This is a genomic window from Flavobacterium pedocola, assembly GCF_053764385.1.
Genome location: NZ_JBSNCR010000004.1, coordinates 288358 through 346028 on the forward strand (window position 1 = coordinate 288358; position 57671 = coordinate 346028).

Sequence of the window (57671 nt, forward strand, 5' to 3'; positions counted from 1 at the left end):
AGTAGCAGCCACCATGCGTGACAGCGGAAAGAAATTAATAGACCAGATAGGTGTTAACAAAGGGCAGGATGTTTTGGATTTAGGGTGTGGCGACGGGACTACTGCCATTCCGGCCGCCAAAGCAGGAGCCAATGTACTGGGAGTAGATATTGCTTCCAATCTGGTAGCGGCGGGAAACATAAGAGCGCAGGCGGAAGGGCTTTCCAACTGCAAATTTCAGGAAGGCGACGCTTGCGATTTGCAGGATCTTAAGGATAACAGTTTCGATCTTTCCCTAAGTATATTTGGTGCCATGTTCGCCCCTAAACCTTTCGATGTAGCCAAAGAAATGGTACGCGTGACAAGACCGGGAGGGAAAATAATCATGGGAAACTGGATACCGGGCGATCCAACGCTGGTAGCACAGGTTTTGAAAATCAGTTCGGTTTATACACCGCCACCACCCGAAGGATTCATCAGTCCGATGTTATGGGGCGTGGAGGACAATGTTATCGAACGCTTTGGTGCGGCTGGCATCCCAAAAGAAAACATCAGTTTCAGCCGTGAGACTTTTGTGTTTGAAGCACCATTTTCACCGGTGCAGTTTTTAGACCGGTTCAGAACCTATTACGGACCAACCATGAATGCTTACGAAGCCGCAGAGAAAGAAGGTAAAAGTGAGGCGTTACAAGGTGAATTGGAAGCCCTTTTTAAAGCTAAAAACGAAAGTACCGACGAAAACAGTATGTCCATTCCGGCCACCTTCCTGAAAGTAACCATTCAATGTTGATATTGGTGACTAAAAAAAAAATTTTACAGAAAAGTCACGGTTTTTGTGACTAAATATTTTTTTCACAAAAAAAGTCACAGCTTTTGTGACTGAAAAACTATTTTTTTAAAAAAGTCACAACAGCAATTTGAATCAAAAAACATAGAATTTTCCAAAGTAATGGTGTTGTTTTCTTACTTTTCTTAAAAATATTTTTAAGCACCTTATGCCTTGAAATCACTGAGGTTTCAGCCTTAAAATATTATTCAGATTAATTTGAAATAGCGAAAATTTGCGCTAACGGTTTGGAAATTAGAAAAATAAAAATAAATCTTTGCAACAGAGAATTAATAACCTATTAAAACGAAGAAAAATGTTTGTATTTAAATCATTACCTCAAAGCTTTGCATCAGTTGAAACTGGTGAGGCTCTTCTTCGTGGCTTATCGCAATCATAGTTAGATAAACAATATATGAAAAAGCCCGAAGACATCTAGTTTCGGGCTTTTTTTTATTCTAGACCCTTCAAAAATATTTCCCGAAACGATTTACTTCATTCCAAGCGAATGAAAACGTAGCCGTATGGTTTTTCCATTGGCTGTTTAAAAATTTATTTAAAAAAAATCATGGGAAATAAACTATCCGGGAAAGACCTGATCAAATTGGGCTTCCCTAAAAATAATGCCATAAATATAGCCTTAGGGCAAGTAAACCGATACCGAAAGAAGGAAAAGAAAGAAAGCATTTTAGCGGAAGCCAAAGAAGTACTGCTGCATCCTGAAAAATTCAAAGGACACGGTACCTGGGGCAAAGTCGCGGAAGGCTTGGTAAATCCGGTTCAGGTGAAATTCAACCAGTTGAAGAGTACCCGGGCCCCTTTTTCGATCTTCGGAGAAAATGAGATAGACGAGCAGGCGAAGTTTCAGTTGTATGACGCTTTGAAACTGCCGGTAGCGGTAAAAGGCGCTTTGATGCCCGATGCCCATTCCGGTTATGGTTTGCCGATCGGAGGTGTTTTGGCGACAGACAATGCCGTGATTCCGTATGGAGTCGGTGTAGATATCGGATGCAGAATGAGTTTGTCGATTTTCGATTTACCGGCTTCTTTTCTGAAAGGGAAAGACCATCAGTTGCAGGCGATTTTGAAGGACAATACGAAATTCGGCATGACCGAAACCCACAAAATCAAAGCCGATCACGAGGTGTTTTACAGAAGCGAGTTCAAAGACATTCCGATTGTAAAACAACTTTTGGACAAAGCGTATAAGCAATTGGGCTCTTCAGGAGGTGGGAATCATTTTGTGGAATTCGGTATAGTAAAACTGGACAATCCACTGCCGGAATGGAAACTGGAGCCAAAAGAATACCTGGCGGTTTTATCGCACAGCGGCTCCCGCGGATTGGGTGCTAACATTGCGAAACATTACACGTATCTGGCCACCAAACAGTGTCCGTTGCCTAAAAATGTGCAGCATTTGGCCTGGCTGGATCTGAATACACACGATGGTCAGGAATATTGGCTGGCGATGAATTTAGCAGGAGATTATGCCAAGGCCTGTCACGAAGATATTCACCGTCGTATCGCCAAAGCCTTAGGTAAACGCATTGTGGTAACGATTGAAAACCATCACAATTTTGCCTGGAAAGAAAGGGTCGACGGCAAAGAATGCATCGTGCACAGAAAAGGCGCAACGCCTGCAGGAGAAGGACAACTTGGGATCATTCCGGGTTCGATGACGGCTCCGGGATTTATCGTAATGGGGAAAGGCAATGCTGAAAGTCTGAATTCTGCTTCACATGGGGCAGGGCGTTTGTTCTCAAGGGCGAAATGCAAAGCTACCTTCACGCAAAGTCAGATCAATAAAGTGCTGACTGATCACGATGTGAAACTCATCGGCGGAAATATAGACGAAGCACCAATGGCCTACAAAGACATCAACAAAGTGATGAGCTTGCAGACGGAATTGGTTGAGGTATTGGGCACTTTTACGCCGAAAATTGTACGAATGGATAAATAGCATGTTATGAAACGATTTGAAGATGAAAATATAAGACTTTGGAAGTTTTTTGATGCAACAGCCGTTAAATGTCCAAACTGCGGTAAACAAGGAGTTGTAAAGCAAAAAGTGAGTTTGGAAAAATGCCCGAAATGTGGCGATGCAAATTGTCCGAACCGAAGGGTTTTTGAATGCAGCCATTGTTTTCACAGCATAACGGAAAGCAAGACACTGTATGAAGTGTATGCCAAAGTGTATTGTTCGGGCTGTTTTGAAAAGTATGAAGTAACGGCTGAAAAAACGTCTAAAGAAGTAGAAACGTTAAAAGTTCGTTGCCCTCATTGTAAGCATCAGGAAACGGTTAAGCCTAAACTGAAAGCCGTTGAAGCCGAATTTAAACTAAATGCAAAAATGGCCGCTGAGCCTTATTTTGATTTGGAATTATGGTACCAGCAGGAGTTTAAAGGTAATCTTTTCTGGGCCTTGAATAGAGAGCATATGGACTATCTGGAACGCTATATCGCTGCAGATTTAAGAGAACGAAATGCAAAAGGTAACGGTGGTCTGACACTGGTTGCCCGATTGCCAAAGTTTGTCAAAGAAGCAAAAAACAGAGACAGGCTTTTAAAGATTATAGAAAAATGGAAAAGATAATTCAAATAACCTCTGGAAGAGGGCCTGCGGAATGTACTTGGGTTGTGGCTCAGGTGCTGAAGAAAGTTTTGCAGGAAGCCGCGGCTTTTAATCTGAAAGCAACGGTTTTGCAACACGAAGCAGGTTCGGAAAACGGCACCGTGGAATCAGCCATTGTCTTATTGGAAGGAAAGGGAGCGAACGATTTTGCAGCATCCTGGACCGGAACGATTCAATGGATCGGGAAGAGTACGTTTCGGAAATTCCACAAACGCAAAAACTGGTTCATCGGGATTTTTGAAATCGAAAGATCGAAAGAAATGATTTTTTCGGATAAAGAAATCCAATATCAGGCAATGCGAAGTTCCGGTGCGGGTGGTCAAAATGTGAACAAAGTGAGTTCGGCCATACGCGCTACACATCTGCCAACAGGTTTGAGTGTGGTGAGCATGGATTCGCGTTCCCAGCATCAGAATAAAAAACTGGCCACCGAACGTTTGTTGCTGAAGTTACAGGAAGCATCGCTTTCGAACATCAAAGAGCAGTTCCAATCGCAATGGATGAACCAAATGCAGATTGAGCGTGGCAATCCGGTAAGAACTTTCGAAGGGTCCGATTTTAAGAAACCCAAAAAAGAGAAAAACAACAAAGCTGAACGACAGCAATTAAAAAGTGAATTGAGAAATGAACACATTAGATAAATATCTGGTACAAGCCTTGGATAATTATCCTTACTGGCTTGAAGGGACATTGGAATCACTGGGCTACGCATTGGCTTATGATGATAAAAATGTTATGGCCTTATGGCTTTACGGTCGTTTTTATGCCGAACAATTGAAAGATTATGAATCGGCAAAAGACTATTTTCAACAGGCAATCGGGATCGATATTCATGCTTTGGAAGTATACGCGCATTACATCCATACTTTAATTTTGAATGAAGATATAGCCGAAGCGGAAAAATTAATCGATTTCGCCTTGACCATCAAAGGCATCAACAAAGCGGAAATCTTGTTGAAGAGAGCCTTGTTGCTGGAAAGTCAACGAAAGTTCAAAGAAGCGTTGGACGTTATCAAGGAAGTAAAATTGACAGCCTTTACCAACGACACATCTTACGAAGCCGAAAATGCCGAAAAGCGTTTGAAGGATAAAGTGGATTTGTTGAAAGAAAAGAAGAAGGATAAGAGTAAAAAGGACAAGAAAGAAAAGACCGGAAAAGGTAAAAAGAAGAAGAAAGAATAATTTCTTTAAAGAAAAAGAGTGGTTTTTTGCCACTCTTTTTAATTTAAATAACGTTGCGTATAAACAAAATTTACCATGAAAGAGTAAAGCAGTTTTGCTTATAAATTGCTTGAATTCAGTGTGTTTTTTAAAATAATAACAGCATCATAAATATCGGAAAGCTTGGATATTTCGTAATAATCTTTGTCTTTCGCTTCTTTTCCATACCCCACCAATCTTATTTTTCGTTTCGCATCCGGTAAGACCGATAAAGTTGCTTTGCCAAGGTATTTGTTCGAATACGATTCATTGTTTGCCAGGAAATTATTCCAGGAGTCTTGATTTAAACTTAAGAATTCTGTTTTCAAAAGTTTGTCATCGTAAAGGGCATCGTTGTTTATAAACCGGTTTTCTATGTAGGAATACTGTCCGTCAGCGCTCATAAGGCCGAGGGAAAAGTATTGATTTGGCATTTTCTCTTCAATCTTTTTGCCCATTAAGCCAATTTCATTATCAATGATATCTTTTTTGGAGATATGGGCATTATGTGCCAGTACAATGATTTTGTTTTTTGGATCGGTTGTGTGATAAAGTACGCGGTTGGCCATTAGTTCGTCCCTGGAAATAAATACGCCTTCGCTCCATTTTTTATAGGGTAAATAACCGGATTCCAATTCGTTTAGCAATTCATTTATGCTTTCATTGGAAATTTTAGATGTCTGTATATTTGTTTTGATCTTGGTTATCAGGTCATAGGTTTGGGCATAGAATTTCATTTCACCGGCTTGTGATTTGTCTTCTGTTTTATTGTACTTAGAACAATAGTCACTGTACGATAAGGTCTGGCAATCTGATAGTTCCTGAATCATGTTTTGCAGTGCTGTGTTTGTTTGGAATTCTTTGGTGCTTTCTTTGAGCATTTCAACAGCAATCAGCCGGCTGTCATCGCAACCTTTTAAAGTGATTTTGTTTTTATGAGTAGCATTGTATTGCTTTATCCAAAGCAGAAAATCCTTCATTTCTTTGGTTTGATAGATTGAAAACAAGTGTTTCCTCATAAGAGAGTCAATGTTTGCGGTTTTCTGTAAATCCTTATTCAACTGTAACATGTTATCGCTTGGATTTTCAAGAATGATCATATTGAATCCTTTTTTAAGAATCAGCGACTTTGACAGGTTATGTCTCAAGACCTGAAATTCTTTCGTACCATGTGTGTCTTCACCGATTGCCACGATTCTTTTTTTACCGATATCTTTTAGGATGTCTTTCGTTTCGATATGCTGCGCAGATACTGTCAATTTACATATGAAGAAGCAAATTGTCAAGAGTGTTTTTTTCATAATCGTTTGTATTTTTAATTATGAACCAAAGCTAAATCTTACAAAAAATAAAGAATTGTAAAAAAAAGACATTAACATTTGTTAACACCTTGGGCGTTTACAATGATGTGGAAGTGGGTTTAAAATACTTAAAAAGTGCTCAATTACCTGATCAGTACTTGAAATAGATGTCATTTTGGAAGATAATGCTGATTTCTTTGAAGAAGTCTTTAGGTAACAAATAGCTCATTTTTTTGAATTCATTGTTGAAAGCTGCCTGGTCATAGTAACCGCTGTCCATTGCAATGTCTTTGAGTTTGTCCTTTTCGTTAGCCTTGATTTTTTCAATGGCATTTCTAAACTGGATGATTCTTTTGAATTTTACAGGAGTAACGCCGCAATTTGAATGGAAAGCCCTATTGTACGTCTTTAGACTCAAAGGGACATGAGCCAAAATGTCTGTTATTTTAGGATTTTCGGAATTGTAATGGGAGATGCTTGAAATGATATGCTGAAGGTGGTTTTTTTCAGATAATTTTCGGATCAGATAGGATTCGATCAGACTGATTTTTTTCTCGGTTTCTTCTTCAAAGAAGAATGGGTTGTCACTGTAAAAATCTTCAAAATCCTTTAAAACCAAAACAGGCGTTTCCGATTTTCCTGAAAAATCCGTCGTGAATTGTGCTAATCCGAATGGTTTGAAAACAATACAGAATTCTTCAATTTCATTTTTTGGATTTATGTAAATAGGGAAAACATTTTTTTTAGCGACAATAACTTTTGAGGTGGCATCCTTATGATTTTCGAGATCAACACCATATTTTGATAAAGTGACTTCGGTTTTTTTTATAAAAGCTAAAGGATTGTTGTAATGAGGGTAAGCAAAATAGAATTTACTGATACTCCCAACATAGTAGTAATCGATATATTTTTTCAGACTTGTTTCTTTCGGCTGATGAAAATCAAAGTTCATGCAAGTGATTTTAAAACGTTTTTAGTTTTTTAAGAGTTGCCTTTGTATGAAGTCTGTAAAGTAAGTTAAAAAAAAGGAAGTCTGTTTAAAAAGACTACCTTTTATAGTGTAAAGATATGAATAGCGATTTTTTAATCCTCTAATAAAACTTCCAAATCTTAATTGCCGCTTCACTGATTTTGGTTTCGTGACTAAAAAAAACGTTTTAGAAAAAGTCACGTTTTCTGTGACTAAATTTTATTTTTTTCGAAAAAGGCACAATAGTTGTAACTATTTGTAAGAAAAATCAAAAAAGTCACAAATGGAAAAGCGGCCTGAATTTAAAAACATATTAGGATTAACACAGGAAGAAATGGCGATGCTGTTGCGTATTCCTATTAGCCAGTGGAAAATGTTTAAATCCGGAAAGCGTGGTATTCCCCTTGACGCTTTGAAGCAATTGACTTTTTTGTTGCAGGGCGCTCAGGAGCGAAAACAAACTTCAAAAGAAGTGTTGCAGGTTTTAAACGCAGAAGAGCAAAAAGCAAAAGAAAAACTAAAGCTGGATTATCTGAACATACAAATTAAACAATACCGTGTGAAAAAAGAACTGGAAAGGGTTGAGAATCATCGTATGGAAAGTATAGCCGCCCTCGAGTTAGTTTCATTTCTGGAAAAACAGCAAGAGATATCCGTTCAGGCGGGATTGTTGCTGATTATTAAAGACCGTGCCCTAAAGACATTGCATAAGCATAGTTTGCACAAACTGGAGCAATTGCAACTCCAAAAAGAAAATTATGAGCGGTTAGCCAGTAGAATAGAGGCGAGATTGAAGTAATTATGATAAGTACGGTTTCGGTTTTTGTTAAAGATACTTCTTAGTCTTTAGAAATTCAACCCAAGTTTTATAGCCTAAATCGTTCAGATGAAGCCCGTCGGCATCCGCATATTTAGCATTTAATTTTCCCTGTTTGTCTTTAAAGAGTGCATACAGATTGATATAATCGATGCCTTGTTTTTTCGCTAATTGAAAGAGTTGTTTGTTCACAGCTATGACAATATGATTTTTATTGTAGGCAGCCGGGAAGTCATTTTTTGTATTATCGTTTGTGGGTAAAATGCTGCTGAGGTAAATTTTCGTTTTAGGAGAATTTGCTTTTACTCTTTCTATGATAGTGGAAATGTTTTTGATAATGATTTCTTCAGGTATGTTTTGAGAAATATCGTTGATTCCGATTTTGATAAAGAGTTTACCGGGTTCGAGTTTTATTACATCATCCAAACGGTTTAGAATTCCAAAAGTGTTATCTCCGGCAATCCCACGATTAACTACGGTGTTGTTGTTCAACAGTTTTTTCCAATCCCCGAATTCAGTAATGCTATTGCCTAAAAAAATGATTTTTCCTTTTGTAACAGGTTCCGATTTAAAAAGTTCCAGTCGGTTTTGATGATGTTTTTTTGCGTATTGAATCGTGTCGAATTTTACACTCTGTCCAACTGCTGTAACGGTGGTCAGAAGAAGGAATAAAAAGGCACCTAGTTTTTTCATCAGACTTGAAATTATTTGATCAGAATTGGATAGTATAAAAACACCTGACAAAATAAGCTTCTGTCAGGTGTATAGGTTTTAATCTTCAAGTAAAACATTTAAAATCGTAATCGCTGCTTCACTGATCTTGGTTCCCGGTCCGAATACCGCAACCGCTCCGGCATCAAACAAATACTGATAATCCTGCGCCGGGATTACACCGCCCACAATTACCATGATGTCTTCACGGCCGTATTTTTTCAGTTCTTCAATTACTTGTGGCACCAAAGTTTTGTGTCCTGCTGCAAGGGAAGAAACCCCCAAAATATGCACGTCGTTTTCCACGGCTTGTTTGGCAGCTTCGGCAGGCGTTTGGAATAGTGGCCCGATGTCTACGTCGAAACCTACGTCGGCATAACCGGTGGCTACTACTTTAGCGCCTCGGTCGTGTCCGTCCTGACCCATTTTGGCAATCATGATACGCGGGCGACGGCCTTCTTTCTTGGCGAAGGCGTCGGCTAACTGTTTTGCTTTTTCAAAACTTTCGTCGTTTTTGATCTCTTTGCTGTACACGCCGCTAAACGATTTGATTTGTGCTTTATAACGTCCGAAAACAGTTTCCAGTGCATCGCTGATTTCCCCTAAAGTGGCTCTGTTGCGCGCTGCATCTACTGCTAATTCTAATAAGTTACCCGGTTCGCCTTTGGCACAAGCGGTTAGTTTTGCTAAACATTCCTGTACTTTGGCATTGTCACGGGTCGCTTTGATATGGTCTAAACGCTCGATTTGTTGTTTACGAACGGTTTGGTTGTCTACTTCTAAAATGTGTAACGGATCTTCTTTCTCCAAACGGTATTTGTTTACCCCTACAATAATATCCTGTCCGCTGTCGATACGCGCCTGTTTTCTCGCCGCCGCTTCTTCGATACGAAGTTTCGGTATTCCGGCTTCGATGGCTTTGGTCATTCCGCCCAATTCTTCCACTTCTTCAATTAAAGCCCAGGCTTTATCGGCGATTTCTTTGGTCAAAGACTCTACGTAATAACTTCCCGCCCAAGGATCTACGGTTTTACAGATTTTGGTTTCTTCCTGTAAAAAGATTTGGGTGTTTCGGGCGATACGGGCTGAGAAGTCCGTTGGTAAGGCAATCGCTTCGTCAAGTGCATTGGTGTGTAACGACTGGGTTCCTCCAAATGCTGCCGCCGCTGCTTCAATAGCGGTTCTGGCTACATTGTTGAAAGGATCCTGTTCTGTCAAACTCCATCCGGATGTCTGGCAGTGCGTACGAAGTGCTAATGATTTATCGTCTTTCGGATTGAATTGAGTTAAAAGTTTGGCCCACAGCATACGTCCGGCTCTCATTTTGGCAATCTCCATAAAATGGTTCATACCGATGGCCCAGAAGAAGGATAAACGTGGGGCAAAAGTATCAATGTCCATTCCTGCCGCTAATCCTGTTCGGATGTATTCCAAACCATCGGCCAGGGTATAGGCCAACTCAATATCTGCGGTAGCTCCGGCTTCCTGCATGTGGTAGCCCGAAATGGAAATCGAGTTGAACTTCGGCATGTTGTTACTGGTATATTCGAAAATATCCGCAATGATTTTCATCGAAGGTGTAGGCGGGTAGATGTAGGTGTTACGTACCATGAACTCTTTCAAAATATCATTCTGAATGGTTCCGGATAATAATTTAGCATCGACTCCCTGTTCTTCGGCTGCTACGATATAGAAGGCCATAATGGGTAATACTGCACCGTTCATGGTCATCGAAACCGACATTTCGCCTAACGGAATCTGGTCGAACAAAATTTTCATATCTTCCACCGAATCGATGGCAACTCCTGCTTTTCCAACATCTCCGACAACACGTTCGTGATCCGAATCGTAACCTCGGTGCGTGGCTAAGTCGAAAGCTACGGATAATCCTTTTTGTCCGGCCGCTAAGTTTCTGCGGTAAAACGCGTTACTTTCTTCGGCAGTGGAAAATCCTGCGTACTGGCGAACGGTCCAAGGTCTGCGAACATACATGGTGGCGTACGGTCCGCGTAGGTTCGGTGCAAATCCGGCTGCGAAGTCCAAATGTTCCAGATTGGCTAAATCTGCTTCGGAATAAGTGGATTTTACTTCAATACCTTCGGCAGTTGTAAAGCTGTGGTCTTGCGACTTTTCACTTTTCCCTTCTGCCTTTTTTAATGTTATATGTTGAATGTCTTTTCTCATTTCAATGGCAATTACTTATTGCTTTTCAGTTTCCAATCGTTCCTGTTCCATTTTCTCTGCCAATCTCTTTTCGATAATTGGTGTAATCAACGTTTTACGCGGATTGGTTTTTACAAACGGGTACAGTTCCAAATCGTGGCTCATGCGGTCTTCCTTGTTAGGGTATTTGTTGGTGCCCAAAAGGATTTCCTTGCCGTTGTCGAAAAGTTCCTGTTCTTTATCGGCGCTTTCTTTGATTTTACGCTGAATGGTTCCTTCGATCAATTGTGTGATGAAACCGCCGTTTGCTTCAATGTCTTTAAATAAGGCTAAAGCTTTTTCGGCTAATTGTTCGGTCAATGTTTCGATATAGTAAGCACCATCGGAAGGATTGTTCACGATGTCGAAATAACTTTCATGTTTTAGAACCAACAATTGGTTTCTGGAAATTCGATCCCCAAACTCGTTGTCTTTGTGGTAGATAGCGTCATAGGCTAAATTCGCTACCGCATCGGCTCCGCCTAAAATCGCACTCATGCATTCCGTAGTGGTACGCAGCATGTTTACGTTATAATCGTATAGTGTTTTGTTGCGTTTGGTAGGTGTGGCAACGATATGACAATCAAAAGTGTGGTTGTATTCTTTTGCTAAAGTGTTGAACAGCAAACGTAAAGCGCGAAGCTTGGCAATTTCAAAGAAGTAATTCGTTCCGACCGCAACTTTAATGGTGATTGGTTTGTTGATAGCACTAATTCTGTTGAAATATTCGTTCGCATGGGCCAAAGTGTAGGCCAATTGCTGTACGATATTCGCTCCGGCATTCTGATACAATGCGCTGTTTAAGCTAAGGAAACTGATGTTTTTACAAGTGTTTGACAAATCGTTCAAAACTGTAAAATCAGCATCGACATTTACGAAAAGGTTTCCGTCTTCCGCCAATTGCCCGATAGGATCGACTTCAACATAAATCGTTCGGTTAGTAGCAAGGCTGTCAATTTTTTTGATGAAATCGATGTTCAGAAAATTGAAATACAGGTAAACGGTTACCGCTGACGGAACATTGGATAACAGTTTTTCAATATCAACCTGATCGTTTTCCAAAGTGAAACGGATGCTTTCCGCACCACGGCTCAAGGTTTCGTTAGCACGGGCTATCGATTTGTTCAAATCGTGTACAAAAATGTTCTGCACAATTCTGAAACTTTCCGCAGCAGAAGGAATGGCTAAAGGTTTTTCGGTTTCGTCATTGTGATAAAACGGTTTTACCTTAATGCCTTCCGGGCTTTCCCAAACCAGCGTTTCGTTGTAATCGGCTCCTTTAAGCTCGTATTGAATCTGTTGTTTCCACTGTTTGGAAGAAACACCTTCAAATTCTGGAAATAGCGTATCGCTCATGGTGTTATTATAAGTTATTCGGCGCCTTCATCGGGGTTTTCGCCCTCAAATTCTATAATGTAAATATCTTCGTTCTCGCGTTTCATGTAGTATTTCTCACGCGCGTATTTTTCGATCTGACCAGGGTTTTTCAGTTTTTTGATGTTTTCGTTATCTTTTCTGATTTCCTCCTGATAGTATTTTTTATTATCTTCCAACTCGTTAATTTCCTTGTTTAGAACGCGGTGTTCCAAATAAGAGTAGTTGTCAAGAAACAGCAGCCATATCGAGAAAAAAAGCAACACCAATACATAACGGTTTCCGAAAATTTTCAGAAACGGGTATTGGGCTACTAAAATCTCAAAGGCTTTCTTCATGTTGTAAAACTACTGAAAATTAAGCAATTCGTTGGTTAATTACCGCACGAACCACATCGATGGCCACGGTATTGTATTTGTCGTTTGGAATGATGATGTCTGCAAAGGCTTTGGTAGGCTCGATAAATTGCTCGTGCATCGGTTTTAAAGTCGATTGGTAACGGGTTAAAACTTCTTCCATGTCACGTCCTCTTTCAGCGATGTCACGCTTTAAACGACGGATTAAACGTTCGTCGGAATCCGCATGTACGAAAATTTTAATGTCGAATAACTCTCGTAATTCCGGATTGGTTAAAATCAAGATCCCTTCAACAATCATCACTTTTCTTGGTAAAGTATGAATGGTGTCTCCGGTTCTGTTGTGCTGAACAAAAGAATATAACGGCTGATCGATGGCTTTTCCGGCTTTTAAATCTTTTAAGTGCTGGGTCAAAAGCTCGAAGTCAATGGCTCTTGGATGATCAAAATTGATTTTTGAACGCTCTTCATAGCTCAAATCGTTCGTTTCTTTATAATAATGATCCTGTGAAATGATGCCTACTTCTGTTTCCGGCAACTCATTCATGATTTGATGAACTACGGTTGTTTTTCCACTTCCGGTTCCGCCGGCGATTCCAATAATCAGCATAAAATGTTGTGTTAATTTGTCTTGGCAAAAATAGGAATTTATCAATTCAAAAGTCGAATTCTAAGCGGAATAAAAACAAAAAATCCCTGCTGGTTTTCAGAAGGGATTTGCGTTGGATTTTATGTTCAGTTATACCTTACAACAACCGTCCAGTTTTTCATAAGCTTCCGGATTGGCTTTTACTTCGTCGGCATCATAGCCTAAATTGCTGATAGCGGTTTTGATGTTGTTCAAAGTGGTTTTTTTAGCATTGTATATAACTTCAATAGTCATTTTTTCTGTGTCCAAAGTTACCATTTGTACGCCTTTCTCGCGAAGGAGTCTCTGGTTGAACAATTGCCCGCAGGTTTCGCATTCTTTACAGTGATCGCAGGTAATGGTGGTTTTAATTATGGCCTTTTGTGTTCTCTTCGGTTGTTGGGCGAAGGTTGTGTTTATGCTGAACAGTAACACGATGATTACAGACAGGTGTTTTAAAGTGGTCTTCATTTTGTTGGAATTAAGGGGTAAAGGTAAGAAAGATTGCAGTTTGCTGTTTTAGTTGCTGTTAAGTTTTTCCAGGAGCCCTTCTTTTTTTAATTCTTTCAAGAAGCTTTCCGGAGTTTTTGCTTTGTCTTCCGAAGCGTATTCCGGTTCTTTTCCGGTTGTTTTTAAACAGATTTTTTCTTTGCAGCTGAATTTCACCAATGCCGATTGAAAGGGTTTGTGCTTTTCGGTTTTATAAACATAATCGGGTTGTGATGCAATAGTATCAAAGTCACTTGCCATTTTATATTCTTTTTGAATCACGGTAGTATTGAATTTCAATAGGACTTTGTCTTTTTCAATGGTATATTTTCCGCTATAAAAGGTGTCGGCTTCCAGACAGTAATCGACCGCAATAAAGTTTTCGTTATCCATAAATAAATAATTACTGGCGCAACAGTCGCATTCTCCGTACGATTCGCATTTTTCTGAATCAAATTCCGGAGCCAAAAAGAAAAGTTTATTGGATAAGGAAAAGTTTTCGAAGGTTTCACTTTTTTTTGTCTCTGTGGCTGTTTCCTTTTTTGAGATTTCCTCTTTTTGGGATTGATTGCAACTCGCTGAAAGGAACAGAATTGTGAATAGGATTGTGTTTATGAGTTGTTTTTTGGAGGTCATAATTTGGGTTTGTTGGTACATCCTAATGATTTGAGTTGGTGTCTTGTAAAGTTTTTAAATTCCTGTGGAATCTAAAAATAAATTTCAGGATTACTGCGTGATCCTGTTTATGGTATGATGCTAAATAAATCCTTTAAAGTTTCTGCGAAATCTCTTTTTTTGTTTCTATGCAGGATTACTGCGTGATCCTGTTTGGAGGATGTTGCAAACAAATCCTTTTAAGATTGCTGCGCAATCTTTGGTCTTTTTTGTTTTCAATAAAATTTCAAGCGAGCTTGAATTTTCCTGAAAACAAAAAATCCCTTCAGCAAAGCTGAAAGGATTTATTTGTCGGGGTGGCAGGATTCGAACCTGCGACCTCCTGGTCCCAAACCAGGCGCGATAACCGGGCTACGCTACACCCCGTGTAAATGTGGGTGCAAATATAGGATTAAAATTTTATTTCCAAAAAATTTTTCGGAATAAATCTGATTTATTTTTCAATAGTTAAATCTGATATCTTTTTTGAGGAACTTTTTTAATTTAAACTTACATTTGTGAGCTTCAAAATTTAATAACAACATACGAATTATGTCTGATACAATAGAAAAAGTAAAATGCCTTATTATAGGTTCAGGGCCAGCAGGTTATACCGCGGCGATATATGCAGCCAGAGCAAACATGTTCCCCGTTTTATATCAGGGGACTCAGCCTGGTGGGCAACTTACAACAACTAACGAGGTGGAAAACTTCCCGGGATATCCGGAAGGCATCACCGGACCGGAAATGATGGTGGAACTGCAAAAACAGGCTGAACGTTTCGGAACTGACGTTCGTGACGGTTGGGTAACGAAAGTTGATTTTTCAGGCCCGATCCATAAAGTTTGGGTTAATGATACGAAAGAGATTCATTGCGACACCGTGATTATTTCTACGGGTGCTTCGGCGAAATATTTAGGATTGCCTTCCGAGCAGCATTATCTGCAAATGGGTGGTGGTGTTTCAGCTTGTGCGGTTTGCGACGGATTCTTCTACAGAAACCAGGAAGTAATTATCGTTGGAGCAGGAGACAGTGCTTGTGAAGAAGCACATTACTTATCCAAATTATGTAAAAAAGTAACCATGTTGGTGCGTAGCGAAGTGTTCAGGGCTTCAAAAATCATGGAGCAACGCGTTCGTAATACCGAAAACATCGAAATCCTGTTACATACCGAAACGGAAGAAGTTTTAGGAGACGGAAACGTGGTAACCGGGGTTCGTGTGAAAAACAATACTACCGGAGAAGTGAAAGAAATTCCGGCTACAGGTTTCTTCGTGGCAATCGGTCACAAACCGAATACGGATATCTTCAAAGAGTATCTGAAATTAGACGAAACCGGTTATATCATCAATGAGCCGGGAACTGCTAAAACAAGTGTGGAAGGTGTATTTGTAGGTGGTGATGCTGCCGATCATGTATACCGTCAGGCGGTTACGGCTGCAGGAACAGGCTGTATGGCGGCTTTGGATGCAGAACGTTATTTAGCAGCTAAAGAGCACCATGTAGCAGCAAGTACACATTAAGAAAATGTATAGAAATAAAAAATCCCAACTTATCGGTTGGGATTTTTTTTATGCTGTACTTTTCGGATTATTGCAATTGTTTTTTATACAAAGTCGCATTATCGGAAAACTTAATCATGTTTATTTTAGGTTCGCCAAACAATTGGATTTCAGATTTTCCTGCTGCTGTAATGCTGATGTTTTTAGTAGCGTTTACACTTACATTAGAATACGATTCCGCTACTAATTCCATATCGGCTGCGGTCAGTTTTTTGGCCGTCAGGTTAGAATTGTTGTCTAATCGGATTTTTGCCGTAGCCGCATCACCTTCAATAGTGGCTGAAGTTTTTTGGTACAAATCGATTTTTAGGTTTTGGCTGGTTACCAAAGTTTTAATTTCTGCATTTTTGCTCAGCTCTAAAGTAACCGATTGTGATTTGGCATTCAGTTCGGCTTTGGTTTTATCGTTCATGATTAATGTAAAATGATTCACTTTTACATTAAGGTAAGATTTTGAATAGTCGTAATTTTTTACGGTGATGTTCTCACCCTGTAAATCAGCTAACGAATTCAATTGGGCCTCGCCGCGAACGGTAATCAGTTTTAAGTTGTCGGTATACGTTACACGGACACTGAATTTCTTGGCTCCTGAAACGTCTTTTGTAGCGCTCAAACGAAGGGAATTTCCGTTCATTTCATACTTCAGGACATCGTGCAGGTTGTCATCGGCCTCAATCTCAAGGCTTTGCTTGTCACCTTTAATGATGAAGATTTCCAGATTGTCTTCGATTTCCAGGTTCTCAAAAGGCTCAACTTCTTTTTGGGTAACCGTCACGATTTTGGAACCTTTTATTTTTTCCTTTTTCTGAGCAAAGGAAACCGCTGAAATGGCTAAGACGAATAGTAGGAAGTACAGTTTTTTCATTTGGGCTACATTCTTTTGTTTTCACAAATATAAAAAAAAACACCAGCCAAAGCCGATGTTTTATTTTTTAGTCTTTAAAAAGATTTTCAGGGTTATATTCCTTTGGTGAATTCATAATCCTTGCCTCTTACTCTCATTGAAAAACCGTTTTTCATTTCGTTATACTGGACAATAATGCCAAGTCGTTCGAAAACAAATTTATCTTTCCCTTTGTTTTCCAGTGAAAGGGTTGGTTGACCTTCGGCATTGAAAACCAGTTCGCCGTCTTCCTGTGAAACGGTTACCTTGATTGGGATTTGTTTGCTGGTGAATTCACCCACATAAGCCGTAAGGTCCGGAGATTTTGTTATGCCGTTTTTAGCGTCGGTCCAGATGTTATTTTCCTCATTATAGTCTGGATAATTTTTGTCCGGATCGATGATGATGCTTTCCAGTTCTTCTGTTGAATTGTGCTTGAACGTCCATTCAATGTTGCGTTGCCAGATTTCAACCGGTAATTTTAGCCTTGAAACTGCGCCGCTTTTGGTCTTGAATTCCAATACTACCGGCATCGGCATTTTCTCCAGATTTGTAATAGTGATAACGCTGCCGTTTTTCGGATCGTTTTTAGTGTACTTTACTTTTGTGATGGCTTGGTCTAATTTCCAGTTGTTTAAGAACCAGCTTCTCCAAAACCAGTTAAGGTCTTCGCCGGAGGCGTTTTCCATGGTTCTGAAGAAATCATCCGGAGTAGGATGCTTGAATGCCCAACGTTCCACATAGGTTCTGAAAGCAAAATCAAATCGCTCTTTTCCAAGGATTTCGTTGCGGAGCATGTTAAGCCCTTCGCCCGGTTTTTCGTAAGCAAGGATGCCTAAGTTGACTTCTTTTAAATTGTCAGCCGGACTGATAATAGCTTCAATTTCAGGATTTGTAAACACTTGCGCTTCTTTGTGCATGTTGTGTTTTCGGTGTTTGTATTCCCCATTGTTGAAATCCTCTGAGCTTAATCCGTTGATGAACGTGTTGAAACCTTCGTCCATCCAGGCAAAAAGACGTTCGTTTGAGCCTACGATCATTGGGAACCAGCAGTGTCCGAATTCGTGATCGGTTACGCCCCACAAGTCATCACCGGCGGCTTTGGAGGAGCAAAATACTATTCCCGGGTATTCCATTCCGCCTACGTTACTGGCTACGTTTGTTGCTGCAGGATACGGGTATTCAAACCATCTTTTGGAATAGTTTTCGATGCTGGCTTTGGTATATTCCGTAGCACGGCCCCACGCTTCATTGCCGTTGCTTTCAGCAGGATAGGCGCCAATGGCTAAAGATTTTTTTCCGCTTGGAAGATTGATTCTGGCCGCATCGATGATAAAAGCTGCCGAGGAAGCCCATGACACATCACGCGAATTGGTCATTTTGAACTTCCAGGTTAATGTGGTTTTTCCTGCCAGTCTTGAAGCCGGATTTTTTACTTCTTCCTCAGAACGGATGATGACCGTTTTATCACTTTGTTTAGCCGCTTCCCATCGTTTTAACTGTTCTGCGGTGTATACTTCTTTAGGATTTGTCAATTCACCGGAACTCACTACGATATGGTTGGCTGGCGCGGTAATGGCAACATCGAAATCGCCATATTCCAGATAAAACTCTCCGGCGCCTAAGTAAGGGTGTGTGTCCCAGCCGCGGCTGTCGTCATACACGCACATTCTCGGATACCATTGGGCTACTGCAAATATTTTTCCGTTTTTAGTTTCCAGGATACCCATTCTGTCGGAACCGAAAACAGGCGAAGTGAAGGAGAAATTGATCTTTAGTCTTACGCTTCCGCCATTGGCTTTCACGGCTTCAGGAAGTACAACCTGCATCCGGGTATCGGCGATGGTGTATTTCAGTTCTTTTTCAATGGTTTTTCCGTTAACGGTTGAAAGTAAACTCACGGATTTTATTTTATGACCTCCGTCAAAAATTTCGCCGCGGGCACCATTTCTGCTGCCTTTTACCGGTATTACGGCATTACCTCTTGAATCTTTTTGAAAAAGGTTTTGATCAAGATGCATCCATAAAAACGCCAGTTTATCCGGGCTGTTGTTGGTGTAGGTAAGGATTTCAGAGCCGGTGATTTCGCTGGTTTGTTCGTTTAACGTTGCCGTCAGGGAATAATCTGCTTTGTTTTGCCAGTATTTTGGCCCGGGCTGACCGCTTGCTGATCGTGTCTCGCTGGCATTTTTCGCGTAGAAATTATTGCCAAAAGCTTCATTGTAATTGTAGTTGGACGTTTTGGTTTCCTGTGCGTGTAGTGTCACTGCTCCAAAGAACAAAGCAGCAATAGTGCACATTTTTAAATGAATTTTTTTCATGACTCGGTTGATTGATTGATTAAGTTTTTTGATTGTTACTATAAGTAAATTCTTAATTATATAAAATTGGCCAGAAAAAAAGAGGCACATTTAAGCCTCTTAAGCATTTTTACATTTTGAGCTAGTCTTTTTTGACAGTGCCTCCGGAACTTGCTTTTTTGTTCAGCGTTTTCGGTTCGCTTACGTAAGTAACTGAACTTCCGCTTGAAGCTTCCGCTGTAAGTGTTTCAGTGGCGTTCAGTTCGATGCTGCTGCCGCTGGAGGAATCTGCAAAGGCATTGCTAACGTTTAAACTTTTGGCGTCTATGGCGCTTCCGCTGGAGGATTTTGTTTCCAGTTTGTCTGCTTTACCGCTTACTTTAAGTTCGCTTCCGCTGCTGCTTTGGCAACTTAGGGCCGCTACGTTTACTTTTAAGTCGATTTCACTTCCGCTGCTTGAGGAAACATCCATAGAAGTACCTTCAAAAGTGCTTTTGCTTACCACAGAAGCGCCGCTTGAACTTTCCAATGAGTTTAGTTTCGGCAACTGAACGTATACTTTTCGGGCTTCGGCATTTCGGATGTTTACATCGGAATACACTTTTAATTCTCCTTCGGAAATTTCTGTTTTGATGTGTTCCTGTAAATTGGCATCGGCCTCTACTTTGATTTCGTGGTCAGCGCCCTGAACTAAGATAACGTCTAATCCGTTGCTGGCCACTACCGAAGTAAAATCGGAGGAAACAGTTCTGGTTTTGGTAACGACATTGCCGTCGCCGTCTACTTTTTTAAACCCGCTCACATTCATGTTGCAGGATGTGGAAAGTATTGCCACTACTGCTGTAATGAACACTTTTGTAATATTGATGACTAATTTTATCATAGCGGTTGATTTTTGATTGATTTTTTTCCTCTGCGCACATAATAATTTGGTGCGCAGAGGTTGATGATGATTGATTTCTTGTTTCTTAATTTGTTTTGATGATTACTTCGTCATCTTTAACTTTTATGCCTTTAACCTCTTTGTTGGTTACTTTTTTACTTTCTTTGATTTGCAACCCTTTTTCGTTTAAAGTAACTGTAGTGGTTTTTTCTCCTGGTTCCGCAGGATCTCCCGGTTCTGAAGGAACTTCGATGTTGATTTCCCCGTCTTCCCAATTGTCACCTTCTTCTTGCTCTTCCTCAGGGCAGTTCAGACATTTCATTTTTTCTTTTTCCATTTTGTAATATCTCTGATCACTGTCGGTGTAGAAATAATAGTCGGAATAATCGTTGTCTAAGTATCCTGATGTATCGGCATCCGGATGAATGATTACGCCCTCCGGTAAGTAAAGAAATATTTTTACTCTCTGATTGCGGTATTTGTTCTCGATATCGGTTAGTAAATAATTATCTAAAATTAAGGTATTTCCCTGAGCTTCAAAATTATATTTGATTTTTTCGGCACGCTTTCTGGCATCTGACAGTGATTTTCCTTCTGCAATTTTTTCGATTTGCATATAAGGGTCCTCTGAAGTTTTTAACAAGTGTAATTCAACGTTGTTGGAGTAGATTACTTCATTTTGAGCCGAATCCTGAGTGAATCTGAAATCAGAATGACGATGACGGTTAGCCGTTTTTGAGAAATAATCGTTGAAACGGAACTTGATGTTTAAAGTATCGTTTGCCGAAACACCCAAATGTTCTTTTTTTACCGTTTTTCCTTCGAAACCAACTTCAGTAGCCTGACATATTCCGATGTAAATAATGGCGATAACCGATATGATCCAAACAGCCAATAAGGTGAATTTTGCATAATTTCCAATTGATTTCAGATTGTTTACCAAAAGTTTCAAACCTAAAAGGAAGAAGAAGAAGCATGGAATTCCGATAGCGGACAGTGCTAAGATTCCTACTAACCACATTGGGATATCCGTATAGTTTTCTGCATTGAGGTGGTTAAACCACGGAGCATCCGGCATGGTGGAGGAAAAAACCAACATGATGCTGAAAATAAGGATTCCGATCAGAGAGGATGCTGAAATTACGGTAATAAACGCACCGATTACTTTTGCGATAACCTTGAAGAACGTCATTAAAATATCTTCCAGGGAAGTACCGATTTTTTGGGCACCGGTCTTTGCATTATCTGCAATTTTCTGGTGGTCGATGTTGTTGATTGTATCTGAAATTTCAGCAAAGCCTTCCTTTACTTTTTTCTCGATATTGGAAATGGTTATCGGTTGGCCTGTCATTTCCAGTTTTTCTGCTGTGGTTTTGGCTTCCGGTACTAAAATCCAGAAGATGATGTACGGGATAAGTCCGATTCCCCAGCTTAAAAGTAAGATAACCATGATGATACGCAGCCAAAGCGGATCTACACCGAAATAGTGACCAAAACCAGCTAAAACACCACCTAACATTCCTTTTTCTTTGTCACGGTATAGTTTTTTAGATCCGGTAGGATTGTAAGTTGTATAAGTAGCTTGCGTAGTTTCGTCTTCAATTCTATAATCTTCGGGTTGTCCCATCACGGCAATAACCTGATCAATTTCCGTAAGTCCGATAACCTGCTTTTCGTTTGACAATTTCTCAGACAATAGTTCTGCAACTCTGCTCTCGATGTCGTTCATGATTTCGTCTCTTCCGTCCGGAGAAAGCGAACGCTTAATCGCATCAAAGTAACGACTCAGTTTTTGAAAGGCGTCTTCGTCTATGTTAAATGGAAAACCTCCTAAATTTATGCTTACTGTTTTGTTCATGACTATTTGTTTTGGCTGGTTATGGTGTTTACGGCTCCGGCTAACTCATTCCAGGTGCCATCTAATTCTTTTAAAAATTCATGTCCTTCATCGGTTAACCCGTAATATTTTCTGGGTGGCCCCGAGGTAGATTCTTCCCAGCGGTAGCTGAGTAATCCATCGTTTTTCAAGCGTGTAAGTAATGGGTAAACGGTCCCTTCAACTACAAGTAACTTGGCGTTTTTTAAGGTGTCTAGGATTTCTGAAGTGTAGGCATCTTTTTCTTTTAATACCGATAGGATACAGAACTCTAAAACCCCTTTGCGCATCTGAGCTTTGGTGTTCTCAATGTTCATAGAATTTCTTTTTTTGAGATTAAACTGTTCATTTTTTGATTTTTTACGCTGCGCTCTGATTAATTAATTTTCATAATATCAAATGCCTCGGGTGATGATTGATGATTTTTGCTTTTATTTTAAAAATGAAATACTGAATGGGTATTTATACTCTTCTCCGTTGCTTGTTTTTACTGCTGCATAAATAATCAGGAAGAACTCGACTACTTTTATCGTGCAGAACAGGAAAACCGATGTCAGGGCTATCATTACAATCCCGGTCAGGTTTCCGGCGGCTAGTTGCTCCAACCTGAAGTTTCCGTCTTCGAATTCCTGAAAAGTCACATTACTGAAAATTGAGTACATGAACGTTGGAATGGCGATTACGGCCAGAATTACCGAATACAACAACATGCTTAGCTGAAAATTCAAAACATGTTTCCCGGTCTTATCCACAAATTCCGATTTGTCTTTTCTGTAGGACCAGATCAGGATGGGGAAGAAGTAATTGCCCAGCGGAATAAAATACTGCGACAGGGTGCTGAGCTGTAAAATGGTTGCCGTGCTTTTTTCTGTTGAACTTGTCATGGTGATTGTTTTTGATTGATTGATGATTGATGATTGATGATTGATGATTGAAACTTGATGATTGATTTGATTGATGATTGAAACTAGGTGATTGATGATTTTTTCCGCTGCGCTCCAAACAGTTCGGCCGTGCCTCGGGTGAAACCTGATGATTGATTTTTAACAATACTATTGATAAGCTATTAATTTCTTATACAAAGATAAGTCTAAAAGAAGATACCTTGCAATACAAAGTACTGATATTTAACAAATCCTTAACACTTAAGTTATCTTCCTTTTTTTGATGTTGTTAGGATTATGATCTCTTAGATTTTTTCAAAGCAGAAGGCTGAATGGCTGTTAAAACAGGGCTCTCGATTATCTGGCTGTCTTGTTCGATTCTTTCTTCCAGTACTTGTTCGTCACTTACAGGAGCCGCATCGATTGTTAAATCCAATAGAGTATCTTCTGTGGTTTGTTCTGTTGAAGTAGCGCTCTCGATGATCTGATTGTTTTCAGCAATGATTTCTTCCACAGTTTTAGTATACGCCGGAACGGTTATGATTTCCGAATTGGCACTTACAGGATTTCCGCCTTCGTTAACGTTTCTTTTGATTGAAAAAGCACCGTTAGTGTTTCCGTCAAAATTTTTACTGTAGTGAACAGTTTGTGCCAGGCTGTCACCTTTACTAAAAGATTGCTGACCTAAAGCTTGAATAACATTTGTTAAGGTTACTAAAGCGACTCCTAAATAAATGATTGAATTTTTCATGATGATTTTATTTTTTTATAATACTATTGAATAACTATTAATTTCTTATACAAAGATAAGGTCAAAAACAGATACCTTGCAATACAAAGTACTAATAATTAACATAATTTTAACAAATATATTTTTGTATGAATGCATAGTATTTTTTTGTACATTAGCGTAAAATATAGCGTTATGGAGTTTACACCCTCAAAATTGAATGCATTTTTGTTTTTTAAACTTCCTTCAGCTTTTTGGAGCGGGGTAAGGGTAAAGCAGATTTCTACCGAGCAATGTACTGTGTCGGTTAAGCACCGTTGGTTCAATCAGAACCCTTTTAATTCCATGTATTTTGCTGTACAGGCCATGGCTGCGGAATTAACTACCGGCGCTTTGGTAATGTATCAGATCAAAAAAAGCGGTAAAAACATCTCCATGCTGGTAGCTAATAATAAAGGTAGCTTTAGCAAGAAAGCAAAAGGACGTATCACTTTTATATGTAAAGACGGTCATTTAATTGAGGAAGCTATCCAACGCACTATAGCCACCGGCGAAGGCCAGACCTTCTGGATGAAATCAATTGGTACCGATGAAAAAGGCGATCAGGTTTCCGAAATGGAATTCGAATGGAGTATCAAACTTAAATAAAGTTGCAAATTCCAATCTCAAAATTCTAAAAAATTAACGGGTTAGTAAAACCGGAATCTTTAAATTTTCAAATCCCCAAACCCCGAATAACCGAATAACCTGATAAATCATAACATTCCTTTAAAGTTAAACCTAGCTTAATTAACATTATTTTTTATCTTGCAGGCTTTAAATTTGTAATAAAAAGCTGAGGATGAAAATTTTGATAACAGGAGCGACCGGAATGATAGGAAAGGAACTGGTTTCGTTGCTGCTGCAAAACGGGATTTCGGTTCACTATCTCACTACTTCAAAAAAGAAAATAGAAGGAGAGCCTCACTATCAGGGCTTTTTTTGGGATCCTCAAAAGGGCATAATCGATGAGAACTGCCTTTTAGGGGTAGATGCCATCATTCATTTGGCAGGGGCTAATATTGCCAAACGCTGGACCAATTCGTACAAGCAGGAAATCATTGAAAGCAGGATTCTTACGTCCGATTTGCTTTTTAAAGCACTGAAAAGCAATCCGAATGGTGTTAAACAAATCATTTCGGCTTCAGCCATCGGTATCTATCCGAGTAGCTTAGATAAGTTGTATACTGAAGCAGATACGGAAATTAGCCCGACTTTTCTGGGAACTGTTACTGAAAAATGGGAAGATTCCGTTGAAAAATTCAAGCGTCTGAATATTTCCGTTTGTAAGTTACGCATTGGACTGGTATTGTCTAATGACGGAGGCGCATTACCCCAAATGGTAAAGCCTGTCAAATCGGGAATGGGAGCCGCTTTCGGTACCGGAAAACAAATGCAGTCCTGGATTCATATCCATGATTTGGCTACGATGTTTTTATTTGCCGTGCTCAACAACTGGGACGGGGTTTATAATGCCGTGGCACCACATCCGGTAACCAATACAGAACTGATCACCACCATCAGCAAAACTTTGGATAAAGATATGTTTTTGCCGAACGTGCCTAAATTCATGATGAAACTGATGTTGGGAGAAATGCACATCCTGCTGTTTGAAAGTCAGAATGTGAGCGCACAGAAAGCACTTGATAACGGCTTTCAGTTTAAATATAAGATTCTGGAAAAAGCATTGGACAGTTTATTGACCTAAGCATAAAAAAAAAGCACCTTTAAAAGGTGCTTTTTTAGTATAATCGTAAGATGAATTAATAATTATTTTGTTGCTTTTACTTTTATCTGTACTTCCACTTCATCATTGATGAACTTGTCTTTCAGGTTGTTGAAAACCGTTTTGGAGCCGTAGTTAATGTTCCAGTAGGTTCTGTTGATCATTAATGGTTCACTTTCAATAGAAACCAAAGAGTCTGTCGCGACAACTGTTGCCGGGAAATTAACCGCTTTGACCACATTTTTTAAGGTAAGGCTTCCATAAACAATGGTTTTACCGTCTTCATGGGCTACTTTCTGGATTACAAATTTACCCGTTGGATATCGTTTTACATTAAAAAAATCGTCTTCGGCATCTTTTCCTTTAGTGCCTTTAAGGTGGGCTTCTAAATCTGCTTTTCCGTCGGCCGCTTTTAAATCGGTTACCGTAAGGGTATTCATGTCCAGGATAAATGTCCCGCTTTGGATATTCCCTTCTTTAACCATTACTTCCCCTTCTTTCAGATTGATTGTTCCATGGTGCTTTCCGGTCGGTTTTGCTCCGATCCAGTTAATTACAGAACTTTTTGTATCAACTGTTAATTTAAGATCTCCTTGTGTTATTACAGCCTCGCTCGTTGAAGGCAGCGGTTCTTCAATAGCTTTTTCTTGTTTGTTGCAGGATACAAAAGTCATGGTGCTTATGACCAATAAGGTAAGAACAGCTCTTTTCATAGGATTATGATTTAATTGAATGATGCTTATACAAAGCTATTTATTTGTACACTAAAACTTCTTAAAGTTATATTAAAGTTAGATAAGATAATCTGTGTTTGCAAGATTTTTATAAAAAATAATAGTGACAAATTGGCATTTTTGAACCTTTGGCAATACTTTTGCAATCTCAAAATACAAGAGTTAGTATAATGTTTAAAAAAAGACCTAAAAATATGAGCCAGGAAAGTACTGAAAACATCGAGAAAGAGCCATTGAATAATGAGAATGTTTCGGAAAACCAGGAAATTACCAATCCTGAACTGACTGCGGAAGAGCAGCTTCAGGAAGATTTAGCCAAAGAAAAAGACAAGTTCTTACGTTTGTTTGCCGAATTTGAAAACTATAAAAAACGTACTTCCAAAGAACGTGTGGAATTGTTTAAAACTGCGGGACAGGAAGTATTACAGGCCATGTTGCCCGTGATGGACGATTTTGACAGAGCGATTACACAGATTTCCAAGTCAGAAGATGAAGCTATGGTAAAAGGAGTTGAGTTGATCTATGACAAACTGAAATCCACCCTTGTTTCGAAAGGTCTGGAGGAAGTGGAGCTAAAAGCCGGAGACGATTTCAATGCTGATTTTGCCGAAGCGATTACCCAAATACCTGCCGGAGATGACATGAAAGGGAAAGTTGTGGATGTAGTGGAAAAAGGTTATAAATTAGGCGACAAAATTATTCGTTTTCCAAAAGTTGTTATTGGGGCATAACCCCAAAAATAGATCATACTGATGAAGAAAAGAGATTTATACGAAGTATTAGGAGTAGACAGAAACGCAACGGCAGAGCAGATCAAAAAAGCTTACCGCAAGAAAGCTATTGAATTCCACCCTGACAAAAACCCGGGCGATAAAGCAGCCGAAGACAAGTTCAAAGAAGCAGCCGAAGCTTATGAGGTTTTGGGAGATGCTGACAAAAAAGCACGTTACGATCAATACGGTCATGCTGCTTTTGAAGGCGCCGGCGGATTTGGCGGTGGCGGTCACCACATGAACATGGATGATATTTTCAGCCAATTCGGGGATATTTTCGGAGGTGCTTTTGGTGGCGGTTTTGGAGGTTTCGGCGGCGGTGGTGGTCAGCGCAGAATGAAAGGGAGCAATCTTCGTATCAAAGTAAAAATGACCTTGGAAGAAATTGCCAATGGTGTTGAGAAAAAAGTAAAAGTAAAACGTAAAATCCAGGCGCAGGGTGTAACCTACAGAACGTGTCCAACCTGTCATGGTTCCGGTCAGGTAACCCGTGTAACCAATACGATTTTAGGAAGGATGCAAACCTCATCTCCGTGTAATGCCTGTGGCGGAACCGGTCAGATGATCGACAGCAAACCTGCAGGGGCCGATGCACACGGAATGATACTGGAAGACGAAACCGTATCGATCAAAATTCCGGCAGGAGTAGTAGACGGAATGCAGCTGAAAGTATCCGGAAAAGGTAACGATGCTCCGGGAGCCAACGGAATTCCGGGCGATTTGATCGTGGTAATCGAAGAGGTGGAGCACGAAACCTTAAAACGTGAAGGCGAAAACCTGCACTACGATTTATACATCAGTTTTGCTGAAGCTGCTTTAGGAACGTCTAAAGAAATTGAAACGGTAAGCGGTAAAGTACGCATTAAACTGGAAGAAGGTATCCAATCCGGAAAGATTTTACGCCTGAAAGGGAAAGGAATCCCAAGTCTGAACAGCTACGGCAGCGGTGATTTATTGGTGCATGTAAATGTTTGGACACCAAAAACCTTAAACAAAGAGCAAAAACAGTTCTTCGAAAAAATGATGGAAGATCCTAATTTTGTTCCGAAACCTGAAAAATCCGATAAGTCTTTCTTTGAGAAAGTGAAAGACATGTTTTCATAATTTTTTTATACGTTGGAAAAACCCATTGTCTGTTTGATGATGGGTTTTTTTGTGTAACATATTCCCACAATTGGTATCTAATAAGTACTTTTACAAAAAACAAACAAATTCATGAGTTCAATTCTTGAAGTACATAATGTTGTCAAGCAATATGGCGACTATACCGCGCTCAACAGCGTTTCTTTAAGTGTTCCGAAAGGCAGTATTTACGGACTTCTTGGTCCTAACGGTGCCGGAAAAACCTCTTTAATCCGAATCATCAACCAGATAACAATGCCCGACGGCGGTGAAATCATTTTGGACGGTGAAAAATTATCGCCAAAACACGTGCAATACATCGGTTACATGCCGGAAGAACGCGGCTTGTATAAAACCATGAAAGTGGGCGAGCAGTGTATGTATCTGGCACAGTTGAAAGGGATTTCAGAAACGGAAGCCAAAAAACAACTGAAATACTGGTTTGAAAAATTCGAGATCGAAAGCTGGTGGGGCAAAAAAATTCAGGAGTTGTCCAAAGGAATGGCGCAGAAAGTACAGTTCATCGTTACGGTGTTGCACCAGCCTAAATTGTTGATTCTGGACGAACCCTTCTCAGGTTTTGACCCGGTAAATGCCAACCTGATCAAAGACGAAATCATTGAATTGAATAAAAAAGGGACTTCGGTTATCTTCTCGACGCACCGCATGGAAAGTGTGGAAGAGATGTGTGACCATATCGCGTTGATCCACAAATCGAATAAATTGATAGAAGGAAAATTAATCGACGTTAAAAAATCACACCGTACCAATGCCTACGAAGTTGGGATTTTATCCGATAATGTAGAACGATTAATGTACGATTTGACGCAGAAGTTCCAATTGCAGCAAACCGATTTCAAATCCTTAAACGACGAATTGAAACTTGAAGTGCAGTTAAACGGTTCCGCACCAAACGAGTTGCTGAACATCTTAACCCAAAATGGGCAGGTAACCCATTTCGTGGAAAAAATCCCGAGCATTAACGATATATTCATTCAAACCGTAACGAAGAAATAATGGGAGTAGTATCACTAATCATAAAGAGAGAGTTTATCGCCAAAGTGCGTAACAAATCCTTCATCGTCATGACTTTTCTGGGGCCGCTTTTAATTGTGGCCATGTCTGCTTTAATTGCTTTTTTATCGAATGCGAATGAAGGGGAAGTGAAAAAAATAGCCATTCACGATACGGCGGGTATTTTTAAAAGTGATTTCAAGAACACTGATGAAATTGCTTATGTGGATTTGTCAACCATGCCTTTACAAACCGCTAAAGACACTGCCAGCAACAGCTATGAAGGGATGATTTACGTTCCGAAAGTGGCAGATATACAGGAATTGGCCACTAAAACAGAATACATTTCCGATGACAGTCCGAGCATGGAATTCATCCACGACATGGAAAGTGTTATCAATAATAAGCTGAGCAAGAGCAATTTGCAGCAATTAGGTTTTGATTCCGACAAAATTGAAAAAGCAAGAGTTAAATCAGACGTTCACGTGTCTAAATTCTCAGGAGAGGAAGGTTTGAAATTCCTGAACGAAATTAAAATCGGTATCGGTTTCCTTTTCGGCTACCTGATCATGATGTTTATCATTATCTACGGCAACATGGTAATGCGAAGCGTAATCGAGGAAAAAACAAATCGTATCATTGAAATCATTATTTCTTCCGTAAAACCTTTCCAACTGATGATGGGGAAGATTATCGGTACTTCACTGGCCGGAATTTTGCAGTTTTTAGTTTGGATTATATTAGGCTTCATCCTTCTTTTTGTGGTTACTATTTTTACCGGAGGCGATGTGGCAAGCGCGACTTCTGCTTCTCAACTACAGCCGGAGCAAATGGAAGCGGCTACCAGTTTTGCAGCCAAAATTCAAATGTATTTAACTGAAATACCTACTACTACACTTTTTGTTTTCTTTATTGTGTATTTCATTGGAGGATACTTTTTATACAGTTCCCTTTACGCTGCTATCGGTGCCGCGGTGGATTCCGAAACCGATTCCCAGCAGTTTTTGTTGCCGATCATCATGCCATTGATGTTAGGCGTTTACGTTGGATTTTTCACGGTAATGAAAGACCCGCACGGAACGGTGGCCACGGTTTTCTCGATGATTCCGTTAACCTCGCCGATTGTCATGCTGATGCGAATTCCGTTTGGTGTGCCTTGGTGGCAATTGGCCTTGTCCGTTGCGTTATTGTTCGGTAGTTTCCTTGGAATTGTTTGGTTTGCCGCTAAAATCTACCGAGTGGGAATCCTTATGTACGGAAAAAAACCAACCTGGAAGGAACTTTTTAAGTGGCTTAAATATTAAATTTGGTTATTTGATTTTTTGGTTATTTGTTAATTTCAATCGTAACTTCGAATAACCAAATACACAAATCCGCAAAAAACAATTATGTCAAAAATATTAATCATAGAAGACGAAGCCGCCATCCGAAGGGTTTTAACCAAAATCCTCTCGGAAGAAAGCGATACCTATAAAGTGGACGAAGCCGAAGACGGTCTTCAGGGCTTGGAGAAAATCAAGAACGAAGATTATGATTTGGTTTTGTGTGACATCAAAATGCCGAAAATGGATGGTGAAGAAGTGCTAGAAGCCGTTAAAAAAATCAAACCTGAAATCCCGATGGTCATGATTTCCGGTCACGGCGATCTGGAAACCGCAGTCAATACGATGCGATTAGGCGCTTTCGATTATATTTCCAAACCACCGGATTTGAACCGTTTGCTGAATACCGTTCGAAACGCTTTAGACCGTAAGCAATTGGTGGTGGAGAACAAAATCCTTAAAAAGAAAGTCTCCAAAAACTACGAAATGATTGGGGATAGCGAACCGATCAATCATATAAAGGAAATGGTTGAAAAAGTAGCGCCAACCGAAGCCCGCGTGCTGATTACCGGACCGAACGGAACAGGTAAAGAATTGGTAGCGCATCAGTTGCACGAAAAAAGTGAACGTTCAGCAGCGCCGCTTATTGAAGTAAACTGTGCTGCCATTCCCTCAGAATTGATTGAAAGCGAATTGTTCGGCCACGTAAAAGGAGCCTTTACTTCTGCCGTGAAAGACCGCGCCGGTAAATTTGAAGCCGCCAACGGAGGAACCATTTTTCTGGATGAGATTGGAGACATGAGTTTATCTGCGCAAGCGAAAGTGTTACGTGCGTTACAGGAGAATTTAGTGCAGCGCGTCGGAGCAGACAAAGACATCAAAATAGATGTGAGGGTTGTAGCAGCTACCAACAAAGATTTGAAAAAAGAAATAGCCGAAGGCCGTTTCCGCGAAGATTTGTACCATCGTTTAGCCGTTATTTTGATCAAAGTGCCGGCCCTGAACGACCGTCGTGATGATATTCCGTTACTGATCAATCATTTCGCGGATAAAATCGCTTCGGAACAAGGTAATGCCGTGAAAGCGTTTTCTCCGGGAGCCATCAAACTGCTTCAGGAATATGATTGGACCGGGAACATCCGTGAGTTGCGAAACGTGGTGGAACGCCTTATCATTTTAGGCGGAAGCGAAATTTCGGAAACTGATGTAAAACTCTTTGCGAGTAAATAAATTTGAGTAATTAGTAACTAGTGAAGAGTGATTAGTCGCTTTTTTACCAATTACTGATTATTAATTACTATTCACTAAAGTATGAATTTAAAAAAAATAAACACCAACCTGCAGCAAGCTCTTATTGAGAATGAGTTGATCGAAGCCAATGCGATGCAGCAGGAAACTTTTTCCACCATTAAAAGTGGTGCTGATGCCGTTATCCAGTCTGTTGGCGGAAGCGGAAAAACAACCACGATTGTAATGAACGTGATTCAGCGTTTGGAAAAGGCGTACCTGATTTCGCCACGTGCTTTAATTATTGTGGAAGACAAAGAAAAAATGCTTGAAATGCTGGAGATGTTTTCCGTTTTAGGGAAATATACCGATCTGCGCATTTACGGTGTCCATGACAAAAGCGATCTGGATTACGATAAAAACCAGATTTCAGTGGGAATCGATGTGCTTGTCGGAACACCGATTCGATTAAATGATATGTTTGCCACAGCAGGCTACGATGTCAATCAGTTGAAAATGTTTGTAGTGGATGACGCCGATGAGATTTTCAGAAACCGTCTGGAGCCCAGAATAATAAGAGTATCAGACAGTATTGCTAAAACACAACGTCTTTTCTTTTGTTCGGCAATCACCGAAAAAGTGGAAATCATGGCCGATAGAATCATGATCGAACCGCTGTTTTTCGAAATGGATGATGAAGAAAACTAACAGTTATACAAAATAAAAAAGCTCCGGATTCCGGAGCTTTTTTTATGGTTATCGTTTTACGATTTTAAGTACCGGAAGTTTAACTTTCCGATAATTCTTTTACGGTATAAAGCGCTAACGGGAACTTCTCATTGAAATACTCCAAATAGTCTTCCAGGATATCCATTTCTACGGTTAACAGCGTATTGTGATCGCCTTCGGTAAGCAAATAATTTTCCATGGAACCGGACCAGTTTTCGGTGGTTTCGTCTTGAGGTAATTCCACGCCTTTTTTAATGTTGCCGAGGTGTTTGAAATTCATGATTTCATTCTCGACGCGTTTGTCGATCAGGCTGTACATGCCGTCGTTGTTTTCGTTTAGGAAATGCACTTTACTGCCTTCTTTCCAGTCGGATTCTGCACGGGAACCTTCACTGAAAACGGCGGTCCACTTTCTGTAGGTGTCGTCGTTCCATAAGGTTTGCCAGACTTTTTCTCTTGTGGCATCAATTGAAACCGTAAATTTTGCTTTTTTCATGACCACTGGTGTTTAGTCTATCAAATTTACTAAAATCATTTTCAAATTTGGAAGAAGTACATGCTTAAAATCAGTTATCTTTGCACCTTCAAAATCGAACTTCAGAACAATAAATATGATTACAGTAAACGATATCGCAGTAGAATTTGGCGGGACCACTTTATTTAGCGAGGTGACTTTTGCCATCAATGAGAATGATAAAATCGCCCTTATGGGGAAAAACGGTGCGGGAAAATCAACCCTTCTGAAAATTGTGGCCGGTGAAAACAAACCGACACGCGGAGGAATTTCAGCACCGAGTGATGCGGTTATTGCGTATTTACCTCAGCATTTATTGCATTCTGACGATTGTACGGTAATGGAGGAAACTTCAAAAGCTTTCGCAGATGTGCTGAACATGAAGAAAGAAATCGACGAGATCAACGAGCAATTGACCATTCGTACCGATTACGAAAGCGATGATTACATGAAACTGATTGAGCGCGTATCGGAATTGAGTGAGAAATATTATTCGATTGAAGAAGTAAATTATGAAGCTGAGGTTGAAAAAGTACTGAAAGGTTTAGGATTTGAAAGAGAAGATTTCAGCCGTTCCACTTCGGAGTTTTCCGGAGGTTGGAGAATGCGTATCGAACTGGCAAAAATCCTTTTAAAGAAACCGGATCTTATTCTTTTGGATGAGCCGACCAACCACCTGGATATGGAAAGTATCCAATGGCTGGAGGAATTTTTGATCAATCAGGCGAAAGCGGTAATGGTAATTTCCCACGACCGTGCGTTTGTCGATAACATCACCAACCGTACCATCGAAGTAACGATGGGGCGTATTTACGATTATAAAGCGAAATATTCCGACTATTTGGTTTTACGTCAGGACCGAAGAATCCACCAACAGAAAGCTTACGACGAGCAGCAGAAATTCATTGCCGATAATCAAGCCTTTATTGAACGTTTCAGAGGAACTTTCTCTAAAACGGAACAGGTGCAATCCCGTGTGCGTATGCTTGAAAAATTAGTGCTTGTTGAGGTGGACGAATTAGATACATCAGCATTAAAACTGAAATTCCCGCCTTCGCCACGTTCGGGGCAATATCCTGTGGTGGTGGAAGATTTGTCGAAATCGTACGGCGATCATGTGGTGTTTAAAGATGCCAACCTTGTAATTGAACGCGGTCAGAAAGTGGCCTTCGTAGGTAAAAACGGGGAAGGAAAATCGACCATGATCAAAGCCATCATGAAAGAAATCGATTTCAACGGCGGAAAATTAGATATTGGGCATAATGCTCAGATAGGTTATTTTGCTCAAAATCAGGCGTCGTTATTGGATGGTGATTTGTCGGTTTTTGATACAATTGATCAGATTGCGGTAGGCGATGTGCGTACCAAAATCAAAGATTTGTTAGGCGCGTTCATGTTTAAAGGCGATGATATTCAAAAGAAAGTAAAAGTGCTTTCCGGTGGGGAAAAAACACGTTTGGCAATGATTAAACTTTTATTGGAACCAGTAAACGTTCTGATTCTCGATGAGCCTACCAATCACCTGGACATGAAGACCAAAGACATCATCAAAGATGCTTTAAGGGACTTTGACGGAACATTAATTTTGGTTTCCCACGACCGTGATTTCTTAGACGGGCTGGCGGAAAAAGTATTCGAATTCGGACACAAACGTGTGAAAGAACATTTTGAAGACATCAAAGGTTTCCTTGCTCACAAGAAAATGGAGAATCTGAAAGAGATTGAAAAGTAGTTTTTTAAATAATTATACGCTGTAAAAAATCAATTATGCGGTTAAAAGTATTGTTATTCATCGTTTCCTTAATTTACTGTAAGGCCAATGCACAATGGGAAAGCCTTAATACAGGTATAAACGACAACTTAAATGGGGTTGTTTTTTTTCAGCAAAACGGAATAGTTTCCGGAGAAAACGGATTGTATTATACTACAAATGGAGGTTCTGGTAGTTCAAGTTGGACTGAATTGCATGATTACAGTAATCTGTCGTCTGCAATTTTTGAGAATACCAGATTTACCCATTGTTATGCTGCTAAAACAAATGCCACTAACACAGGTTTGGTATATGCTTGCGGTCAAAACCTAACCGACAATAAAGCAGTACTGTTTAGGATCAACATCCCGGCCATGACCTATGAGCTGATTTATCAGGGAGCGGCTAATACAAAACTAAATAAAATTGACTGTGAGGATTATGCAACAAATTTTGTAGCGGTAGGGAATAATGGTAAAGCAATAAAGTTTCAGTACAATACTCTTACGGAAATGACGCCTATTACAACTAGTGATTTGGTGGCGGTCTCTTATGTGAGTTTCGGGAATATTAGTTTTGGGTCACTGGATAAAATATGGAAATGCGGTATGTCCGGAAATTTATTTTACGATATTTCTTCGACAGACAGCAGTTTAATTACCAATGAAGATATTTCCACTTTAGGGAATTCAATATACACAGCAGGTGGCAATAGGGTTAATTATCTGAATTTTTCCAACAGTATCACGCCGGTTTCAACTATTAATTTTGTAGCTCCGTTAGATGCCAATTCCATTGTTTTGGATAACAGTACTTCGTATGTAGGTACAGATCATGGTATTTATAAATATGTGGGTGGCGGATCTGGTTTTCAGTTGGGTTCTTATGAATTTCAATTGAGTTCCGGAAGCCTGAAATATAATGAATTCTGGTGGCAAAGCAGCGGAACGACTATGTATGCCTGCGGTGATAACGGCCTTGTAGTTAAAACCACAAATGGTGGTGGGGCTACAAAACCGTATGCAAGTATCAATGCAACCGGAACATGTGTAAATGGTACGGTTCAGTTTACGGCCGTAACAGGTTCGGGTAATTCCGCACGATGGTTTGTAGACAACCAACAGGAAAGCACCAGTCTAACCGGGTTTAATAAAGTTTTTAACAGCATAGGCAGGTATTTAATCCGTTTAGAGGTTACAAATAGTTTTAATGAAACAACAATAGTTTCCAAATACATCGACATTGTACCGGTGCCAACCATTAATAAACCCATAGCTATAAATGATGTTATTTTGTGTAAGGCGGAATCTTTTCAGGTTTCCATTGAAAATTCCGAGCCTAACGTAAAATATGTATTGCGAAAAGTGGGTCAGCCTTTTTCAAGTTATGGGGAGAGCCCGGTTGGAAATAATGGAACCGTTGTATTGAATTCTGTTGTTATCGATGCGACTGCTAATTTTTATATTGACGCCGTAAACACATTAGCTAATTGCAGTAGACGATTTGACGCAGACTTTTTAATTACCGTTGAAAAAACCAAAGCGGATTTTCATTCGGGAAATATCAACGCGTATGTGAATGAACCGATCAGTTATTATAATCAATCCGCAGAGGCTCAGAATTTTGCATGGCAGTTCAACTCTGCCTCAGGAACGCAAAACTCAAATTTACCCAACCCGCAAAATACGTATACAGCTGCTGGTCAGGTAACGGTTAATTTAGATGCCTGGTCCAATAACGGTTGCCATGATGTAATCACCGAGAATGGGCCTAATATTATTACTCCGGTTACTAGTTCTGCTGATTGTATGTTGTTGATAAACAATGGTGTTGATGCGGTTAATGATGAAAGTTCAAATGTTAATAATATCTCTCAAATAAATACGGTGAGCGATGGAGGGTTACTTACCTGTGGGGCCTACACCAATACGACTTTTGATTCTGAACATGGAATAACCTATACATTGTCTAATAAGCAAGGGGCATACTTGACAAAACACGATCAGTATGGTGTTTTAAAATGGATGGTGTATACGGTTAACCAAAACATTAGTACTGCCAATGGAGCTGCGTTTACTTCCTGTGTAGAGGATTTGGAAGGGAATATTTATATTTCGGGAAGAACTCCAAGCGGGGTTTTTTGTGATAATGCCGGAAGAGTTATTGATATAACTGTACCAACATCAGGATTTGCCACTTTAGGAAGCTTTATTGTTAAACTGAACAGCAAAGGAGAATTGATTTGGAGGTTTCAAACCACCTCTCTGCAGTTTTATAAATTATCCATTGATAAGACAAACAATCTGGTTGTTAACGTAAAATATCCATATTACCCCACTGTGCCAATTTATTTTAATGGCACTTTTGTACAGGATCTTGATTTTAATTATCCTTATAACGGAAGTTATGATCAATATGATGTGTTTGGAATGATAAAAATAAATCCTTCAGGTAGTGTTTTGTGGAACTCGAGGATCATTACCGATCAGGTGAACGGTTTTATGACATCGGTAATTGGATTTGATGATTCAAATAATATGTATGTGTCTTCTTCATTTGAAACTAAAGTTGATTTTTATTCCGCAAATACAAATAGCAATACCCGATCACTTCAACAAGACGGTAACTTAAGATCAAAAGTCGGCATAGCAAAATATAGCAGTGACGGTACTTGTTTATGGGCAATGCGAAGCAGAAATGTTGGGACTCTTGTACGGGTTTTTGACGATATAGGCCTGGGGGATGGTGTTGTTGATGATAATGGGAATGTTTATATTACTGGGCATAATGCTTGTAGACCGGAATCAGTTGGTTATACACATGTTTTTGATAATGCTGATGGAACTGTAACGGAAACTACAAAAGGATCATATTACCTTGCGAAAGTGAATACTAACGGGATTTGTGAATGGATAAGGAGTACTGCCTACAATGCCATCGGAGGAGGAGGAGAGTTGACAAAAGATGCGGACGAATTATTTGTGTATGGCGGTATAACTTCCGGTAATTCCAATCCGATTTCTTCTGCTGAATTTGAAGGAGGACTTAACAGTAATTATACCTTAACCATGAACAGATATAATTTTGCGGTAAAGGTTTATGATTTTGACGGAAATTTAAAAAGAGTGTTTCTCAACTCAGACTACGATAATTCATCTTTACAAAATTCAACAGGCGAAAGGCATTTTATTAAAGATCAAAACGGTAATTTTTATCTTTCAAGAAATTGGTACCGTGCAGAAGGGTATCGTGAATTTGGCTATGTAATGCCGGCCTTAGTAGGAAGAGACGGGGTTGTGGTTAAATTTAAAGAGAGTTGCGGTGTATTGATGTATGATGCTACATTAAGTACGGAAGATAACAGTCTTGCTAATTCATCTTTATATTTGTATCCTAACCCGACTTCGGGAGATTTTAATGTTGACCTAAAGAATATATACAAGAATATTGCCATGGAAATTTACGATATCTATGGGAAAGTGGTCAAAAAAGAAAACTATTCCAATCAGGAGAAAATAAAGACCAATCTTAATTGTGCAACAGGCATCTATTTTGTAAAACTGAATTGCGATAATAAGATAAAGTGGCTGAAACTGGTTAAGGAGTAGCGAAAATCTAAAACAATAAACAATAAAAAATAGAAAAACCCGATAAACAATCTTATCGGGTTTTTCATCTTAACCAATCAATCTAACTAATTAACGGCTTCCACCAATCGAATGAATTCGGCTCTGTAACCTTCTGAATCATTTGCGATTCCTTGTTGCGCCAATTTTTTGATGTCGTCAGCCTTTTTGTTGTTGATCAGTTTTGAATCTCTCAATTTTAAACCAAACCAGGCAACGGATGCGCTAAATCTGAAATCGGAAGAAGCAGCTGTTATTTCATTGACTTTGTTTTCAATGGTTTGGACTATTTCCGTGCTTTTATCTCCATCCGGTTTTTTATATCGGAATTTAACAGTGGCTAATTCATCAGCATATTTGTCGGAATCAGTAGTTACTTTACTGTATTTTAATTCGGTAACTTCTTTGTTAAACTCGCTTTTCACACCGGTTGGAATAATTTCATAAAGTGCGGTTACGGTATGACCACTTCCTAATTCCCCGGCATCAATGGTGTCGTCTGTAAAATCTTCGGCGCGTAGTTTACGGTTTTCATAGCCTATAAGACGGTAATTCTGAACATGTTTAGGGTTGAATTCGATCTGAATTTTCACGTCTTTGGCAATGGCGAACAGACTTCCTTTGAATTCTTTGCCTAAAAAACGGTTGGCTTCCTGAATGTTATCGATATAGGCATAATTCCCGTTACCTTTATTGGCAAGGATTTCCATTTTACTGTCTTTGTAATTGCCCATTCCGTATCCTAAACAGGTTAAAAATACACCGGTTTTTCTTTTTTCCACAATCAGGTTTTCCATGTCATTGTCTGAGGAAGCCCCTACGTTAAAATCACCGTCTGTAGCTAAAATTACACGATTGTTTCCCCCTTTGATGAAATTTTCTTCCGCGATTTTATAAGCCAGATTAATTCCCGCTCCACCGGCAGTACTTCCACCGGCCTGTAATTTGTCTAAGGCGTCAATAATGGTTTGTTTTTCTGATCCGCTTGTTGCAGGTAAAACCAATCCTGCAGCTCCGGCATAAACCACCATTGCTACTTTGTCTTCTTTTCGTAACTGGCTTACCAATACTTTAAGGGACTGCTTTAACAAAGGCAATCTGTTGTCACTACTCATGGAGCCGGAAACGTCAATCAGGAATACAAAGTTGGAAGCCGGCAAAGCATCTGTCGGGATATTTTTACCCTGTAATCCGATTTTTAATAATTGATGTTTTACGTTCCAGGGACATGTACTGTATTCGGTATTGATGGAAAACGGATGGTTGCTCTCCGGTTGTGGATAATTGTATTTGAAAAAGTTGATCATCTCTTCAACCCTTACTGCGTCTTTAGGTACTTTCTGACCATTGTTGATGAAACGTCGGATATTAGTGTAAGCCGCATTATCAACATCGATTGAAAACGTTGACAGCGCCTCAACTGTGGGGTTGGTGAAGGGGTTTTCTTCAAATGAATCATAGTCTTCTTCGTTTGGTTCTTCAACAGAAGAAACGGTATTCTTGTTTTTTTTATCGGCTTTGAGCAGTTTTTTCAATTCTTTCTTATCTTTTCTGGATAAGTTTTGAGATGTGTTTACCACAATAACACCGTTTGCCCCTCGTTCACCATATATGGCCGCGCCTTGAGTCCCTTTCAGTGCATTGACAGATTCGACATATTCTGGTTTTAGTTTTTGAAGCGTTTCTGAAGATACAATATGATTGTTGACAACAATCAAAGCCTGATTGTTACTTGAAACCGAGAGGTTGCCACGTATAACAATTTGAGGTGAACTGTTAACGCCTGCATTTGCTGTGTTGATTTGCAAACCGGAAACTTTACCGGCCAAAGACTGAACTACTTGAGTGTTTCCGGATTGGGTCAGTCCTTTAGCTTTTACTGCTTGATTTGACGAAGCTTTTAATCCAACAGATGAAACCACTACATTTTCCAGTAAGCTAACTTCTGCAACCATGGTTACGTTGATAGTGCTCGATGAACCAACAGTAATGGATTGGCCTTTCATTCCTATAAAAGCAAACACCAGTATTTCACCGCTTTTAGCTTTAATACTGTACTTACCGTTGAGGTCAGTTTGTGTGCCTCTGTTGGTAGCCTTTACGACAACAGAAACACCCGGAAGTGGCATGCCGCCTTCGGTTACGGTGCCTGTGATTGTTTTTTCCTGTCCGAATGTCAGGAAACTTATAAGCATAGCAATGCCTAATGAAAATGTTTTAATTTTTTCCATGATACTGAATTTTTAAGTTAAACGAGGGTATGCTATTTTTTCTTTTCGGAATGGTTGGCCGGTTTTCCGTTTTTTGTAGTTATGATGACGACACCATTTTCTCCTTTTTTACCGTAAATAGCAATTGCTTTTTCTCCCTTTAACACCGAGATTGTTTCAATTTCCTGTTTGTCAAGCGGCGTGTATGGGCTTGTTGGGTTGGGGCCAAATAACTGTTGCTCGGTATAATAACTGCCATTTATGATATACAAAGGGTTGTCAAGGTATTCGACCGATTCCACTTCTTCGTCATCGGTGTTGGAAAGTGTATTGTATTTCTCGTAATCCTTAGCTTTTATTGGTTTCCCGTTAACCACAAACAAAGGGTTTTCTTTTTGCTGAGTGGATTTTCCGCTGGTGTTTTCAACAGACAGATTGTCGAATGATTCGTTTCTTCTTGGAGTGGCCCCCGTACTTTGTTTAGCTTTCACAGTTGCCTGAACCGGTTCGGCATGGTTTTTTATCGGTACCAGCTCATTTTTGATCATAGGTTTTTGGGTCACAATCGGCGCCTGATTGGCTTCTATTCCGGAAACAGCTTCTCTTGGAAGTGTTGGTTTGCTATCTGTGATCTTCTCCTTTGCCACTGGTTCGTCTGCAATAACGGCTTTACTTTGATCGATGATGGCAACGGCAACACTGTCTTCTTTTAGTGGTTCCTGCCGATGCTGAATGGTGTCTGTAATCACGATATTCTGCTGCTTCACCGGTTCGTTGTTGTTTTTATTCCATAAAAGGAAACCTAACGTTGTTACTGATAAAACCGATGCGCCAACCGCAACTTTTTTTAACAGATTGTTTTCTTTTTTAAGGATTTTATGGTCGAGTTTGTCTTCCACGCGGTTCCAAACCTTTTCCATTCCCGGAAAACTCTGGTGTTCTGCATTTTCGGCAGCCTTTTTTATTTGGTTATATAATTTATCCTGTTCCATGATTAGCGAGCTTGTTGGTAATAAAGACGATTGACTAATTCCTTTAGTTTAGTTTTAGCCACATTCAGTTGTGATTTGGAGGTTCCTTCGGAAATGTTCAGCATTTCTGCAATTTCTTTGTGGCCATATCCTTCAATCACAAACAGATTGAAAATTGTCTGACAACCCTCCGGTAACTGCTGTACCAGGTTTAAGAGATCTTCTTCTTCCAATTGGGTTTGCGCTGCAGTTTCCGGTTGCTGCATGAGTTTTGTGTCTTCGAGATACAAATTAAAGTTTACATTGCGCTTTAGTTGATAAAGACAATGGTTTACGGTAATTTTTCTTGCCCATGCATCAAAGGCACCTGATTCTTTCAACTGGTCTATTTTGGTGAAGATGGTATAAAAAGCATCGGCCAATACTTCTTCTATTTCTTCCTCCTTTTTCAGATACCGTTTGCAGGTGCGGTATAATTTGGGTGCCATCATTTCATACACCTGACGCTGGGCATCTCGATGCATTTTTTTACAGGCAGTTAGTATTTTTTCGTCAATCACAATAAGGTCTTTATAAGTAAAGAGGACTGAAAAAGGAAAAAGGTTGGAATAGGATGTGGATTTTTTTAAAAAAAAATTATTTTTTCAGCGTTAACTGAAAAAGTGTTGCCTTCAATTCCTCAGTGTCATTGTCTTCGCAAAGCAGGAATGTCAGGTCTTTGTCCGTTTCTTTGAAAAGGGCTAATCCTTCAAATTTATGTGTATCGGTAATTTTTTTGGTAAAGTTGATTTTCATGGTTTCGGTGTCGATGCTTCCGATGATACTTCCCAAAACTTCACCGTCGTTATACGTGGAATCAGTGTTTTCGGCAGTAGCGAGAAAGTAAAGTGTCTTGCCAAGTAAAACCGCATCGGTAAAACTGGTTCGGATTCCTTTTATTTTAGGGAGTTTGTATTCGTTGGTGATGATGTTGAATTCTTCCGTAAGGTTTTTGCCCTGTACCGTAAAGACGATGTTTTTGCCCTTAGCACCATTACCGCGATTGAAGAAAAACCATTCGTTTTCATTTCGTGCCACGCCTTCAATATTCAGATCGCTTTCCGGTAATTCGGCGAAAGATTGCATGGATAAATACAAATCGCTTAAATCGGTAGTGGAGGCGACTGCTTTTGTTTTAGCGTCCAGTTCCACCATTTTGTTGCGTTTTTCCGTCGATCCGGAACCGAAAACATAGATTTTGCCTTCATATTCGGTTAGGGCTTCAAAGTCAAGTTTTTCTTTTTTGGCGATGTTTTCCGATGGGTTTTCCGTTAGGGCTTGGCGCTCAAGTGTTTTGGTGTCGATGTTGTATTCGTACAGGTATGTGCTGTTGTCGCCCACAACCAATACCTGATTGTTTTTATAGATAAGGCCGGATGCCGATCCTATGCCGATGATTTGAAAGATAATTTCCAAGGTGAATTTGTGCATAATGGTGTTTTTCTGGTTTAGCCCCGTTGCTTCGCCAGTTTTTATACCTGACAGGTTTTTAAAACCTGTCAGGTATAAAAATAGCGGATAGCGGGAACGAGCTTCTAAAATTACTTATATTTACGAATATAAACCGAAAAATTATGGCAGTATTTAATCCCGACGATTTTAAAATTACCAAACCTTTTACGCTGAATAATTTTCCAACTGAACTGCAGACACAGCTGGATGATGAGGATAAGGAGGAAAAACTTGATAAAGTTCAGGAGAAACTCAGTGAATTACAGGATGTTATGTATGCGCACAACCGCTATGGCGTGCTGATATGCCTTCAGGGTATGGATACTTCGGGTAAAGACAGCCTGATTCGGGAGGTTTTTAAGGAATTCAATCCGCGTGGGGTAGTGGTGCACAGTTTTAAAACGCCGAATTCCACCGAATTGGAGCACGATTACTTATGGCGCCATTATTTGGCATTGCCTGAAAAGGGTAAGTTTGCGGTTTTTAACCGTACGCATTATGAAAATGTATTGGTTACCCGTGTGCATCCGGAATATATTCTGAATGAAAATTTACCGGGCATTGAAAAAGTAGAAGATATTAAACCGGAATTTTGGGAAAACCGTTTCGAGCAGATCAATAATTTTGAGAAGCACATCACGCAAAACGGAACGATCGTCCTGAAATTCTATTTCCACATGAGCAAGGAAGAACAGCGTAAACGTTTATTGCGTCGTTTGGAAGAGGAAGAACATCATTGGAAATTTTCGCCCGGTGATTTAAAGGAACGTGAACGTTGGGACGATTATATGAAATATTACGAAGAAGCGATCAACAAAACGTCAAAAACGCATGCGCCCTGGTATGTAATTCCTGCTGATGACAAGGAAATGGCGCGCTACATGGTGGCGAAAATCATCTGGGAAGAAATGCAGCAGTATACCGATATCAAAGAACCGGAACTGGATGAAAAGGTGAAAATTAATTTTATTGAATATAAAAAGCAACTGGAGCAATAACGATGAGTGTAGAAATTTTAATGTATCAGATTTTGAGCGTGATCGAACTCATTGGTTTGCTGATACTTTTGTATTATGGGAATTTCATCACAACCAAATACTTCAGTTATGCCAAAGTTCTGTTTCTTTTTATAGGGCTGGGATCCCTTTTTAAACTAATGCATTGGCCTTACTCAAGTTCACTGTTGATTTTTGGGATGTGTAGCCTTTTGTTGTTGTATGTGAAGAGTTTTATGGATAAACAGCAGAAAATCAGATTGGATTATCTGAAACTCGCATGGGCACTTACTGCCGTGCCCTGTAAATTAGTAAGGATTCTTCATTTAGTATCTTTTGAATACAGAACGGTAGTACAGCTTATTCCGCAGGTTATAATGTTGTTTGCACTCCTTGATTTCCTCAGAAACGAATTTGTAAAGCGCCAACAGCAATAAATGTTTTAAAAGCCTTCGGTTAAGAAGGCTTTTATTTTTTATATTTTAAATCCGTAAGCCAATCGCATGGAGATTTGACCGGTATCGTAACCGCTGTAATTTTCGTAACGCAAACTGATATCGATATGCTTAGTGGCCACACCGATTCCCGGCGCCAACAGGAAGGAATTGCCCAATTCTTTAGTGATTCCGAAAGCACCGCCGGCTTCCCCCAAAACATAAATCTGATCCCCTAAAAAGGCTTTGAATCCCAATTTGGCAGGAATGAATCCGGCATCATCACCAGTACTGAACAAATGGGTATACCCGGTTGTAACCGCCAAAGAAGTTTTGGTGGTGAAATCATATTGCAGGCGGCCGTCAGCACCTAAACTGAAATTATAGGAATTGTTCATCGGGATTCCGCCGTTAAGCCCGAAGCCTAAGCGCCAATGGTGTAGGTATTCCGGTTTTGGTTTGGTTTCCTGAGCGTTGGAATGGGTTGAAAATGCCATTGCAGCGGTTGTTAAGGTCAGGGCTAAAAGTTTTTTTACTGTTCTCATTTGTAAATGCTTTATAGGTGTAGGTTCCTCTTAAAAACAGCCTTTCCGGGGTTTTGTTTTGTGTAAAAAGATAAACTTCTGTTAAAATGTCTTAACGTTTCTTAATAAATAAATGTAAATTATTGACTTTCAAAATGTTGGAATGTGGGTTGCTTTCGGCTAAATTTTCAATATTCTGCGCAATACCGAAAATCTAGTTCTTACCTTTGTCCAAAATTTAGAAGATGAGTTGGTCTACCTATACAAAAGAATTCTCCGCAAACCTGAAACTGGCATACCCGATTATTTTGGGAATGCTGGGGCATACGTTGGTGAGTATTGTAGATAACATCATGGTGGGAAAACTGGGTGCTACCGAACTCGCTGCAGCTTCGTTGGCGAATAGTTTTGTTTTTATAGCCATGTCTATCGGGATAGGTTTTTCAACGGCCATTACCCCTTTAGTGGCAGAGGCAGACGGCGAAAAAAATGTAGAAAAAGAGCGAACCCTTTTTCATCACGGATTGATTTTGTGTACGGTTTTGGGTATCAGCATGTTTTTGATCATCCTTTTATCTAAGTCATTGATCGTTTATATGGGGCAGCCGGACGAGGTGGTGGAAATGGCCAAGCCGTTTTTGGACATCGTGGCTTTTTCCCTTATTCCACTGATTATTTTCCAGGGCTACAAACAGTTTGCTGACGGAAAATCGGAAACCAAAGTGGCGATGTGGGCGAACCTGCTTTGCAACGTGATCCACTTTTTCCTGAACGTGGTCCTTATTTACGGATTGTGGTTCTTTCCGAAGTTAGGGATGCTGGGAGCAGCTTACGGAACCGTGATATCACGTATAGTTATGTTGGTATACATTCATTATTCCCTAAAACATAAAGAGCGCTTTAAAATCTATTTTGACGGGTTTTCGTTTAAAGAACTGCAAAAGGATATAGTGAAAAAGATAGTCAATTTAGGATTACCATCTTCCATGCAGATGTTCTTTGAAGTGGCTTTGTTTACTGGTGCCGTATGGCTTTCCGGACGACTGGGAACCACTGCGCAGGCTGCTAACCAGGTAGCGTTGAGTCTGGCGACATTTACCTTTATGATCGTTTCCGGATTGGGCGTGGCAGGCATGGTGCGTGTAGGGAATTACAAAGGGGCTCAGGATTTTAAGATGCTGCAAACCGTGGCGCGTTCCATATTCCTTTTAGCCATTATCATCCAATCGGTTTTTGCTTTGATTTTTGTGGTGTTCCATCAGTATTTACCAGAATTGTTCATGAGTGCTGAAAACGTTTCGAATCTGGCTTCCAGTAGCGAAGTAGTTTCCATTGCAGCGCATTTGATTATAATTGCAGCGATTTTTCAGATTTCAGATGGTATGCAGGTAGTGGTTTTGGGTGCCTTGCGTGGGCTTCAGGATGTTAAGATACCAATGTACATCACCTTTGTAGCCTATTGGCTGATCGGTTTTCCGATTTCCATTTATTTAGGATTGCACACCAATTTAGGAGCTATAGGAATCTGGATCGGATTATTATCCGGATTGACCGCTGCGGCTTTATTTCTCTACCTGCGTTTCAATCATCTTACCAATAAATTGGTGGAAGAAAATGAAGCGGGATCCTAAAACACTTTTCCTTTTTTTTTCGTTACTGAAATCTGTAACTATTAATACGTATTTACGTATAATAACAGTACAATTTAAAATTTAAAAAATGATACTGTTACTTATACTCGGTGTTATACTCGTTATTGCCGGCTTTGCCCTGAAAAGAAGCCAGCCCCAATACGGTAAACTTTCTGATATTTTGAGAAATATCGGGTTTGTTGTGGTACTCTTAGGCTTGCTTTCGTCGGTTTTTAAACAGATCAACGCCGGAGAGGTTGGTGTGAAGTCGCTTTACGGTAAAGTACAGCCCGATATTTTGGAAAGCGGTTTGCATGTGGTAAATCCTTTGCTGGATATTACTGCTTTTGATATTCAGACACAAAACTACACCATGTCTGCCATTCATGATGAAGGTTCGAAAGAAGGGGATGACGCCATTCGCGTACTTTCCAATGACGGATTGGAAGTGGTAATTGACCTTACCGTTTTATACCGTGTTTCTCCGGAAGATGCACCAAGGATTTTCAAACAGATCGGGGTGAATTTTTCGGATAAGGTCGTTCGTCCGGTAACCCGAACCCGTATTCGGGACAACGCTGTTTATTATGATGCAGTGGCACTGTATTCGACCAAACGTAACGAATTTCAGCAGCGTATTTACAAAAGTATTGAGGAAGATTTTAAGAAAAGAGGACTGATACTTGAACAGTTGTTGATTCGAAACATCAATCTTCCGGCATCTGTTAAAACAACCATTGAATCCAAAATCAATGCGGAACAGGAAGCCCAAAAAATGCAGTTTGTTTTGCAAAAAGAGAAACAGGAAGCCGAACGTAAAAGAGTAGAAGCCCAGGGTATTGCGGATTATCAGCGTATTATTTCAACTGGTTTAACTGACAGACAGCTTCAATACGAGCAAATTAAAGCGCAAAAGGAAATCGCCTTATCCAACAATTCCAAAGTGATTTTTATGGGTAAAGGCAGTGCTCCTGTAATAATATCAGACAAATAGTTTTTTAAAAGTTTATTTGGTAATTCGTTTATTTGTTACTTTGCTCAACGAATAAACAAATAACCAAACCCACAAATAATCAAATCCACAGACATGGAATTACCAAAATTCGTATTAGCAGACAACACCGATTTTCCGGACGATATTTTCATCATTCACTTAGAATTTCCACGTTTTTTAATCAATCTGAAAGACGACTCAGTCGAGTTCTTAGAAGATATCGATGAAGAAGACGAACAGGAAATGGAATCCGAAATGGAACATCTGATTACCTTGGCGGGCGAGTTTTACGATCGTGAAATGGAACGTTACGAGGATTAGTCAGTTTGCAGTTTTCAGTCGCAGTTTTCAGTCGCAGTCTTAGTTTTTAGTTTACAGTTTACAGTTTACAGTTTTTATACGCCACACAGTTTTATGGATTTTAGAGAATTATTGGCTTTTCAGAAGTCATTTTTACTTGCTATGGAAATTTATGAAGTTTCCAAAATGTTTCCCAAAGAGGAAAGGTATTCGCTAACGGATCAGATAAGACGTTCTTCACGGAGTGTGTCTGCAAATATTGCCGAAGCCTATCGCAAAAGAAGATATGTGAATCACTTCATCAGTAAATTAACAGATAGTGATGCTGAAAATTCAGAAACCAACGTTTGGCTGGAATTTGCATTAAAATGTAATTACATCAATAAAGAAAAATTTAACATCCTTTACGATAATAATGTTGAAGTTGGAAAACTAATCAATTTCATGATTAATAATCCATATAAATTCGGGTGCATAGAAGCAAACTGAAAACTGCGACTGTGACTGTTAACTCTTATAAAGATTCAAAAGCAGCTGAGCGGCGGCAAACGGTGAGATTTCATTGTTTTGCACCGCTTTTTTGTTTTCCTCCAGTAGTTTCTGGATTTCAGGATGGTTGTAGAAATTCTGTTTTAACTGCTCGTTGATGGTTTCAATCAGCCAGTATTGGTTTTGTTCCTTACGTTTTTGTTCGAAGAAATGATTCGCTTTGGTTAAGTCGAAATATTCGATAATCGTTTCCCAAACGTCTGTAATACCTTCGTTGTGAAGTGCGCTGCAAGTGGTTACTTTCGGTGACCAGCCTGAGTTTTTCATAGGGAACAAATGCAAAGCGCGGTTGTATTCGGTTTTGGCTAATCGGGCGCGTTTTACGTTGTCGCCATCGGCTTTGTTGATTACGATTAAATCCGCCATTTCCATGATGCCGCGTTTGATACCTTGTAATTCATCACCGGCACCGGCCAGATTCAGCAGTAAAAAGAAATCGACCATACTGTGAACGGCAGTTTCACTTTGTCCGACACCCACGGTTTCAATCAGAATAGTATCAAAGCCACAGGCTTCACATAAAATGATGGTTTCTCTTGTTTTTCGGGCCACACCGCCTAAACTTTCCCCGGAAGCACTTGGTCGGATATAAGCCTTTTCATCACGAACGAGTTCTTCCATTCGGGTTTTATCGCCTAGAATACTGCCGTGCGAAATCGAACTACTCGGATCAACGGCCAAAACCGCTACTTTCTTTCCGATAGAAGTCAGGTATTTCCCGAAAGCCTCAATAAAAGTCGATTTTCCAACCCCGGGAACCCCGGTAATTCCAATTCGCAGTGATTTGTTGGCATGCGGCAAACAGCCCTTGATGATTTCGTTGGCTTTTTCCAGATGCTTTTCGCTGGTGCTTTCCACTAAAGTGATGCCACGGCTTAAAGCGGTTTTGTCACCTTTTAAGATGTTGGTAATGAGTTCTTCGGCAGTAGGTTGGGCTCTTCGGAATTTCTGGATTTGTTCTACGGAAGCAGCACTAATGCTGTCCGGTTGTTCGATACCGTCATTTTCCTTTAAGGCCGATTTTTTGTGTGAAGAGTCCAAAACAAAGCTTTTGGTAAAAGTAGTAAATACATTTCAAATTAGTAATACCTTTGCTTGTTAAGCTTTGTTATGGACAATATTTTACTCATTTTCGTCTGCATGCTTTTGGGCTTTCTGCTTAAAAGAAATGCAGCCTTTCCGCCTTTGAGTTATAAAACACTCAACCAGTTTGTGATTTACATTTCACTTCCGGCCGTGGCGTTGTATTATATTCCAAAACTTGAAATCAGTTCCAAATTGTTATTTCCTTTAGGAGTAGCCTGGCTGGGTTTTGCGCTTTCCTATTTGTTTTTTACGGCTTTCTCAAAACTATTCGGCTGGTCCAAAAAACTGACCGGCTGTTTGATCATTGTAGCCGGATTAGGGAATACTTCTTTCGTGGGTTTCCCGATTATAGAAGCAGTTTACGGCAAACAAGGCTTGGAAACAGCTGTAATTGTCGATCAGCCCGGTTCGTTTGTGGTGGTGTCTACGTTGGCGGTTTTGGTAGCTACGACCTATTCAAGAGGCACAACGAGTTCTGTGGAAATCTTCAAGAAAATTGCCCTTTTTCCACCGTTCATAGCTTTTTCAATCGCTTGTTTTCTGAATGTGCTTCAACTGGATTTTCCCGAAATGCTCCAATCCGTTTTTCAGCGTTTGGGCAGTACGGTTACGCCCATTGCTTTGGTTTCGGTAGGGATGCAGCTTGAATTCGACAGTAAAAGCAGACATTGGAAATTCTTAACATTGGGATTGTTTTTCAAACTTTTTGTTATGCCTGCTTTTTTCTATCTTTTGTATGTCATCTTACTGAAAGGACAAGGCCTCGAAGTACAGGTTTCTCTTTTGGAATCTGCCATGGCGCCCATGATTACCGGTGCGATCGTGGCTTCCAGTTACGGTTTAAAGCCCAAACTCGCCAACATGATGATTGGTTTCGGCATCCCGATTTCCTTCCTTACCCTGATTTTCTGGTATTTTGTTTTGAAATTTATTTGAAGCGGAAACCCGCTGTCCGCTATATCTTTATACCTGACAGGTTTTTAAAACCTGTCAGGTATAAAGGATGCCGCTCCCATCGGGGCTAGGGGCTTGTCTTAATTAGGAACAATAAAGTCCTTTATTTCCCCTTTATCATTATAAGTCTGAATTTTTGGTTCCCCTTTATCATCCACATAGATCATCATTTTGGGTTTACCGTCAGGCCCTGCTAAGAAAAGCCCGGAGCTGTTTCCTTTTGTACGTCCAATGAAAACCCTGTTGACAGCCCCTTGTTTACGCCATAATTCATTTAATTTCTGATTTCTTTCTTTCTCATCCGGAATCTTATTGATCGCAGCAATCTGTTTGTTGCGTTCTTCAAGATCGGATCCTAGGGGATATTCGTTAATCTTCAAGCCTCTTTGAATAAATGCTTTTCCATCGGCATAATACTCATCGTTTAAAAGTTGTACGACCTGATCGTCTTTATAATTGTCCATGGTAAAGGACATTCCCGAAATTGTTTTTCCGTCTTTAAATTTGGCCTGATGGATCAGTCCGCCACATTCATCCCCCTGGTTGTTGAAAAAGATAATTCCGGAAGGCCTTTCTCTTTTTTCCATTTCTTTTCCGTTCATTCTTCCGGGGTGCTGACGGGTTTCATTGCTCAACACCATTCGGGGTAAATTATCTTCTCCGGTAACGGTTATTTTTTTTACGGTGATTTCATCAAAATTTTCAATACGGTCTTTTGTGGTAAAACTGTTCAGTATTAAAAAGGAGAGTGTTAAAGTGCCGGCAATAGCATAAGTCATTAGAAAGTTAACTTTCTTTTCCATGGTTGTTTTCATTTTAATATCGGTTTATTCGGTTACTACTAATTGGGGGCAAGTTAGAATTTGCCGATACTAAAATGATTCACCTGGGTTAATTAATGCCCGGACGCGATTCTTTTTCTGATTCTGCTCAACGACTGTGGTTTTACACCGATGTAGGCCGCGATTAAGTATTGTGGGACTCTTTGGGTTAAGTCGGAATAGTTTTTTTGAAAATGCCTGTAGCGTTCTTCAGGCGTATGCATGTATAAAGAAAGCAACTGGTTTATTACAATTCCAAAGCGGTGTTCCAGTACCATCCTGCCGAATTTATTGCCTTCTTTTATTTCATTGTAAAGTCTTTGAATACTATCGAAATCAAGTACTAAAAACGTACAATCCTCAATGGCTTTTATGGAATGGATGGCTTTAGATTTGCTTATGAAAGTATGATATTCGGACACGAATTCCCCTTCTGCAGTAAAGTCCGTAATCGCCTCATTGTCATTTTTAAGCACATAATAATACACAAGTCCTTTGGTCAGGAAACCCACGCGTTTATTTGGCTTGTCAGCCTCGGTGAAATAGTCACCTTTTTTTATCTCAAGCGGTTTGAAGATTTGTGTGATCAATTGTTTTTCATCATCATTCAATACGACAAGCTGCTCAAAGGTATTCAATAAGGTTTCGTGCATTTTGAAATAGTTGACTGTTAAATAGCTTTAGTAATAAGTGTATGATAAATTCCATTTTTTCAACACCATTCCAAACATACTCATAAAGAATTACCTACACAATTAAGCTCTGACGAAAATCAAAAGAAAAGATTCCGGTTGGTTAAAAGTAAGCAAAACATACTCCATGTATACTTCATACATACTCCATGCTTACCTCATGGTTACTCCATGGTTACACCCGATAGCGCGGATTTGCAATCCGTGCCCACAAAGAGAAGCAACAAACTACACTCAATAGCATGGATTAACTAATGATTTGAAGGTTGTTTTGTTAGATTTGTTTTGAAGTTGATTGTAAGCACGGATTGCAAATCCGCGCTATCGGAATAGTTATAGTGTAGTTATAGCGTATATATAGCGTATATATAGCGTATATATAGCGTATATATATCATATTAGACCGGATATACAACCAAGCTGAGTTTTGGTTCTACTGATAAATCTTGCAGTATAACTCCTGTACTTAGTTCAGCCTAACAAAACAACATCTTTATTGGGAATAGATTTAACCATCCCATTTTAGTTTACTAAATTTGTTTAAAATAATCAGTCATGCAATTCACACCTGAAATAGTACAAAAACTTGAAGTAATCCTAGGGTCCTCATTTGTCTTTACCGATGAAGAAACCCGTAACCACTACGGTCACGATGAAACCGAAGATTATGTTTTTCCGCCATCAGTAGTGGTAAAGCCGGCTTCCGCTCAGGAAATTTCGGAAATTGTAAAACTGGCTAACGAATATAAAATACCTGTTGTGCCCATCGGCGGACGAACCGGTTTAAGTGGTGGGGCTTTGAGTATTCATCAGGGCATCGGTTTGTCCACCGACCGTTTGAACAAAATCCTTGAGATCGATGACAGAAATTTGCAGGTCGTAACCGAACCGGCTGTTATCACGCAGGTTTTACAGGAAACCCTATTGGAAAAAGGCTTGTTCTATCCGGTAGATCCGAGCAGCCGCGGCAGTTGTTTCATCGGTGGAAATGTAGCTGAAAATGCCGGAGGCGCCAGAGCGGTAAAATACGGTGTAACCAAAGATTATGTCCTGAATTTGGAAGTGGTTTTGCCTAACGGGGAAATCATCTGGACAGGAGCGAATACATTAAAAAACTCAACCGGTTATAACTTAACACAGTTAATGGTAGGCAGTGAAGGAACATTAGGGATCATCACTAAAATCGTTTTGAAACTGCTTCCGAAAAACGCACACAATGTCTTAATGCTCGTGCCGTTTTATAAAGCGGAGCAGGCGTGTGAAGCCGTTTCGGCGATTTTCAGGGCAGGTGTAGTGCCAAGTGCTTTGGAATTCATGGAGCGTGATGCCATCGACTGGGCCATCAAATACATCGACGGTGTGAATGTTGAAATTAAAGACAATATCCAGGCGCACTTACTAATCGAAGTAGACGGTAATTACCCCGATGTTCTGATGTTAGAAGCTGAAAAAATCATGGGCGTAGTCGAACAGTTCGAAATCGATGAAATCCTTTTTGCGGATACCGAAGATCAGAAAAATGCTTTGTGGCGCATGCGACGTGGCGTTGCGGAAGCGGTGAAATCCAATTCGGTTTACAAAGAAGAAGATACGGTAGTGCCGCGTTACGAATTACCGACTTTGCTGAAAGGCATCAAAACCATTGGTGATAAATACGGCTTCAAATCGGTGTGTTACGGGCATGCGGGCGACGGAAACTTGCACGTAAACATCATCAAAGCCGATATGACCGACGATAACTGGAAAACCGAAGTCCCGAAAGGCATCCGCGAAATCTTTGAACTGACCGTTTCTTTAAAAGGAACATTGTCCGGTGAGCACGGGATTGGGTATGTACAGAAGAATTTTATGGATATTGCCTTTAGCAACAGTCAGTTGCATCTGATGAAGAATATCAAAAAGGTTTTCGATCCGAACAACATCTTAAATCCGGGCAAGATTTTTCCGGATACACTATAATCAGTACTGAAAAAGGACGTAATGTAATTACGTCCTTTTTTATTTATTTCTAAATTCAGTTAAAGCTATATCAGGATTTTTAAACGTCGGCGGTTGTTCGCTAATGTTTGCGATGCGTTTTTTGTTCAGTTTCATCGTAATATCGGCTTCCGTTGTAAACAATAAAACCCACATAAACGGATTGTTGATATAAGGCGTTAATTCCGCTTCCATCTCCTCTAACGTAATGATTTTCTCAACTTCCTTTAGCCCTTCTTCGTAAATTTTAAACGTTACGGCAAGTTTCAGCGTATCGTCTGCAATAACAGTTCGCACGTAAATATTAACTAATTCCGGTTTTCCAATGGTTTTGGTAAAAGTTAATTTGGCGAAAGTGCCCTCATCAATACTGGATTGTACCGTGTTGAAAAAAGAAGTAAATACAATGCTGTTCGTCATTTTACAGGAGTTGAAACCATTATAGGTGTTAGATTTGTCAAAATTAGCTTTTTGCTGTTGAAGAGCATGTTTTTTCACGGATAAATATTCAAAAAGAATGTTTTTAAATTTTTGAGCAGTACTTTTACGGCGTGAAAAAAGCCATTGTAATCGTCGTATTTTTATTTATTCTGAAACCGATACTTCCGGTGCTGGAATACGTTTTGAATTACGATTACATTGTTAAGGAACTCTGTGAGAACAAGGCCAAGCCCGAAATGAAATGTAACGGAAAGTGTCATTTGATGAAAGAATTGGCAAAAGCGTCCGAAAAAGAAACTCCGGTTTCCTCCGATAAAAAAGCATCCCATCACGAATTTGAGGTTTTGTTTCTGGAGAAAGACCATTATCAGAACTTTACTTTCAGTGTTCCAAATGCAGCCGGTCAAAATACATCGGCTTATTCCAACTTCTATTTTTACGAAAAGTCCAAGCTGATTTTTCACCCGCCCATCGTTTAAGTTTTGCATTAAACTTTTTTTTTCTGCTGTACTCACAGTGGAATGACTGCTATTGATTTTATCAAAGCGAAAAATTTTAGTATCCTAACTTAACGAACAAATGAAAAAAATAATCCTTGCCTTATTGGTGACAGGGCAAATTATATATGGACAAAACCCAACTCAAAAAGATTCTGTAAAATCTAACCAGCTTGATGATGTGGTGGTTACTGCTAATCGGGGCGTTTCCTCTAAAAGAGAAGTTCCGGTTGCCATTTCCAAAATTTCACAGCAGACGATTAACGAAACCAAGGCCACTGCGGTCTATGAAATCATAAACAAAACTCCCGGCATTTTAATGGTGAATCTGGGAAGCGAACAACACTCGATGGCTATTCGTCAACCGATGACCACCAATGCGTATTACCTTTATTTGGAAGACGGCTTACCGATTCGTCCGATGGGTGTTTTCAACCACAACGCGCTTTTGGAAATCAATCAGTTTAACTTGCAGGCGATCGAAGTGGTAAAAGGGCCGGTTTCTTCACTTTACGGTCCTGAAGCTGTGGGTGGAGCGGTAAATCTCCTCTCATTAAAACCTTCCCTGAATCCGGAGATGAAATTAGGTATTCAGGCCGAACATTGGGGGTATAAGCGATTGCAGGCGGCCGGAAGTGCGATCTTTGGTAAATTCGGTTTTCATATTGCCGGTTTGTCCTCCTCGCAGCGGAATTCCTGGATGACTTTTTCGGATTACAACAAAGACAACATTAACGCGCGGTTTGATTATAATTTTAATGCCTCAACGCGTTTGATTGCGACGCTGTTTTATGGGGACTATTATTCCGATATGACCGGTACCGTAAACGAAAACGACTTTTACAACCGAACCTATAAAAGCACTACTGATTTCACGTACAGAAAATCAGAGGCTTTGCGAAGTAAAATAAGCTTTGAGAAAAACTGGAGCGACAATGCCTTTACAACTGTAACCGCTTTTCATCGCAACAACAAATTAGGTCAGAACCCATCCTACGGTATCCGATGGACGCCGGGGCAAACTACAGCCCGTGGGGAAATCAATTCCAACAATTTTAAAAGTTACGGGGCTGTGCTGCAACACAATCAAAAGATAAATTTTTTAAATACGTCTATCGTGGGCGGCGCGCTTTTTGATTATTCCCCTGTAGTGTATAATGCGTACCAAATCGATTTATTGGCAAATCTGAACCCGGGTGGACAAACCGTCAGCAGTTATGAAATTGTGGCCGAGCGTCCGGATATTAAGCTTTCGGATTATGAAGCTAAAATTTATAACAAGGCCGTTTTTATGCAGGCGACGGTCAAACCTGTTGAAAAGGTTGTACTGACTTTGGGAGGCCGTTACGACAACATGAGTTTTGATTATACCAACCGTATTGATCAATCTGCCGGAAATAAAGTTTACCAGCAGTTTACCTTTAAATCCGGTGTCAATTATAATCCGTTTGCCTTTGGGGGACTTTATGGTAATTATTCCCAGGGATTTGCGCCACCAGGACTAACTTCGATTTTCAGGGCCAAAGCCGGAACAGGTGGGAGCACGGGAACGCCGGCAGCTTTTTATTATAACCTGAAACCGGCCGAATTCAATAATTATGAAGTGGGAGGCTGGTTGAGTTTTCCAAAGCAGAAAATTACGATTGATTTTTCGCTGTACTACATGGAAGGGAAAAACGAACTGCTGAACATTCGTCAACCCGATAATTCCACGGATTACCAATCGGCGGGGAAAACCATGCATAAGGGAATTGAGTTTTCGGTGAATTATTGCCTGAGTGAACAGTTTAAAATGCGTATTGGCGGTACCACAGCCGTACATAAATTCATCGACTTCAAAATATCGGACAAACCCTCTGACCCGATTCAGAATTTAAGTGGTTTTGAAATGCCTTCCGCACCGAAATGGACCGGGAATTCCGAAGTGAGTTTTTATCCGAAATGGTTACCAAATTTCCGGACATCTGTGGAATGGCAAATGGTGCCAGGTTGGTATCAGGATCAGGTCAATACCGCTAAATATGACGGATACAATGTTTTTAATGCGCGATTTGGCTATCAGTGGAAGGGATTTGAGTTTTACGGAAACCTAATGAACCTCACCGATAAACTGTATGCCTATAACGTTACAAGAGGAAATACCGTCACTTCAGCACCAACGTATACCGCTGCCGCACCACGGACTTTTGTTTTTGGGTTGCAGTATAATTTATCATTGAAGAAATAAAAAAAAGCCTCAAAAGAGGCTTTTTTTTTATTGTAATCCAAGTTGTTTTCTGATGGCTTCCGGAATGACTTTGTCCAGAAAAGTTTTTTGAGCAATGTCGTAGTTGACAAACCGCCATTTGTTTTGCGTAAGGGCATCGGATACGGCAATCATCACGTCGTTGCCTTCTATAAGGAAACTGTTGCGGTCTTTTTCGAAGGTGATTTTTTTATCTTTCATGCTTTCTTTAAAGCTGGTAATCATGGTTTGAGCGGTAGCATCATCGATTTTTTCTTCAAACTTCATACGGATGGCACCTTTGTAATTGATGATGCAAAAAGTCTGGTTCCCGATCTTCTTAAGCTCTGAAAAGGTGAATTTAGGGTTCGGATAGACAAACCGTACTCCGAATTGTTCATTTTGGAAGGTTTTGTCGAGGGTTTCATACATGGTTTCCCTTTTTACGATATCGAACAGTTTTGGGTAGGTGTAATCCAGTATGCCGTTGAAATCCATGTTGTAAGAAGCTTCATAGATTTTTTGGGTGGAGGTTTTCAGTTCCGATACGGATTGCGCCTGAAGTAACGACAGAAAGAATAGGGCGATTAAAGAAAGTTTTAATTTCATACCATCATATTTTTCTTAAAAATACAAAAAATCCCCGACTACTTTCATAATCGGGGATCTTTATTATTTGCGGTTTGCTTAGTCGTTAACTATAATCCATTCGCCTGAAGCTAAAAGCGATTCTGCTTTTTTGTACTTCATGGTTTCGGATTTTCCGCTCATCACATGCTTGATAGTAACATTGTCGTTACGGTTGATTTTCGGAGCATCACGTACAACAGTTTCCGTTACATGGTGCTGCTGTTGTGTTTGTGCTGCTTCACGGTGTCTGGAAGCCATTTCATCCGTATTCAATACTTCTTCTTTTGAAGTGGTGTATTCTTCCTGTACCGGGATTTCTTCCGCTTCCTGAATGTTGTTCGGGTTTTGGGAAGGTAAATCACCTTTGAACAAGAACGAAATCACTTCTTTGTTGATACCGTCTAACATGTTTTTGA

56 protein-coding genes and 1 tRNA gene (2 of these 57 only partly in view) are annotated in these 57671 nt (G+C 39.9%); 27 read left to right on the forward strand and 30 right to left on the reverse strand.

The window, feature by feature from the left end:
- The 5 genes from ACWPKD_RS11235 to ACWPKD_RS11255 form a co-directional block, all read left to right on the forward strand.
- Positions 1-769: the 3' portion of a class I SAM-dependent methyltransferase gene (locus tag ACWPKD_RS11235; protein WP_455412772.1), read on the forward strand. 44 nt of this gene lie to the left of the window's left edge; 769 of the gene's 813 nt are visible here — the last part of the coding sequence; the start codon falls outside the window, past its left edge; the stop codon is at positions 767-769.
- 604 nt (positions 770-1373) lie between these two features.
- Positions 1374-2765: an RtcB family protein gene (locus ACWPKD_RS11240; RefSeq protein ID WP_455412773.1), complete on the forward strand. Its 1392-nt coding sequence runs from the start codon at positions 1374-1376 to the stop codon at positions 2763-2765.
- Positions 2766-2771: 6 nt separating this feature from the next.
- Positions 2772-3398, forward strand: coding sequence for a hypothetical protein (locus tag ACWPKD_RS11245; protein ID WP_455412774.1), 627 nt, complete (start codon positions 2772-2774; stop codon positions 3396-3398).
- Complete coding sequence (gene prfH, locus ACWPKD_RS11250; RefSeq protein WP_455412775.1) at positions 3386-4078, forward strand: peptide chain release factor H; 693 nt, start codon at positions 3386-3388, stop codon at positions 4076-4078. Before ACWPKD_RS11245 ends, prfH begins: the two co-directional genes overlap by 13 nt.
- The gene (locus ACWPKD_RS11255) at positions 4062-4619 is read left to right on the forward strand and encodes a hypothetical protein (protein ID WP_455412776.1); all 558 of its coding nucleotides are present in this window, start codon (positions 4062-4064) and stop codon (positions 4617-4619) included. The genes prfH and ACWPKD_RS11255 overlap by 17 nt, the downstream gene beginning before the upstream one ends.
- A 98-nt stretch (positions 4620-4717) precedes the next feature.
- Here the strand turns inward: ACWPKD_RS11255 and ACWPKD_RS11260 are convergent, their stop codons facing one another.
- Both ACWPKD_RS11260 and ACWPKD_RS11265 read right to left on the reverse strand, forming a co-directional pair.
- On the reverse strand, positions 4718-5938 hold the full coding sequence (locus ACWPKD_RS11260; RefSeq protein WP_455412777.1) for an erythromycin esterase family protein: 1221 nt from the start codon (positions 5936-5938) through the stop codon (positions 4718-4720).
- A 151-nt stretch (positions 5939-6089) separates the two neighbouring features.
- On the reverse strand, positions 6090-6890 hold the full coding sequence (locus ACWPKD_RS11265; RefSeq protein WP_455412778.1) for a helix-turn-helix domain-containing protein: 801 nt from the start codon (positions 6888-6890) through the stop codon (positions 6090-6092).
- A gap of 301 nt (positions 6891-7191) precedes the next feature.
- Here ACWPKD_RS11265 and ACWPKD_RS11270 point away from each other — a divergent pair, with 301 nt between their 5' ends.
- Positions 7192-7707: a hypothetical protein gene (locus tag ACWPKD_RS11270; RefSeq protein WP_455412779.1), complete on the forward strand. Its 516-nt coding sequence runs from the start codon at positions 7192-7194 to the stop codon at positions 7705-7707.
- Between the two features lie 27 nt (positions 7708-7734).
- Here ACWPKD_RS11270 and ACWPKD_RS11275 read toward each other — a convergent pair whose 3' ends face one another.
- The 8 genes from ACWPKD_RS11275 to ACWPKD_RS11310 form a co-directional block, all read right to left on the reverse strand.
- The gene (locus tag ACWPKD_RS11275) at positions 7735-8418 is read right to left on the reverse strand and encodes a GDSL-type esterase/lipase family protein (protein ID WP_455412780.1); all 684 of its coding nucleotides are present in this window, start codon (positions 8416-8418) and stop codon (positions 7735-7737) included.
- Between the two features lie 78 nt (positions 8419-8496).
- Positions 8497-10620, reverse strand: coding sequence for a methylmalonyl-CoA mutase (gene scpA, locus ACWPKD_RS11280; RefSeq protein ID WP_455412781.1), 2124 nt, complete (start codon positions 10618-10620; stop codon positions 8497-8499).
- Between the two features lie 15 nt (positions 10621-10635).
- On the reverse strand, positions 10636-11994 hold the full coding sequence (locus ACWPKD_RS11285; RefSeq protein ID WP_455412782.1) for a methylmalonyl-CoA mutase subunit beta: 1359 nt from the start codon (positions 11992-11994) through the stop codon (positions 10636-10638).
- 14 nt (positions 11995-12008) lie between these two features.
- On the reverse strand, positions 12009-12350 hold the full coding sequence (locus ACWPKD_RS11290; protein ID WP_455412783.1) for an FtsB family cell division protein: 342 nt from the start codon (positions 12348-12350) through the stop codon (positions 12009-12011).
- A 19-nt stretch (positions 12351-12369) separates the two neighbouring features.
- A complete protein-coding gene (gene udk / locus ACWPKD_RS11295) occupies positions 12370-12978 on the reverse strand; it encodes a uridine kinase (protein ID WP_455412784.1) in 609 nt (202 codons plus the stop codon).
- Positions 12979-13107: 129 nt separating this feature from the next.
- Positions 13108-13467 (reverse strand): heavy-metal-associated domain-containing protein, encoded by a 360-nt coding sequence (locus ACWPKD_RS11300; RefSeq protein ID WP_455412785.1) that lies wholly within the window; start codon positions 13465-13467, stop codon positions 13108-13110.
- Between the two features lie 48 nt (positions 13468-13515).
- Positions 13516-13878, reverse strand: a complete 363-nt coding sequence (locus ACWPKD_RS11305) for a hypothetical protein (protein ID WP_455412786.1) — start codon at positions 13876-13878, stop codon at positions 13516-13518.
- Positions 13879-14451: 573 nt separating this feature from the next.
- Positions 14452-14526 (reverse strand) — tRNA-Pro (locus ACWPKD_RS11310).
- Positions 14527-14691: 165 nt separating this feature from the next.
- Between ACWPKD_RS11310 and trxB the strand changes: the two genes are divergently transcribed.
- Entirely contained in the window at positions 14692-15663 is a 972-nt protein-coding gene (gene trxB, locus ACWPKD_RS11315; protein ID WP_455412787.1) for a thioredoxin-disulfide reductase, read from the forward strand.
- Between the two features lie 67 nt (positions 15664-15730).
- Here trxB and ACWPKD_RS11320 read toward each other — a convergent pair whose 3' ends face one another.
- From ACWPKD_RS11320 to ACWPKD_RS11350, 7 genes are all read right to left on the reverse strand, one after another.
- Complete coding sequence (locus ACWPKD_RS11320) at positions 15731-16567, reverse strand: GIN domain-containing protein (RefSeq protein WP_455412788.1); 837 nt, start codon at positions 16565-16567, stop codon at positions 15731-15733.
- A gap of 92 nt (positions 16568-16659) precedes the next feature.
- Positions 16660-18906: a M1 family aminopeptidase gene (locus ACWPKD_RS11325; RefSeq protein WP_455412789.1), complete on the reverse strand. Its 2247-nt coding sequence runs from the start codon at positions 18904-18906 to the stop codon at positions 16660-16662.
- Between the two features lie 121 nt (positions 18907-19027).
- Complete coding sequence (locus ACWPKD_RS11330; protein WP_455412790.1) at positions 19028-19768, reverse strand: head GIN domain-containing protein; 741 nt, start codon at positions 19766-19768, stop codon at positions 19028-19030.
- Positions 19769-19853: 85 nt separating this feature from the next.
- A complete protein-coding gene (locus ACWPKD_RS11335) occupies positions 19854-21626 on the reverse strand; it encodes a PspC domain-containing protein (protein WP_455412791.1) in 1773 nt (590 codons plus the stop codon).
- Between the two features lie 2 nt (positions 21627-21628).
- A complete protein-coding gene (locus ACWPKD_RS11340; RefSeq protein ID WP_455412792.1) occupies positions 21629-21961 on the reverse strand; it encodes a PadR family transcriptional regulator in 333 nt (110 codons plus the stop codon).
- 114 nt (positions 21962-22075) lie between these two features.
- On the reverse strand, positions 22076-22528 hold the full coding sequence (locus tag ACWPKD_RS11345; RefSeq protein WP_455412793.1) for a DUF4870 domain-containing protein: 453 nt from the start codon (positions 22526-22528) through the stop codon (positions 22076-22078).
- Positions 22529-22823: 295 nt separating this feature from the next.
- The gene (locus ACWPKD_RS11350) at positions 22824-23279 is read right to left on the reverse strand and encodes a hypothetical protein (RefSeq protein ID WP_455412794.1); all 456 of its coding nucleotides are present in this window, start codon (positions 23277-23279) and stop codon (positions 22824-22826) included.
- A 174-nt stretch (positions 23280-23453) separates the two neighbouring features.
- Between ACWPKD_RS11350 and ACWPKD_RS11355 the strand changes: the two genes are divergently transcribed.
- Together ACWPKD_RS11355 and ACWPKD_RS11360 are read left to right on the forward strand one after the other, a co-directional pair.
- The gene (locus ACWPKD_RS11355) at positions 23454-23906 is read left to right on the forward strand and encodes a DUF4442 domain-containing protein (protein ID WP_455412795.1); all 453 of its coding nucleotides are present in this window, start codon (positions 23454-23456) and stop codon (positions 23904-23906) included.
- Between the two features lie 193 nt (positions 23907-24099).
- Positions 24100-25005, forward strand: a complete 906-nt coding sequence (locus tag ACWPKD_RS11360; protein WP_455412796.1) for a TIGR01777 family oxidoreductase — start codon at positions 24100-24102, stop codon at positions 25003-25005.
- Positions 25006-25067: 62 nt separating this feature from the next.
- On the opposite strand, the gene ACWPKD_RS11365 is transcribed toward ACWPKD_RS11360, so the two are convergent.
- Positions 25068-25736: a YceI family protein gene (locus ACWPKD_RS11365; RefSeq protein WP_455412797.1), complete on the reverse strand. Its 669-nt coding sequence runs from the start codon at positions 25734-25736 to the stop codon at positions 25068-25070.
- 215 nt (positions 25737-25951) lie between these two features.
- Here ACWPKD_RS11365 and ACWPKD_RS11370 point away from each other — a divergent pair, with 215 nt between their 5' ends.
- The 6 genes from ACWPKD_RS11370 (at position 25952) to ACWPKD_RS11395 (ending at position 31923) form a co-directional block, all read left to right on the forward strand.
- The gene (locus ACWPKD_RS11370; RefSeq protein WP_455412798.1) at positions 25952-26488 is read left to right on the forward strand and encodes a nucleotide exchange factor GrpE; all 537 of its coding nucleotides are present in this window, start codon (positions 25952-25954) and stop codon (positions 26486-26488) included.
- Between the two features lie 21 nt (positions 26489-26509).
- Positions 26510-27634 (forward strand): molecular chaperone DnaJ, encoded by a 1125-nt coding sequence (dnaJ, locus tag ACWPKD_RS11375; protein ID WP_455412799.1) that lies wholly within the window; start codon positions 26510-26512, stop codon positions 27632-27634.
- A 111-nt stretch (positions 27635-27745) separates the two neighbouring features.
- Positions 27746-28669: an ABC transporter ATP-binding protein gene (locus ACWPKD_RS11380; protein WP_455412800.1), complete on the forward strand. Its 924-nt coding sequence runs from the start codon at positions 27746-27748 to the stop codon at positions 28667-28669.
- Positions 28669-29970: an ABC transporter permease gene (locus tag ACWPKD_RS11385; RefSeq protein ID WP_455412801.1), complete on the forward strand. Its 1302-nt coding sequence runs from the start codon at positions 28669-28671 to the stop codon at positions 29968-29970. The genes ACWPKD_RS11380 and ACWPKD_RS11385 overlap by 1 nt, the downstream gene beginning before the upstream one ends.
- 84 nt (positions 29971-30054) lie before the next feature.
- Positions 30055-31218 carry a sigma-54-dependent transcriptional regulator gene (locus ACWPKD_RS11390; protein ID WP_455412802.1) on the forward strand — a complete coding sequence of 388 codons (1164 nt, stop codon included), beginning with the start codon at positions 30055-30057 and terminating at the stop codon, positions 31216-31218.
- 81 nt (positions 31219-31299) lie between these two features.
- Positions 31300-31923, forward strand: a complete 624-nt coding sequence (locus tag ACWPKD_RS11395; RefSeq protein ID WP_455412803.1) for a DEAD/DEAH box helicase — start codon at positions 31300-31302, stop codon at positions 31921-31923.
- Between the two features lie 79 nt (positions 31924-32002).
- On the opposite strand, the gene ACWPKD_RS11400 is transcribed toward ACWPKD_RS11395, so the two are convergent.
- On the reverse strand, positions 32003-32440 hold the full coding sequence (locus tag ACWPKD_RS11400) for an SRPBCC domain-containing protein (RefSeq protein WP_455412804.1): 438 nt from the start codon (positions 32438-32440) through the stop codon (positions 32003-32005).
- 115 nt (positions 32441-32555) lie between these two features.
- On the opposite strand from ACWPKD_RS11400, the gene ACWPKD_RS11405 reads away from it, so the two are divergent.
- Both ACWPKD_RS11405 and ACWPKD_RS11410 read left to right on the forward strand, forming a co-directional pair.
- Positions 32556-34190: an ABC-F family ATP-binding cassette domain-containing protein gene (locus ACWPKD_RS11405; protein ID WP_455412805.1), complete on the forward strand. Its 1635-nt coding sequence runs from the start codon at positions 32556-32558 to the stop codon at positions 34188-34190.
- Between the two features lie 35 nt (positions 34191-34225).
- Positions 34226-37816 carry a T9SS type A sorting domain-containing protein gene (locus ACWPKD_RS11410; protein ID WP_455412806.1) on the forward strand — a complete coding sequence of 1197 codons (3591 nt, stop codon included), beginning with the start codon at positions 34226-34228 and terminating at the stop codon, positions 37814-37816.
- A gap of 86 nt (positions 37817-37902) precedes the next feature.
- Here ACWPKD_RS11410 and ACWPKD_RS11415 read toward each other — a convergent pair whose 3' ends face one another.
- The 4 genes from ACWPKD_RS11415 to ACWPKD_RS11430 form a co-directional block, all read right to left on the reverse strand.
- Positions 37903-40065 (reverse strand): YfbK domain-containing protein, encoded by a 2163-nt coding sequence (locus ACWPKD_RS11415; protein WP_455412807.1) that lies wholly within the window; start codon positions 40063-40065, stop codon positions 37903-37905.
- 32 nt (positions 40066-40097) lie between these two features.
- A complete protein-coding gene (locus ACWPKD_RS11420) occupies positions 40098-41036 on the reverse strand; it encodes a hypothetical protein (RefSeq protein ID WP_455412808.1) in 939 nt (312 codons plus the stop codon).
- Between the two features lie 2 nt (positions 41037-41038).
- Complete coding sequence (locus ACWPKD_RS11425; protein WP_455412809.1) at positions 41039-41539, reverse strand: RNA polymerase sigma factor; 501 nt, start codon at positions 41537-41539, stop codon at positions 41039-41041.
- A 112-nt stretch (positions 41540-41651) separates the two neighbouring features.
- On the reverse strand, positions 41652-42485 hold the full coding sequence (locus ACWPKD_RS11430) for a DUF6929 family protein (RefSeq protein WP_455412810.1): 834 nt from the start codon (positions 42483-42485) through the stop codon (positions 41652-41654).
- A 143-nt stretch (positions 42486-42628) separates the two neighbouring features.
- Between ACWPKD_RS11430 and ACWPKD_RS11435 the strand changes: the two genes are divergently transcribed.
- Both ACWPKD_RS11435 and ACWPKD_RS11440 read left to right on the forward strand, forming a co-directional pair.
- A complete protein-coding gene (locus ACWPKD_RS11435; protein WP_455412811.1) occupies positions 42629-43504 on the forward strand; it encodes a PPK2 family polyphosphate kinase in 876 nt (291 codons plus the stop codon).
- 2 nt (positions 43505-43506) lie between these two features.
- Positions 43507-43938, forward strand: coding sequence for a GldL-related protein (locus tag ACWPKD_RS11440; RefSeq protein ID WP_455412812.1), 432 nt, complete (start codon positions 43507-43509; stop codon positions 43936-43938).
- A gap of 38 nt (positions 43939-43976) precedes the next feature.
- On the opposite strand, the gene ACWPKD_RS11445 is transcribed toward ACWPKD_RS11440, so the two are convergent.
- Positions 43977-44480, reverse strand: coding sequence for a hypothetical protein (locus tag ACWPKD_RS11445; RefSeq protein WP_455412813.1), 504 nt, complete (start codon positions 44478-44480; stop codon positions 43977-43979).
- Between the two features lie 224 nt (positions 44481-44704).
- On the opposite strand from ACWPKD_RS11445, the gene ACWPKD_RS11450 reads away from it, so the two are divergent.
- The 4 genes from ACWPKD_RS11450 to ACWPKD_RS11465 all read left to right on the forward strand — a co-directional run bounded on the left by ACWPKD_RS11450 (position 44705) and on the right by ACWPKD_RS11465 (position 47873).
- Entirely contained in the window at positions 44705-46090 is a 1386-nt protein-coding gene (locus ACWPKD_RS11450) for an MATE family efflux transporter (RefSeq protein ID WP_455412814.1), read from the forward strand.
- An 88-nt stretch (positions 46091-46178) separates the two neighbouring features.
- Positions 46179-47084 (forward strand): prohibitin family protein, encoded by a 906-nt coding sequence (locus ACWPKD_RS11455; protein WP_455412815.1) that lies wholly within the window; start codon positions 46179-46181, stop codon positions 47082-47084.
- 93 nt (positions 47085-47177) lie between these two features.
- Complete coding sequence (locus ACWPKD_RS11460) at positions 47178-47405, forward strand: hypothetical protein (protein WP_237789854.1); 228 nt, start codon at positions 47178-47180, stop codon at positions 47403-47405.
- Positions 47406-47498: 93 nt separating this feature from the next.
- Complete coding sequence (locus ACWPKD_RS11465; protein WP_455412816.1) at positions 47499-47873, forward strand: four helix bundle protein; 375 nt, start codon at positions 47499-47501, stop codon at positions 47871-47873.
- Between the two features lie 18 nt (positions 47874-47891).
- On the opposite strand, the gene meaB is transcribed toward ACWPKD_RS11465, so the two are convergent.
- On the reverse strand, positions 47892-48974 hold the full coding sequence (gene meaB / locus ACWPKD_RS11470; protein WP_455412817.1) for a methylmalonyl Co-A mutase-associated GTPase MeaB: 1083 nt from the start codon (positions 48972-48974) through the stop codon (positions 47892-47894).
- Between the two features lie 69 nt (positions 48975-49043).
- Here meaB and ACWPKD_RS11475 point away from each other — a divergent pair, with 69 nt between their 5' ends.
- Positions 49044-49955: an AEC family transporter gene (locus tag ACWPKD_RS11475; RefSeq protein WP_455412818.1), complete on the forward strand. Its 912-nt coding sequence runs from the start codon at positions 49044-49046 to the stop codon at positions 49953-49955.
- A gap of 98 nt (positions 49956-50053) precedes the next feature.
- On the opposite strand, the gene ACWPKD_RS11480 is transcribed toward ACWPKD_RS11475, so the two are convergent.
- Together ACWPKD_RS11480 and ACWPKD_RS11485 are read right to left on the reverse strand one after the other, a co-directional pair.
- Complete coding sequence (locus ACWPKD_RS11480; RefSeq protein WP_455412819.1) at positions 50054-50788, reverse strand: hypothetical protein; 735 nt, start codon at positions 50786-50788, stop codon at positions 50054-50056.
- Between the two features lie 80 nt (positions 50789-50868).
- Entirely contained in the window at positions 50869-51447 is a 579-nt protein-coding gene (locus tag ACWPKD_RS11485) for a Crp/Fnr family transcriptional regulator (protein ID WP_455412820.1), read from the reverse strand.
- Between the two features lie 594 nt (positions 51448-52041).
- Between ACWPKD_RS11485 and ACWPKD_RS11490 the strand changes: the two genes are divergently transcribed.
- Entirely contained in the window at positions 52042-53445 is a 1404-nt protein-coding gene (locus ACWPKD_RS11490) for an FAD-binding oxidoreductase (protein ID WP_455412821.1), read from the forward strand.
- 39 nt (positions 53446-53484) lie between these two features.
- On the opposite strand, the gene ACWPKD_RS11495 is transcribed toward ACWPKD_RS11490, so the two are convergent.
- The gene (locus ACWPKD_RS11495) at positions 53485-53961 is read right to left on the reverse strand and encodes a hypothetical protein (protein ID WP_455412822.1); all 477 of its coding nucleotides are present in this window, start codon (positions 53959-53961) and stop codon (positions 53485-53487) included.
- 53 nt (positions 53962-54014) lie between these two features.
- Here ACWPKD_RS11495 and ACWPKD_RS11500 point away from each other — a divergent pair, with 53 nt between their 5' ends.
- Positions 54015-54383, forward strand: a complete 369-nt coding sequence (locus ACWPKD_RS11500) for a hypothetical protein (RefSeq protein ID WP_455412823.1) — start codon at positions 54015-54017, stop codon at positions 54381-54383.
- A gap of 100 nt (positions 54384-54483) precedes the next feature.
- On the forward strand, positions 54484-56628 hold the full coding sequence (locus tag ACWPKD_RS11505) for a TonB-dependent receptor (protein ID WP_455412824.1): 2145 nt from the start codon (positions 54484-54486) through the stop codon (positions 56626-56628).
- Positions 56629-56655: 27 nt separating this feature from the next.
- On the opposite strand, the gene ACWPKD_RS11510 is transcribed toward ACWPKD_RS11505, so the two are convergent.
- Together ACWPKD_RS11510 and secA are read right to left on the reverse strand one after the other, a co-directional pair.
- Positions 56656-57234, reverse strand: coding sequence for a hypothetical protein (locus tag ACWPKD_RS11510; RefSeq protein ID WP_455412825.1), 579 nt, complete (start codon positions 57232-57234; stop codon positions 56656-56658).
- Positions 57235-57312: 78 nt separating this feature from the next.
- A protein-coding gene (gene secA, locus ACWPKD_RS11515; RefSeq protein ID WP_455412826.1) for a preprotein translocase subunit SecA crosses the window boundary here: on the reverse strand, positions 57313-57671 show its 3' end. Its footprint extends 2998 nt past the window's final position; only the last 359 of its 3357 coding nucleotides appear in the window; the start codon falls outside the window, past its right edge; the stop codon is at positions 57313-57315.

What these genes read in the sequence shown, in the direction of transcription:
- ACWPKD_RS11405 (WP_455412805.1), top strand. Translation starts at nt 32,556, where the DNA reads ATGATTACAGTAAACGATATCGCAGTAGAATTTGGCGGGACCACTTTA.
- ACWPKD_RS11265 (WP_455412778.1), bottom strand. Translation starts at nt 6,890, where the DNA reads ATGAACTTTGATTTTCATCAGCCGAAAGAAACAAGTCTGAAAAAATAT.
- ACWPKD_RS11380 (WP_455412800.1), top strand. Translation starts at nt 27,746, where the DNA reads ATGAGTTCAATTCTTGAAGTACATAATGTTGTCAAGCAATATGGCGAC.
- ACWPKD_RS11260 (WP_455412777.1), bottom strand. Translation starts at nt 5,938, where the DNA reads ATGAAAAAAACACTCTTGACAATTTGCTTCTTCATATGTAAATTGACA.
- prfH (WP_455412775.1), top strand. Translation starts at nt 3,386, where the DNA reads ATGGAAAAGATAATTCAAATAACCTCTGGAAGAGGGCCTGCGGAATGT.
- ACWPKD_RS11440 (WP_455412812.1), top strand. Translation starts at nt 43,507, where the DNA reads ATGAGTGTAGAAATTTTAATGTATCAGATTTTGAGCGTGATCGAACTC.
- ACWPKD_RS11320 (WP_455412788.1), bottom strand. Translation starts at nt 16,567, where the DNA reads ATGAAAAAACTGTACTTCCTACTATTCGTCTTAGCCATTTCAGCGGTT.
- ACWPKD_RS11455 (WP_455412815.1), top strand. Translation starts at nt 46,179, where the DNA reads ATGATACTGTTACTTATACTCGGTGTTATACTCGTTATTGCCGGCTTT.
- ACWPKD_RS11290 (WP_455412783.1), bottom strand. Translation starts at nt 12,350, where the DNA reads ATGAAGAAAGCCTTTGAGATTTTAGTAGCCCAATACCCGTTTCTGAAA.
- trxB (WP_455412787.1), top strand. Translation starts at nt 14,692, where the DNA reads ATGTCTGATACAATAGAAAAAGTAAAATGCCTTATTATAGGTTCAGGG.
- ACWPKD_RS11390 (WP_455412802.1), top strand. Translation starts at nt 30,055, where the DNA reads ATGTCAAAAATATTAATCATAGAAGACGAAGCCGCCATCCGAAGGGTT.
- udk (WP_455412784.1), bottom strand. Translation starts at nt 12,978, where the DNA reads ATGCTGATTATTGGAATCGCCGGCGGAACCGGAAGTGGAAAAACAACC.
- ACWPKD_RS11285 (WP_455412782.1), bottom strand. Translation starts at nt 11,994, where the DNA reads ATGAGCGATACGCTATTTCCAGAATTTGAAGGTGTTTCTTCCAAACAG.
- ACWPKD_RS11365 (WP_455412797.1), bottom strand. Translation starts at nt 25,736, where the DNA reads ATGAAAAGAGCTGTTCTTACCTTATTGGTCATAAGCACCATGACTTTT.
- scpA (WP_455412781.1), bottom strand. Translation starts at nt 10,620, where the DNA reads ATGAGAAAAGACATTCAACATATAACATTAAAAAAGGCAGAAGGGAAA.
- ACWPKD_RS11410 (WP_455412806.1), top strand. Translation starts at nt 34,226, where the DNA reads ATGCGGTTAAAAGTATTGTTATTCATCGTTTCCTTAATTTACTGTAAG.
- ACWPKD_RS11340 (WP_455412792.1), bottom strand. Translation starts at nt 21,961, where the DNA reads ATGAACATTGAGAACACCAAAGCTCAGATGCGCAAAGGGGTTTTAGAG.
- ACWPKD_RS11385 (WP_455412801.1), top strand. Translation starts at nt 28,669, where the DNA reads ATGGGAGTAGTATCACTAATCATAAAGAGAGAGTTTATCGCCAAAGTG.
- ACWPKD_RS11450 (WP_455412814.1), top strand. Translation starts at nt 44,705, where the DNA reads ATGAGTTGGTCTACCTATACAAAAGAATTCTCCGCAAACCTGAAACTG.
- ACWPKD_RS11490 (WP_455412821.1), top strand. Translation starts at nt 52,042, where the DNA reads ATGCAATTCACACCTGAAATAGTACAAAAACTTGAAGTAATCCTAGGG.
- ACWPKD_RS11420 (WP_455412808.1), bottom strand. Translation starts at nt 41,036, where the DNA reads ATGGAACAGGATAAATTATATAACCAAATAAAAAAGGCTGCCGAAAAT.
- ACWPKD_RS11460 (WP_237789854.1), top strand. Translation starts at nt 47,178, where the DNA reads ATGGAATTACCAAAATTCGTATTAGCAGACAACACCGATTTTCCGGAC.
- dnaJ (WP_455412799.1), top strand. Translation starts at nt 26,510, where the DNA reads ATGAAGAAAAGAGATTTATACGAAGTATTAGGAGTAGACAGAAACGCA.
- ACWPKD_RS11245 (WP_455412774.1), top strand. Translation starts at nt 2,772, where the DNA reads ATGAAACGATTTGAAGATGAAAATATAAGACTTTGGAAGTTTTTTGAT.
- ACWPKD_RS11335 (WP_455412791.1), bottom strand. Translation starts at nt 21,626, where the DNA reads ATGAACAAAACAGTAAGCATAAATTTAGGAGGTTTTCCATTTAACATA.
- ACWPKD_RS11325 (WP_455412789.1), bottom strand. Translation starts at nt 18,906, where the DNA reads ATGAAAAAAATTCATTTAAAAATGTGCACTATTGCTGCTTTGTTCTTT.
- ACWPKD_RS11255 (WP_455412776.1), top strand. Translation starts at nt 4,062, where the DNA reads ATGAACACATTAGATAAATATCTGGTACAAGCCTTGGATAATTATCCT.
- ACWPKD_RS11505 (WP_455412824.1), top strand. Translation starts at nt 54,484, where the DNA reads ATGAAAAAAATAATCCTTGCCTTATTGGTGACAGGGCAAATTATATAT.
- ACWPKD_RS11425 (WP_455412809.1), bottom strand. Translation starts at nt 41,539, where the DNA reads ATGCATCGAGATGCCCAGCGTCAGGTGTATGAAATGATGGCACCCAAA.
- ACWPKD_RS11350 (WP_455412794.1), bottom strand. Translation starts at nt 23,279, where the DNA reads ATGAAAAATTCAATCATTTATTTAGGAGTCGCTTTAGTAACCTTAACA.
- ACWPKD_RS11415 (WP_455412807.1), bottom strand. Translation starts at nt 40,065, where the DNA reads ATGGAAAAAATTAAAACATTTTCATTAGGCATTGCTATGCTTATAAGT.
- ACWPKD_RS11240 (WP_455412773.1), top strand. Translation starts at nt 1,374, where the DNA reads ATGGGAAATAAACTATCCGGGAAAGACCTGATCAAATTGGGCTTCCCT.
- ACWPKD_RS11330 (WP_455412790.1), bottom strand. Translation starts at nt 19,768, where the DNA reads ATGATAAAATTAGTCATCAATATTACAAAAGTGTTCATTACAGCAGTA.
- ACWPKD_RS11300 (WP_455412785.1), bottom strand. Translation starts at nt 13,467, where the DNA reads ATGAAGACCACTTTAAAACACCTGTCTGTAATCATCGTGTTACTGTTC.
- ACWPKD_RS11480 (WP_455412819.1), bottom strand. Translation starts at nt 50,788, where the DNA reads ATGAAAACAACCATGGAAAAGAAAGTTAACTTTCTAATGACTTATGCT.
- ACWPKD_RS11430 (WP_455412810.1), bottom strand. Translation starts at nt 42,485, where the DNA reads ATGCACAAATTCACCTTGGAAATTATCTTTCAAATCATCGGCATAGGA.
- ACWPKD_RS11360 (WP_455412796.1), top strand. Translation starts at nt 24,100, where the DNA reads ATGAAAATTTTGATAACAGGAGCGACCGGAATGATAGGAAAGGAACTG.
- ACWPKD_RS11510 (WP_455412825.1), bottom strand. Translation starts at nt 57,234, where the DNA reads ATGAAATTAAAACTTTCTTTAATCGCCCTATTCTTTCTGTCGTTACTT.
- ACWPKD_RS11465 (WP_455412816.1), top strand. Translation starts at nt 47,499, where the DNA reads ATGGATTTTAGAGAATTATTGGCTTTTCAGAAGTCATTTTTACTTGCT.
- ACWPKD_RS11400 (WP_455412804.1), bottom strand. Translation starts at nt 32,440, where the DNA reads ATGAAAAAAGCAAAATTTACGGTTTCAATTGATGCCACAAGAGAAAAA.
- ACWPKD_RS11485 (WP_455412820.1), bottom strand. Translation starts at nt 51,447, where the DNA reads ATGCACGAAACCTTATTGAATACCTTTGAGCAGCTTGTCGTATTGAAT.
- ACWPKD_RS11475 (WP_455412818.1), top strand. Translation starts at nt 49,044, where the DNA reads ATGGACAATATTTTACTCATTTTCGTCTGCATGCTTTTGGGCTTTCTG.
- ACWPKD_RS11370 (WP_455412798.1), top strand. Translation starts at nt 25,952, where the DNA reads ATGAGCCAGGAAAGTACTGAAAACATCGAGAAAGAGCCATTGAATAAT.
- ACWPKD_RS11395 (WP_455412803.1), top strand. Translation starts at nt 31,300, where the DNA reads ATGAATTTAAAAAAAATAAACACCAACCTGCAGCAAGCTCTTATTGAG.
- ACWPKD_RS11270 (WP_455412779.1), top strand. Translation starts at nt 7,192, where the DNA reads ATGGAAAAGCGGCCTGAATTTAAAAACATATTAGGATTAACACAGGAA.
- ACWPKD_RS11445 (WP_455412813.1), bottom strand. Translation starts at nt 44,480, where the DNA reads ATGAGAACAGTAAAAAAACTTTTAGCCCTGACCTTAACAACCGCTGCA.
- ACWPKD_RS11435 (WP_455412811.1), top strand. Translation starts at nt 42,629, where the DNA reads ATGGCAGTATTTAATCCCGACGATTTTAAAATTACCAAACCTTTTACG.
- ACWPKD_RS11355 (WP_455412795.1), top strand. Translation starts at nt 23,454, where the DNA reads ATGGAGTTTACACCCTCAAAATTGAATGCATTTTTGTTTTTTAAACTT.
- ACWPKD_RS11345 (WP_455412793.1), bottom strand. Translation starts at nt 22,528, where the DNA reads ATGACAAGTTCAACAGAAAAAAGCACGGCAACCATTTTACAGCTCAGC.
- ACWPKD_RS11275 (WP_455412780.1), bottom strand. Translation starts at nt 8,418, where the DNA reads ATGAAAAAACTAGGTGCCTTTTTATTCCTTCTTCTGACCACCGTTACA.
- ACWPKD_RS11305 (WP_455412786.1), bottom strand. Translation starts at nt 13,878, where the DNA reads ATGGATAACGAAAACTTTATTGCGGTCGATTACTGTCTGGAAGCCGAC.